Source organism: Pseudoalteromonas sp. 5Ae-yellow (assembly GCF_014077565.1).
In the GTDB taxonomy this organism is placed as follows: domain Bacteria; phylum Pseudomonadota; class Gammaproteobacteria; order Enterobacterales; family Alteromonadaceae; genus Pseudoalteromonas.
The window spans coordinates 1-57671 of the sequence record NZ_JACGWD010000015.1; the positions used below are offsets into that span (position 1 = coordinate 1).

50 protein-coding genes, 1 other RNA gene and 1 pseudogene (1 of these 52 running past the window's edge) are annotated in these 57671 nt (G+C 39.2%); 23 read left to right on the forward strand and 29 right to left on the reverse strand.

The annotated features are described in order from the left end of the window. Positions 1 to 172 precede the first annotated feature (172 nt). Positions 173 to 745, reverse strand: a complete 573-nt coding sequence (gene yeiP / locus H4J63_RS06165) for an elongation factor P-like protein YeiP (RefSeq protein WP_007580599.1) — start codon at positions 743 to 745, stop codon at positions 173 to 175. Positions 746 to 939: 194 nt separating this feature from the next. On the opposite strand from yeiP, the gene H4J63_RS06170 reads away from it, so the two are divergent. Beyond that, positions 940 to 1326 (forward strand): MmcQ/YjbR family DNA-binding protein, encoded by a 387-nt coding sequence (locus H4J63_RS06170; protein WP_182195301.1) that lies wholly within the window; start codon positions 940 to 942, stop codon positions 1324 to 1326. A 36-nt stretch (positions 1327 to 1362) separates the two neighbouring features. Here H4J63_RS06170 and H4J63_RS06175 read toward each other — a convergent pair whose 3' ends face one another. The 3 genes from H4J63_RS06175 to fadI form a co-directional block, all read right to left on the reverse strand. Continuing rightward, positions 1363 to 1872, reverse strand: coding sequence for a GNAT family N-acetyltransferase (locus H4J63_RS06175; RefSeq protein ID WP_182195303.1), 510 nt, complete (start codon positions 1870 to 1872; stop codon positions 1363 to 1365). A gap of 73 nt (positions 1873 to 1945) precedes the next feature. Further along, positions 1946 to 4153, reverse strand: a complete 2208-nt coding sequence (gene fadJ / locus H4J63_RS06180; protein WP_182195306.1) for a fatty acid oxidation complex subunit alpha FadJ — start codon at positions 4151 to 4153, stop codon at positions 1946 to 1948. Continuing rightward, positions 4153 to 5463: an acetyl-CoA C-acyltransferase FadI gene (gene fadI, locus H4J63_RS06185; RefSeq protein WP_004335629.1), complete on the reverse strand. Its 1311-nt coding sequence runs from the start codon at positions 5461 to 5463 to the stop codon at positions 4153 to 4155. The genes fadJ and fadI overlap by 1 nt, the downstream gene beginning before the upstream one ends. Before the next feature lie 306 nt (positions 5464 to 5769). On the opposite strand from fadI, the gene H4J63_RS06190 reads away from it, so the two are divergent. The 9 genes from H4J63_RS06190 (at position 5770) to H4J63_RS06230 (ending at position 15050) form a co-directional block, all read left to right on the forward strand. Beyond that, positions 5770 to 6726 (forward strand): MoxR family ATPase, encoded by a 957-nt coding sequence (locus tag H4J63_RS06190; RefSeq protein ID WP_004335627.1) that lies wholly within the window; start codon positions 5770 to 5772, stop codon positions 6724 to 6726. 3 nt (positions 6727 to 6729) lie between these two features. Then, entirely contained in the window at positions 6730 to 7674 is a 945-nt protein-coding gene (locus tag H4J63_RS06195) for a DUF58 domain-containing protein (RefSeq protein WP_182195309.1), read from the forward strand. Between the two features lie 2 nt (positions 7675 to 7676). Continuing rightward, positions 7677 to 8111 carry a DUF4381 domain-containing protein gene (locus tag H4J63_RS06200; protein WP_182195312.1) on the forward strand — a complete coding sequence of 145 codons (435 nt, stop codon included), beginning with the start codon at positions 7677 to 7679 and terminating at the stop codon, positions 8109 to 8111. Continuing rightward, positions 8104 to 9090: a VWA domain-containing protein gene (locus H4J63_RS06205; protein ID WP_182195314.1), complete on the forward strand. Its 987-nt coding sequence runs from the start codon at positions 8104 to 8106 to the stop codon at positions 9088 to 9090. The genes H4J63_RS06200 and H4J63_RS06205 overlap by 8 nt, the downstream gene beginning before the upstream one ends. Then, positions 9090 to 11021 (forward strand): VWA domain-containing protein, encoded by a 1932-nt coding sequence (locus tag H4J63_RS06210; protein WP_182195317.1) that lies wholly within the window; start codon positions 9090 to 9092, stop codon positions 11019 to 11021. The genes H4J63_RS06205 and H4J63_RS06210 overlap by 1 nt, the downstream gene beginning before the upstream one ends. Further along, the gene (locus H4J63_RS06215; protein ID WP_182195320.1) at positions 11015 to 12673 is read left to right on the forward strand and encodes a BatD family protein; all 1659 of its coding nucleotides are present in this window, start codon (positions 11015 to 11017) and stop codon (positions 12671 to 12673) included. The genes H4J63_RS06210 and H4J63_RS06215 overlap by 7 nt, the downstream gene beginning before the upstream one ends. Positions 12674 to 12734: 61 nt before the next feature. Beyond that, entirely contained in the window at positions 12735 to 13292 is a 558-nt protein-coding gene (locus H4J63_RS06220) for a sigma-70 family RNA polymerase sigma factor (RefSeq protein ID WP_032827217.1), read from the forward strand. Then, complete coding sequence (locus H4J63_RS06225) at positions 13292 to 14044, forward strand: DUF3379 family protein (RefSeq protein WP_182195322.1); 753 nt, start codon at positions 13292 to 13294, stop codon at positions 14042 to 14044. Before H4J63_RS06220 ends, H4J63_RS06225 begins: the two co-directional genes overlap by 1 nt. 163 nt (positions 14045 to 14207) lie before the next feature. Then, on the forward strand, positions 14208 to 15050 hold the full coding sequence (locus H4J63_RS06230; RefSeq protein WP_182195325.1) for a Tim44 domain-containing protein: 843 nt from the start codon (positions 14208 to 14210) through the stop codon (positions 15048 to 15050). Positions 15051 to 15098: 48 nt separating this feature from the next. Here H4J63_RS06230 and ggt read toward each other — a convergent pair whose 3' ends face one another. Further along, positions 15099 to 16772, reverse strand: a complete 1674-nt coding sequence (gene ggt, locus H4J63_RS06235) for a gamma-glutamyltransferase (RefSeq protein WP_182195328.1) — start codon at positions 16770 to 16772, stop codon at positions 15099 to 15101. Positions 16773 to 16870: 98 nt separating this feature from the next. Continuing rightward, positions 16871 to 17412: pseudogene (locus H4J63_RS06240) on the reverse strand (GNAT family N-acetyltransferase; N-acetyltransferase). Between the two features lie 51 nt (positions 17413 to 17463). On the opposite strand from H4J63_RS06240, the gene H4J63_RS06245 reads away from it, so the two are divergent. Continuing rightward, positions 17464 to 17829: a hypothetical protein gene (locus H4J63_RS06245; protein WP_165721357.1), complete on the forward strand. Its 366-nt coding sequence runs from the start codon at positions 17464 to 17466 to the stop codon at positions 17827 to 17829. Positions 17830 to 17932: 103 nt separating this feature from the next. Here H4J63_RS06245 and fabB read toward each other — a convergent pair whose 3' ends face one another. Beyond that, entirely contained in the window at positions 17933 to 19144 is a 1212-nt protein-coding gene (gene fabB, locus H4J63_RS06250) for a beta-ketoacyl-ACP synthase I (protein WP_182195330.1), read from the reverse strand. A 178-nt stretch (positions 19145 to 19322) separates the two neighbouring features. Between fabB and mnmC the strand changes: the two genes are divergently transcribed. The 3 genes from mnmC (at position 19323) to H4J63_RS06265 (ending at position 22540) form a co-directional block, all read left to right on the forward strand. Next, positions 19323 to 21332 (forward strand): bifunctional tRNA (5-methylaminomethyl-2-thiouridine)(34)-methyltransferase MnmD/FAD-dependent 5-carboxymethylaminomethyl-2-thiouridine(34) oxidoreductase MnmC, encoded by a 2010-nt coding sequence (gene mnmC, locus H4J63_RS06255; RefSeq protein WP_182195332.1) that lies wholly within the window; start codon positions 19323 to 19325, stop codon positions 21330 to 21332. A gap of 67 nt (positions 21333 to 21399) precedes the next feature. Beyond that, entirely contained in the window at positions 21400 to 21723 is a 324-nt protein-coding gene (locus H4J63_RS06260; RefSeq protein WP_182195334.1) for a hypothetical protein, read from the forward strand. 181 nt (positions 21724 to 21904) lie between these two features. Further along, the gene (locus H4J63_RS06265; protein ID WP_182195336.1) at positions 21905 to 22540 is read left to right on the forward strand and encodes an NAD(P)-binding oxidoreductase; all 636 of its coding nucleotides are present in this window, start codon (positions 21905 to 21907) and stop codon (positions 22538 to 22540) included. A 176-nt stretch (positions 22541 to 22716) separates the two neighbouring features. On the opposite strand, the gene H4J63_RS06270 is transcribed toward H4J63_RS06265, so the two are convergent. Beyond that, positions 22717 to 23475: a sulfite exporter TauE/SafE family protein gene (locus H4J63_RS06270; protein ID WP_182195338.1), complete on the reverse strand. Its 759-nt coding sequence runs from the start codon at positions 23473 to 23475 to the stop codon at positions 22717 to 22719. A 186-nt stretch (positions 23476 to 23661) separates the two neighbouring features. Here H4J63_RS06270 and H4J63_RS06275 point away from each other — a divergent pair, with 186 nt between their 5' ends. From H4J63_RS06275 to H4J63_RS06285, 3 genes are all read left to right on the forward strand, one after another. Then, on the forward strand, positions 23662 to 24666 hold the full coding sequence (locus tag H4J63_RS06275; RefSeq protein ID WP_182195340.1) for a YHYH protein: 1005 nt from the start codon (positions 23662 to 23664) through the stop codon (positions 24664 to 24666). A 35-nt stretch (positions 24667 to 24701) separates the two neighbouring features. Next, positions 24702 to 24998 carry a hypothetical protein gene (locus tag H4J63_RS06280; protein ID WP_182195342.1) on the forward strand — a complete coding sequence of 99 codons (297 nt, stop codon included), beginning with the start codon at positions 24702 to 24704 and terminating at the stop codon, positions 24996 to 24998. Between the two features lie 162 nt (positions 24999 to 25160). Further along, on the forward strand, positions 25161 to 26267 hold the full coding sequence (locus H4J63_RS06285) for a hypothetical protein (protein WP_310734712.1): 1107 nt from the start codon (positions 25161 to 25163) through the stop codon (positions 26265 to 26267). Positions 26268 to 26520: 253 nt separating this feature from the next. Here the strand turns inward: H4J63_RS06285 and H4J63_RS06290 are convergent, their stop codons facing one another. The 11 genes from H4J63_RS06290 to H4J63_RS06340 form a co-directional block, all read right to left on the reverse strand. Further along, positions 26521 to 27978: a P-loop NTPase fold protein gene (locus H4J63_RS06290; RefSeq protein WP_182195347.1), complete on the reverse strand. Its 1458-nt coding sequence runs from the start codon at positions 27976 to 27978 to the stop codon at positions 26521 to 26523. After that, the gene (locus H4J63_RS06295) at positions 27978 to 31247 is read right to left on the reverse strand and encodes a DEAD/DEAH box helicase family protein (RefSeq protein WP_182195350.1); all 3270 of its coding nucleotides are present in this window, start codon (positions 31245 to 31247) and stop codon (positions 27978 to 27980) included. The genes H4J63_RS06290 and H4J63_RS06295 overlap by 1 nt, the downstream gene beginning before the upstream one ends. Before the next feature lie 64 nt (positions 31248 to 31311). After that, on the reverse strand, positions 31312 to 32319 hold the full coding sequence (locus H4J63_RS06300) for a virulence RhuM family protein (protein ID WP_182195353.1): 1008 nt from the start codon (positions 32317 to 32319) through the stop codon (positions 31312 to 31314). Beyond that, complete coding sequence (locus H4J63_RS06305; protein ID WP_182195355.1) at positions 32312 to 33625, reverse strand: restriction endonuclease subunit S; 1314 nt, start codon at positions 33623 to 33625, stop codon at positions 32312 to 32314. Before H4J63_RS06305 ends, H4J63_RS06300 begins: the two co-directional genes overlap by 8 nt. Then, on the reverse strand, positions 33618 to 33863 hold the full coding sequence (locus tag H4J63_RS06310; protein ID WP_182195358.1) for a hypothetical protein: 246 nt from the start codon (positions 33861 to 33863) through the stop codon (positions 33618 to 33620). Before H4J63_RS06310 ends, H4J63_RS06305 begins: the two co-directional genes overlap by 8 nt. Continuing rightward, a complete protein-coding gene (locus tag H4J63_RS06315) occupies positions 33856 to 34899 on the reverse strand; it encodes an Abi family protein (RefSeq protein WP_182195361.1) in 1044 nt (347 codons plus the stop codon). Before H4J63_RS06315 ends, H4J63_RS06310 begins: the two co-directional genes overlap by 8 nt. A 286-nt stretch (positions 34900 to 35185) precedes the next feature. Then, positions 35186 to 37621 (reverse strand): class I SAM-dependent DNA methyltransferase, encoded by a 2436-nt coding sequence (locus tag H4J63_RS06320; RefSeq protein ID WP_182195363.1) that lies wholly within the window; start codon positions 37619 to 37621, stop codon positions 35186 to 35188. Position 37622: 1 nt separating this feature from the next. Continuing rightward, complete coding sequence (locus H4J63_RS06325) at positions 37623 to 38546, reverse strand: restriction endonuclease (RefSeq protein WP_182195366.1); 924 nt, start codon at positions 38544 to 38546, stop codon at positions 37623 to 37625. Between the two features lie 365 nt (positions 38547 to 38911). Next, the gene (locus tag H4J63_RS06330; RefSeq protein WP_182195368.1) at positions 38912 to 39532 is read right to left on the reverse strand and encodes an inovirus-type Gp2 protein; all 621 of its coding nucleotides are present in this window, start codon (positions 39530 to 39532) and stop codon (positions 38912 to 38914) included. 127 nt (positions 39533 to 39659) lie between these two features. After that, positions 39660 to 39872, reverse strand: a complete 213-nt coding sequence (locus H4J63_RS06335) for a hypothetical protein (protein ID WP_182195371.1) — start codon at positions 39870 to 39872, stop codon at positions 39660 to 39662. After that, positions 39869 to 40114, reverse strand: coding sequence for an AlpA family phage regulatory protein (locus H4J63_RS06340; protein WP_310734713.1), 246 nt, complete (start codon positions 40112 to 40114; stop codon positions 39869 to 39871). The genes H4J63_RS06335 and H4J63_RS06340 overlap by 4 nt, the downstream gene beginning before the upstream one ends. A 230-nt stretch (positions 40115 to 40344) precedes the next feature. On the opposite strand from H4J63_RS06340, the gene H4J63_RS06345 reads away from it, so the two are divergent. Further along, positions 40345 to 40602, forward strand: coding sequence for a hypothetical protein (locus H4J63_RS06345; protein ID WP_182195376.1), 258 nt, complete (start codon positions 40345 to 40347; stop codon positions 40600 to 40602). 106 nt (positions 40603 to 40708) lie between these two features. On the opposite strand, the gene H4J63_RS06350 is transcribed toward H4J63_RS06345, so the two are convergent. The 3 genes from H4J63_RS06350 to ssrA all read right to left on the reverse strand — a co-directional run bounded on the left by H4J63_RS06350 (position 40709) and on the right by ssrA (position 43532). Continuing rightward, complete coding sequence (locus H4J63_RS06350; RefSeq protein ID WP_182195379.1) at positions 40709 to 41755, reverse strand: hypothetical protein; 1047 nt, start codon at positions 41753 to 41755, stop codon at positions 40709 to 40711. Then, on the reverse strand, positions 41748 to 42959 hold the full coding sequence (locus tag H4J63_RS06355; protein ID WP_182195382.1) for an integrase domain-containing protein: 1212 nt from the start codon (positions 42957 to 42959) through the stop codon (positions 41748 to 41750). Before H4J63_RS06355 ends, H4J63_RS06350 begins: the two co-directional genes overlap by 8 nt. 216 nt (positions 42960 to 43175) lie before the next feature. Continuing rightward, positions 43176 to 43532: a transfer-messenger RNA gene (gene ssrA, locus H4J63_RS06360) on the reverse strand. Positions 43533 to 43795: 263 nt separating this feature from the next. Here ssrA and H4J63_RS06365 point away from each other — a divergent pair. After that, positions 43796 to 45421: a DUF342 domain-containing protein gene (locus H4J63_RS06365; protein WP_182195384.1), complete on the forward strand. Its 1626-nt coding sequence runs from the start codon at positions 43796 to 43798 to the stop codon at positions 45419 to 45421. On the opposite strand, the gene rnt is transcribed toward H4J63_RS06365, so the two are convergent. Further along, entirely contained in the window at positions 45405 to 46109 is a 705-nt protein-coding gene (rnt, locus tag H4J63_RS06370; RefSeq protein WP_024598424.1) for a ribonuclease T, read from the reverse strand. The genes H4J63_RS06365 and rnt overlap by 17 nt on opposite strands. Positions 46110 to 46311: 202 nt before the next feature. On the opposite strand from rnt, the gene H4J63_RS06375 reads away from it, so the two are divergent. Further along, positions 46312 to 47190: an OmpA family protein gene (locus tag H4J63_RS06375; protein ID WP_007581990.1), complete on the forward strand. Its 879-nt coding sequence runs from the start codon at positions 46312 to 46314 to the stop codon at positions 47188 to 47190. A 5-nt stretch (positions 47191 to 47195) separates the two neighbouring features. On the opposite strand, the gene H4J63_RS06380 is transcribed toward H4J63_RS06375, so the two are convergent. Next, the gene (locus H4J63_RS06380) at positions 47196 to 48089 is read right to left on the reverse strand and encodes a DMT family transporter (RefSeq protein ID WP_182195387.1); all 894 of its coding nucleotides are present in this window, start codon (positions 48087 to 48089) and stop codon (positions 47196 to 47198) included. Positions 48090 to 48304: 215 nt separating this feature from the next. On the opposite strand from H4J63_RS06380, the gene H4J63_RS06385 reads away from it, so the two are divergent. After that, complete coding sequence (locus tag H4J63_RS06385; RefSeq protein ID WP_182195389.1) at positions 48305 to 49507, forward strand: aromatic amino acid transport family protein; 1203 nt, start codon at positions 48305 to 48307, stop codon at positions 49505 to 49507. Between the two features lie 104 nt (positions 49508 to 49611). Here H4J63_RS06385 and H4J63_RS06390 read toward each other — a convergent pair whose 3' ends face one another. The 4 genes from H4J63_RS06390 to H4J63_RS06405 form a co-directional block, all read right to left on the reverse strand. Further along, positions 49612 to 50802 carry an amino acid aminotransferase gene (locus H4J63_RS06390; protein ID WP_182195392.1) on the reverse strand — a complete coding sequence of 397 codons (1191 nt, stop codon included), beginning with the start codon at positions 50800 to 50802 and terminating at the stop codon, positions 49612 to 49614. An 80-nt stretch (positions 50803 to 50882) separates the two neighbouring features. Continuing rightward, positions 50883 to 51542: a GAF domain-containing protein gene (locus H4J63_RS06395; protein WP_182195395.1), complete on the reverse strand. Its 660-nt coding sequence runs from the start codon at positions 51540 to 51542 to the stop codon at positions 50883 to 50885. A 56-nt stretch (positions 51543 to 51598) separates the two neighbouring features. Further along, positions 51599 to 53248, reverse strand: coding sequence for a SpoIIE family protein phosphatase (locus H4J63_RS06400; RefSeq protein WP_182195397.1), 1650 nt, complete (start codon positions 53246 to 53248; stop codon positions 51599 to 51601). After that, the gene (locus H4J63_RS06405; protein WP_165744207.1) at positions 53248 to 53553 is read right to left on the reverse strand and encodes an STAS domain-containing protein; all 306 of its coding nucleotides are present in this window, start codon (positions 53551 to 53553) and stop codon (positions 53248 to 53250) included. The genes H4J63_RS06400 and H4J63_RS06405 overlap by 1 nt, the downstream gene beginning before the upstream one ends. 135 nt (positions 53554 to 53688) lie before the next feature. Here H4J63_RS06405 and H4J63_RS06410 point away from each other — a divergent pair, with 135 nt between their 5' ends. Next, positions 53689 to 54018: a translation initiation factor gene (locus H4J63_RS06410; protein ID WP_002962947.1), complete on the forward strand. Its 330-nt coding sequence runs from the start codon at positions 53689 to 53691 to the stop codon at positions 54016 to 54018. Positions 54019 to 54030: 12 nt separating this feature from the next. Here the strand turns inward: H4J63_RS06410 and H4J63_RS06415 are convergent, their stop codons facing one another. Then, complete coding sequence (locus H4J63_RS06415) at positions 54031 to 57045, reverse strand: EAL domain-containing protein (RefSeq protein WP_182195400.1); 3015 nt, start codon at positions 57043 to 57045, stop codon at positions 54031 to 54033. Between the two features lie 361 nt (positions 57046 to 57406). Between H4J63_RS06415 and H4J63_RS06420 the strand changes: the two genes are divergently transcribed. Beyond that, on the forward strand, positions 57407 to 57671 hold the 5' portion of the coding sequence (locus H4J63_RS06420; protein WP_024604450.1) for a chorismate mutase. Its footprint extends 893 nt past the window's final position; 265 of the gene's 1158 nt are visible here — the first part of the coding sequence; the start codon lies at positions 57407 to 57409; the stop codon falls past the right edge of the window.

The following is a 57671-nucleotide window of genomic DNA, read 5'->3' on the forward strand; positions in this document are numbered from 1 at the left end:
TTCCTTCAGACCCCACCGTTGGCCAGTGACGCCCTTGCCATTCAGATTATCTTCCCCTTAGTCAGGGTAATAAGGCATCTTTCAGCCTATCGGGTTTGCCAGCTTCGCTGGGCAAACAAAAAAGCCGAAGCTGTTAAACACAGATTCGGCTTTTAAAATTATAATTTACAAGTTACTTTTCAGCACGACCCATAAATTTGTGTTCAACAGTATTAATACGGATACGGTCACCTGTTGAAATATGCTCTGGCACAGAAATATTTAAGCCAGTAGACATACGTGCAGGTTTTGAACGAGCACTTGCAGATGCACCTTTAATAGATGGGTCTGTTTCTTCAACAACAAGTTCAACACTTGATGGTAAATCAAGTCCTACTGGCGCGCCATCAATAACAATGACGTGTACGCCTTGCGTTTCTTCATTAACAAATAAAATTTCTTCGCTAATAGCATCTTTGCTTAAGTTATAAGGCGTGTAATCTTCATTATCCATGAACACATACTCGTCACCATCAATGTACGATAGCATTACTTCACGGCGTGTTAAATCAGCCAGCGTTAGCATGTCACTGTCTTTGAATGTTTCGTCAACTTTACCACCGGTTACCACATCGTATAAACGCATACGGTATAAACTACCACCAGCACGACCTTGCGGCACAGAGCGCACAATATCTTTTACAACTAAAACGCGGCCATTGAAGTCAATAGCAGTACCTTTTTTAACATCACTCGCCTTTGGCATGTGTGAATTCCTATTATTTTTTTGATTGCCAGAAACATACCACGAACTGGATTTTGTTCAACTAAAATTACGTTGGTTTTACGCTACATGTTGTATTAGCTTGTAAAATTTTAATTTATACTAAAATACATATAATCAAATGTGAAAAAAACTGCTATGGTAGCTTTACCGAGTATGACTTCAAGGAATGGATCATGGACCAGAAAAAAGTACATGAGTATTTAGTTAAAAAACCACTTGTTCAGGTTACAAAACCATTTGCGCAAGAGGTTGATGTATATAAAGTGAATCATAAAATGTTTGCGACTCTTGCTATTGGCAATGACGGTCAAACTAATGATGATGGTGAGGTTATTTGGTGGCTTAACTTAAAGTGCGATCCTGATGAAGCAATATCATTGCGTGATATTTTCCCGGCAGTGATCCCTGGTTACCATATGAATAAACGCTTATGGAACACAGTAATTTTAGACGGCACAATTGCACAAAGTGAAATTGAGAGAATGATTGATAACTCATTTAATTTAGTCGTAGAAAACATGCCAGAAAAAGACCGAAAAGCTATTTCACTTCACTTGTAAACACTTTTTGGGCTAGGCTACTAGCCCATTAAAACCCTACACCTTAAGCGTATAAATTAAATCGTCATATAACTTTTCGCCTATTGTATGCACTTTAAAAAGTGTATCGGTATGGGTTAAACCGCACTTACCAAGCACCTTTTCAGAATCAATATTGCCACGCGTTACGACTGCTTTAAACTGCCTAATACCACATTCTTTCCAAGCCCAGTCAATCACAGCTCTTAGGGATTCTGTCGCGTAGCCTTTATTAAAATACTCTGGCAATAATAAATAACCAAGCTCTGCGGTTTCTCCGTCATAGGCAAAACCTGTAACACCCACAGGTTGTTTTGTTTGATTATTAATAATGAGTAAACACAGGGGATGACGTGATTTAGCATTCCACTTAGGCAAGCGTATCTCAAAGCGGTTTCTTACCAGTGACTCCATTGGCATATCAAAACAATACTTGAGGACTTGAGGATCGCGATGAAGCGCAAGAAAAAGAGGCCAATCAGATTCTTCCATTTGGTACATGCTCAATCTTTGTGTAAATAATGTCATTAAGCTCCTCATTTATTTATAAAAACTATAAAAAAACCGCATTTAAATGCGGTTTTTTTAGATAGCAGAAACTTTATTCTTTCGTTTCAATCTCTTTAATAACTTCAGGCTCAGTTACACTTTGCTCTTGTGACTCAGTGCTTTGTACTTCAGGAGCTACAACCTCAACATGTGTTGCGTTATAAAAAGTAGCACCAGAGCTTGCCATTGTTACCAGTGATTCACATGGTGCAAAGTTAGCATCGCTGTTAGCTAATGTAGACATATCAGAGCTTATTTTACTCGCGCCTAATTTATCCATATAGCTAAACGGGCCACCTAAAAATGGTGGAAAACCAATACCAAATATTGCACCGATGTCGCCATCACGTGGGCTGGCAATAATGCCATCATCTAAACAGCGTACTGCTTCGTTAAGCATTTGCGATACACAACGCTTAGCAATTTCGCTCTTGTTTAAACGTGGAGCTGGGGTAACACCCAATAGTTCGTAAACTGACTCATCAACCTTTTTGCCTTTTTTATCGTATTCATAAAAACCACGACCAGACTTACGGCCAAGGCGTTTTGAATCAATCATACGCATAAATGCATCAGGGCCTTTAAAACGCTCGCCTAATTCTTTTTCAAGAATTGGGGCAATTTTGGAGCCAATATCAATACCTACTTCATCAAGTAGAGCCAGCGGGCCTACCGGAAAGCCAAACTCAACTAGGGCTGCATCAATCTTTTCAATTGGCTCACCCGCAAGCATTAAATTAGCAGCTTCGTTTAAGTAAGGCGCTAAAATACGGTTTACGTAAAAACCGGCCATGTCTTTTACAACAATTGGCGTTTTGCCTTGCTTACGTGCAAAGTTAACAACGCGAGCAATAGTCTCTTTAGATGTACCTTCGTGTGGAATAATTTCCACTAATGGCATTTTTTCTACTGGTGAAAAGTAATGTAAGCCAATTACATTTTCAGGACGTGCTGCCTGCGCTGCAATTTGCGAAATTGGTAATGATGACGTGTTACTAGCAAAAATTGTATTTTCTTGGCATTGCTGCTCTACGTCGGCAACCATACCTTGCTTAAGCGCAAGATCTTCAAACACAGCTTCTATTACTAAATCAATGTGTTTAAAGCCGCTGTAGTCTGTTGTACCTGTAATACGGTTCATTGTTAACTGCATATCAGCTTTAGACATAATACGGCGCTTAAGGCGCTTGTCTAAAATTTTGTAGGTGTAGCTCATTGCATTACTAATGCCCTGCTCTGCTACATCTTTAATACGTACCGGTACTTTAGCTTTAACAGCACTTACGTGCGCAATACCTGCGCCCATTAGTCCACCACCTAAAACAGCAGTCTTGCTAATTGCGGGTGCGTCATCATTGCGCCACTCTTTTTTCATTTCAGTGGTTGCAAAGAAAATACCGCGAAGCGCTTTCGATTCGTCACTCATTACAAGTGTTGCAAAGCTTTCAGCTTCTGTTTTATACGCTTTTAGCTCATCAAGCTCTACACTAGCACGCACAGCTTTAATAATAGCGAGTGGTGCTGGGTAGTGCCCGCCCGTTTTTTTAAGTACGTTTTCTTTAGCTTTTTTAAAGATAAAGTTACGGCCAAACGGGTTTGACTCTAGTAATTTACTAATATTGTCGAGCTTTGGCTCTTTTGCTTGTGGCTTTTTCTTAGTCGCAAATTCTTTTGCAACTTTTAGCAGCACACTGTGTGGTACACAGTCATCAAGCACGCCTGCTTTTTTAGCTTGCTTAGGGCGAATTTGTTTACCTGTTAGCATCCACTCAAGTGCTTTTTGAATACCAACAATTTTAGTTAAGCGCTGCGTACCGCCGCCACCTGGTAGTAAACCAAGTTGCACTTCTGGTAAGCCAATTTTTGTTAAATCGCTGTCGGTACCAACACGGTAGTCACACGCTAAAGCAAACTCTAAACCACCACCTAATGCAGCGCCATGAATCGCACTTACTGTTGTGTATGGCAGTTTTGTCATATCAAAAAATGCCTGATGGCATAGTTCGCTAATAGCTAAAGCATCATCACGCTTTTGAACGCTATCAAGCATTTTTACATCGGCGCCCGCGATAAAGTTATCGGTTTTTCCGCTTATAAATACCATGCCTTTTACATTTTGCGACTTAGCGTCTTCTAATAATGCTTTTAAGTCATCGGCAAAACTACTGCGCAGGGTATTCATTTTCTCCCCTGGCACATCAATCGTTACTACGGCAATTTTGTTTTCATCTACCGCTAAATTAAATACTGAATCAGTCATTACGCGCTCTCCAATACAAAGGCTGCACCTAAACCACCAGCAGCACACGCTGTTGTTAATGCCAAACCGCCACCACGACGTTTAAGCTCGTGTAAGCTTTGCGTAATTAAGCGTGCACCTGTTGCTGCAAATGGGTGACCATATGCTAAAGAGCCGCCGTTAACGTTAAACTTATCCATGTTAATTTCGCCAATTGCTTTGCTGCGACCTAAATGCTCTTGTGCAAATTTGTCTGAGGCAAACATTTTCATATTGGCAAGTGTTTGCGATGCAAACGCTTCGTGCATTTCAATTAAATCTAAATCAGCAAGCGTAATACCCGCTCTATCTAGTGCAATAGGCGTTGAATGAGCTGGGCCCATTAACATGTCTTTTTCTACGCCAATTGCCGAAAATGCAAAGCTACGTACGTAACCTAGTATTTCATAGCCAAGTGCTTTTGCTTTGCTTTCGCTCATCATAAGTACGGCCGCTGCACCATCAGTTAATGGTGTTGCATTTGCAGCGGTAACAGTACCGTGCTGACGGTCAAAAACAGGTTTAAGCTTGGCGTAGCCTTCAACCGTTGAGTTTTTACGAATGTTGTTGTCTTCTGAAATAAAGCTTTTATATGGCGGTAAATGCGCCGTCATTACTTCATCTTTTAACTTACCATCAGCCCATGCTTGCGTTGCAAGTGAGTGAGAACGATGCGCTAACGCATCTTGATCTTCACGGCTAATATTGTGTGTTTTAGCCATTTGCTCAGCAGTTTGCCCCATTGAAAGGCCTGTTGAGTACTCTGCAACTGCAGGAGGCACTGGTAATAAGTCTTTTAAACGCAGTTTTGAAAATATTTTTAAACGTTGACCAAGCGTACGCGCTTTATTTAAATCAACTAAGCTGCCTGCTAGCTTTTTACTTACACCAATTGGCAATACTGATGACGAATCTGCGCCACCTGCAATACCTACACTTACAGATCCCGCCATAATAGACTCAGCTACATTAGCAATAGCCTGAAAGCTGGTAGCACATGCGCGCGATACAGAATATGCATCAACCGATACAGGCATACCTGTGCCCAATACAATTTCACGTGCAATATTTGGCGCTTCTGGCATTTGTACTACTTGACCAAATACAAGTTGATCAATTTCTGACTTATTGAAATTTAATCGTTCAAGCATTTCGTTAACCACCAATTTCCCCATATCAAGTGCAGGTACATGGTGAAACGCTGTTGCTTGTTTTGCAAAAGGTGTACGTAAGCCGCTAACGATGGCAATACGGTCGCCCTTTGGTGTTTTTAGTATGTTTTGCTCAGACATTTATGCTCTCCCGCTGACAGGTCTGACCTGTTTGTTTTCCTCGATTCTAAACAACCCGTGCCCTAAAGCCAATAGATAAACACAAATTTATATAAACAGTGTTTAATTACGACTATCACAATAGGCTTTTTTAGACGCATTTACAAAGTTTTGTGGTACGCTAAAATTCGTTAAAAAATAACGAACTATTTTAAAAAATACAGTCTAACTCTTGAGTTACCCAATTATAAACCTTATAAATAGGTCAGTATTTATCACCTAACACTATTAGGTACAAACCCAGCTGACGAGGACAGTCCACTTATTATGGCAGCTAACGCATTTTCACAATTAAAAACGTACTTAGATACACAAATCATTGGCCAGCCAGAGCTTACTCAAGCGCTACTTATTGCTATTTTAGCTGATGGTCACTTATTAGTAGAAGGCCCTCCTGGGCTTGCAAAAACACGTGCAGTTAATGCACTTGCTAAAGGCATTGAAGGCTCATTTCAGCGCGTACAGTTTACGCCAGATTTATTACCAGCTGATGTAACAGGTACCGATATTTACCGCCAACAAACTAGCGAGTTTGTATTTGAAAAAGGCCCTCTTTTTCACAACCTAATTTTAGCTGACGAAATTAATCGTGCACCAGCCAAAGTACAATCAGCACTATTAGAAGCCATGGCAGAGCGACAAGTTACCGTGGGTAAAAATACCTATCCGCTTAGCGAACTGTTTTTAGTTATGGCAACGCAAAACCCGCTAGAGCAAGAAGGGACTTACCCGTTACCAGAAGCCCAGCTGGATCGCTTTTTACTGCACCTAAGTATTGGCTACCCTGGCGCAGAGCATGAGCTTGATATACTACGTTTAACACGTGGCGAAGCGCTTAACGAGCAACAACCAGTAATGCAAAAAATTAGTCAAAGCGATTTATTTGCAGCTCGTAAAGAAATATTAGGCCTTTATTTAGCAGAGCCGCTTGAGCAATATTTAGTACAACTTATTATTGCCACCCGTGAAGGCGCTAAATTAGATGCGCAACTAGGTAGCTGGATTGAGTTTGGTGCAAGTCCGCGTGCAACAATAGCACTTGATAAATGTGCTCGTGCTCATGCATGGCTTCAAGGCCGTGACTTTGTAGCTCCTGATGATATTCAAGCTGTTGTGCATAACGTACTGCGTCATCGCATTATTTTAAGTTACGAAGCCCAAGCCGATGGCATTACTAAAGATCAAGTAATAAGCCGTATAGTTGAACTTGTAGCCGTACCATAAGTTATGCAAAAACAATTAGAAACCCAAGCATGGCTCAAACAGAGCCATAGCCACGGTGTTAATTTAGCACTCAAAGAGCTGATGTATTACAAAGCCAAAGCGCAATTGCTTGAACTTGCCCCTAAGGTAAAAATAAAAAATACCTTAACAGGACAATACCTTGCACCGCACAAAGGCCGAGGAATGGAATTTGCCGAAGTGCGACATTATCAGCAAGGTGACGATATTCGCTCTATTGATTGGCGAGTTACTGCGCGTACCGGCGAGACTCACACAAAGCTCTTTCAAGAAGAAAAAGAGCGTCCTGTATTTGTATTTACTGATTTTTCTAACTCAATGCTGTTTGGCTCAAAGTTACTGTTAAAGTCGGTGCAAGCTGCGCATATAAGCGCTCTTGTTGCATGGTCGGCGTGTCAGCGCGGCGATAGAATTGGCGGTATTGTGTTTAATCAGCACTCGCATTTAGAGCTAAAACCCAGCGCCCGTGAAAAAGCCGTGCTTAAGCTTTGTCATAATTTATGCGACAACCACCAGCAAGCGCTCAACAATATTGATAAAACAGCCCCTAACAACTTTAGCGATAACCTAAAGCGCCTTAATCATTTAGCAAAACCAGGCAGCTTAGTGTATTTAGTGTCTGATTTTAATGCTCTGGATGATGCCAGCTTTAAGCAACTCGAAATATTAAGCCGCCACTGCGAGCTCATTGGTTGCCACATAAGCGATCCGTTTGAGCATCAGTTACCTGCGTTTAAGCAAGCCGTTACTGTTAATGCAAATGGTCAAGACTTTGCCCTACCATTAATGGATAACAGCTTTAGAGAACGTTTTGCTAAAAATGCTGAGCAAGCATTTAGCGCACGCTTTAATCGCCTAACTAAATCGGGTCTTAATTTAATATCATTCAATGCAGCAACATCGCTTGAGCTGCAATTAGTGAGAAAATAACCATGCAAACCAATCCACTCGATGGCCTGCACGATATAATAGCGCCAAGCCAAGTTAATTGGTGGCCACTCGCCCCTGCTTGGTGGGTTATTATTGCACTGCTGTTTTTAGCACTGTGCGCAGCTATTTATATATTTTATAAAAAACATAAATTTAAAAAGCCTAAACGCTACGCAATACAATTGAGTCAAAGTGAGCAAAACCCTCAGCAACTGCATATTATTTTAAAACGTTTAGTGATTGAATATTACGACAAGCGACTTGCTGCGCAATCTACCTCTAAATGGTGCGCAACACTTAATACACTCACCGGTTTAAGCTTTACAGAACAAGAAATACTAAGCTTGTATAACCCCAGCCAAAAAGATACAACACTGTGCGAAAAATTTCGCCAAGGTATTAAGCAATTTAAAATAAAGGAGTCAGTAAATGTTTGAATTTAGCTGGCCATGGTTATTTTTATTACTACCCTTGCCTTTATTACTTTTACTATTAAAACCCGCTGTAAGTAATGCCAGTACGCGTTTACGTATACCCAGTTTTGCAAAGCACAATTTAACCAGTCAAAGCATTGAGCCACACGCACGACGTTTAAACCCTTTCGAGTGGATAATTTGGTTATTACTTGTTACTGCCGCTGCCAATCCAACATGGTTAGATGAGCCAATCTCATTACCAAATGAAGGACGCGATATAATGTTAGCGGTCGATTTATCAGGCTCGATGACCGAACAAGACATGGCTTATAATGGCCAATATGTTGACCGCCTTACCATGGTAAAAGCTGTACTCAGTGATTTTATAGAGCAACGTCAAGGCGACAGGCTTGGGCTGATATTATTTGGCGACACCGCGTTTTTACAAACCCCGCTCACGCGCGACGTTAAAACAGTAAGTAAAATGCTCAGCGAAGCGCAAATTGGTTTAGTGGGGCGCGCAACAGCCATTGGTGATGCATTGGGTCTTTCGGTAAAACGCTTTGCCAATAAAGATGAAAGTAACCGAATTGTGGTGCTATTAACCGACGGACAAAACACCGCTGGTAATTTAAACCCAGAAGATGCCCTACTGCTAGCTCGCGAAGAAGGTATTAAAGTGTACACCATTGGTGTTGGCTCAGATAATCCGCGCGGCTTTAGTCTCTTTAATGTGGGAGGCTCTAGTGGCAGTAATTTAGATGAAAGATTACTTAAAAAGATTGCCGAGCAAACTGGCGGATTATACTTTAGAGCCAAAGATGTAGCTGGCCTTCAACAAATTTACGCAGAGCTTGATAAGCTTGAACCTATTAGCGCTGATGAACAAACATTTCGCCCACAAAGCTCATTATTTTACTACCCGTTACTTATCGCTATTTTACTTATTAGCTTAAAAGTAATGCTTAGTACACTGCGTGCATTAAAGGAGCCAAACTAATGGATTTTGAATTTATTCGCCCCGCTCTTTTATGGTTACTCATACCTGCTGTGGCATTATTTTTTGTTGCCTTAATTAAGCATAAAAAAACCACCAGTGAGCAGCTAATTGCACCTCATTTAGCACAATTTATAATGAGCGAAGCAAACACTAAAGCCAGCCAGCCACTTTGGTTAGTTGCTTTGTTTTGCAGCCTTGGCATTTTATTTAGTGCTGGGCCTAGTTTTGAGAAAAAACAAGTTCCTGTATTTCAAAGTAAAAGTGCCCGTGTAATTGTTATGGATATGTCGTACTCAATGTACAGCACCGATATTTTACCAAATCGTTTAATGCAATCACGCTTTAAAGCGCTTGATATGATTGAGCTATTTAAAGAAGGTGATACCGCGCTTGTAGCTTACGCAGGCACGGCCTATATAATTTCACCACTAACAAACGATGCCACAACACTCAGTAATTTAATTCCAAGCTTAAGCCCTGAAATAATGCCAGACAAAGGCTCAAACGTTTTAGCGGGTCTTGATATGGCCAAAGAGCTATTAACACAAGCAGGTTATATTGATGGCGACATTATTTTAGTGACCGACGGTATTGACCAACAAGAACAAAGCGACGTGAGTAGCTTTACCAGTAACAGCCAATATAGATTAAATATTTATGGTGTAGGTACCGCTCAAGGCGCACCAATTAAGTTACCTGAAGGCGGCTTTTTGAAAGACAGATACGGCCAAATTGTAGTACCTACAATTAATGCCTCTCAGCTTAAAAATTTAGCATCAAGCAGCGGCGGTAAATTTGCTAGTTACCAACCTAGCAATAACGACATAAATACGTTTGCTCCAAATGCGCAGAGTGAATTATTGAAAGACGAAAAACAAAGCCACGCGCTTTGGCGAATAGATGCAGGTATTTACGGACTCTTGTTATTACTGCCATTTGGCTTGTATTTATTTAGACGCGCTGCCTTGTTGGGGGCTTTTTTAGCTTTTGGTTTTTTACCGCAGCAAAATGCGTATGCCGTAGAGCTCCCTACTCTTTTGCAAAATGCAGATCAACGTGCATTAGAGGCTTACAATAATAAAGAATACGATGCAGCAACACAGGCGCAATCGAGTGAGTTAAAAGGCGCGGCGCTATACCAGCAAGGTAATTTTGATGCTGCACTTAATGAGTTTAGTAATGATAAGTCGGCTACCGGTTTATACAACTACGGTAATGCCCTTGCCAAAGCTGGCAAACTTGAGGACGCAATTGAAGCGTACAAACAAGCCCAAACCTTACAAGATGACTTTACGCAAGCAGCCGATAACCAAGCCTTAGTTGAGCAATTACTAAATCAACAAGAGCAACAAAACCAGCAAGATCAGCAAAGCGACGGCGAGGACTCTCAAGACCAAGATGATAGTCAGAAAAAAGATGAGCAAAACCAAGGGCAAAATTCTGATGAGTCAAAACAGGATCAGCAACAAAATGGTGATAAAAGCGATTCTGAAAAAGGCGAAAACGAAAGTCAAAGCTCAAGCGATGAAAAATCAGATAAAGAATCTGAACAACCCAAAGATCAACAAGGTGAGCCTGGCGAGCAATCAGATAAGCAAAATGAGCCTGATATGCAAGCCCAGCCACAAAGCAAACAAGGGAAAAATAAAGACGCTGATCAGCCTAAAGAGGATGAGCAGCAACAAAGTAAGCCACAAGCAATAAGTGAGCAACCTGCCACTGATGAGCAAAAACAAAATGCTCAGCAACAAGCGATGCAAGCCCAAGCAAGTGAGCTCACTAATGAAGAAAAAGAAAAAGCACAACAGCTTAATCAACTACTTAGAAAAGTCCCGGACGATCCGGCTATTTTATTACGGAATAAAATGCAATTAGAAGCCCAAAAAAGACAATACAAACGTCGCCCTACAGGAGTCGAAAAATCATGGTAATGCGATTATTTTGCTGTTTATTGCTATTAAGTGCGATGCCTTCGTGGGCTGCCACCAAATTAGAAGCCAGCGTAGATAAAAACCCTGTATTAGCGGGTGAATTTTTTATGCTTAATATATCGGTAGACGATACAGTTAAAGGCGAGCAACCAGACACCTCATCGCTGTTAAAAGACTTTGTTGTAGGCCCAACAAGCTTAAGCTCTCGTACCAACATTATTAATGGCAGCATTAATAAACAAACTACGTGGTCAGTTAAACTAATGACCCGTACAGAAGGTGATTACACGATACCGGCATTTAGCGTTGCAGGGTTAACCTCACAACCTATTAAATTAAAAGTGGCAAAACGCTCAGTTGATGCAGATAAAAATAACGAAATATTTTTAAAAACGTCGCTCTCAAGTAATTCATTATTTGTGCAAGAAGCCGGTGTTTACACTGTTAAGCTCTACCTTGCCAAAGAACTGCTTGATGGCAGCTTAAGCACACCAAGTATGGAAGATGCTCAGCTAACCCAACTAGGTAAACAAACTGAGAGTTATGAGCTGGTTGATGGCAAACGCTACCTTGTTATTACTCGTGAGTATTTGATTCAGCCACAAAAAAGTGGTGCCTACACGATTGCAGGCCCTGCGTTTCAAGGGCGAGTACAGCAAAATTACCGCCAACTGGAGGTATCTGCTCTTGGCGATGATCAGCAAGTAGAAATAAAACCAATCCCGAGTGACTATAAAGGTGCATGGTTACCAAGCGAATTGGTTAACCTTGATGAAGAATGGCAACCTAACGACAACACAGTAGAAGTAGGTACGCCTATAACTCGTACTATTACACTTACCGCGCTTGGAGTTACAAAAGAGCAATTACCTGAAATCTCTATGCCTACTATTGATGGCATACGCAGCTACCCTGATAAAAAAGAAAATAACAATGCAGTGCGAGACGGACGCGTTGTGTCGCAGCAAACGGCATCATATGCCTTACTGCCGCAAAAACCAGGTACTTATACTTTGCCTGAAATAAAGCTGCCTTGGTTTAATACCAAAATGAACCGTATTAGCTTAGCCACATTACCAAAGCGTACTATTACAGTAACGCCAAGTACTACCGCGCCTAATACAGCCATAGCAAACCCACAACCCAGCACAGATAATTCACCTACTCTTGAAAATATTTCGAATCAAGCAACTGGCACACAACCTATTGAAACTAAAAGTGATACTCCTCTTTGGTTAATAGTTGTTGCCGCTTTAGGGTATATTTTATGGATTGGTACTGTAATTTTTTACTTAATAAGCCGTTCTACTAAAAATACGACTGAAAAATTACAGCTAAACACCCGTGGTACTTCTCAGCCAAGCTTAAATGAGCTTAAAGCATTAGCCAAAACACACGATGTGAAAGCCTTTTACACCGCATTAAATAACTTTTCTGTAAAGGTGACCCATAAAAATGTTGGCGCGATTGATGAGCTCTGCATCCACGTAAACAGCAGCGAGCTTAACGGTCTCATTAGCCAATTGCAGGCACAACTTTATAGTAATAAAGGCGCAAACACGGATCTTAATGCTATTATTAAAATTCTTGAGATCTATCAAACTCAGGCATCAAAGTCGCAACAAGCTGTATTAAAAGACCTTTATGATTAATAACTACGAACCTTAGGTCTTTTTTTGCAATAACTAATAATTTTTAATTAAAAAAGTGCTTATGCTTGGAAAGAAAAAATCAAACAATCAGGTCTTAATCGATATGGCAGAGAAACAAAAGCGTTATGAAGCCTTGGTCCACGTTTACAATAAAGAGCTTTATCGCTTTGCTTATTGGTTATGCCGTGATCCGCACATAGCAGATGATTTAGTACAGGAAACGTTTTTACGCGCATGGCGTTCACTCGACTCTTTACTTGATCAAAAGGCAGCTAAACCCTGGCTGCTTACTATATTACGAAGAGAAAACGCACGCCGATTTGAACGTAAACAGTTTGATTACAGCGACGTAGAAAACGATACGCTTGTTGATGAGACCAGCCATTCATTAGACGATGAAATGGAACAAACGGTAATTCAACGCCAGATTGCACTGCTATCTGATGAATACCGAGAGCCATTATTACTGCAAGTTGTAATGGGCTGCTCTGGTGAAGAAATTGCAGGCATACTCAATTTAAATAAAAACACGGTAATGACTCGTTTATACCGTGCCAGAAATCAACTTAAAGAGGCTTTAAGCCGTGATGATGAACAACTTAAAGGGGCATCAAAATAATGGATGAACTTGAGTTTCGTCGCCGCACTATTGCGCAGCCAAACAACATTGACAAGGAGCTTATGGAGTTTGCTGACAATAACCCAGAGCGACAAAGTTTTATTAACGATATGAAAGATTTTGATAAATTCATTCAAGATTCTTTAGATATACCTGTGCCTGAAAATCTTGCAGACCGCATTCTTTTAAACACATCGTTAAAAGAAAAAGCACTCCAAGAAGAACAAGCAACTGGTAAAAACGTGGTTGATGCTCGATCGCGTTTTAAGTTTGATCGTGTACATCTTGCGTTAGCAGCGTCTTTTGTAGTGGCGATTAGTGCCTTCTTTTTTAGTACAGAGCAAAATATTGCACACGAAGCAGGTGAGCATGCGCTTGCCCATGTGTATTACGAAATTAATGCGCTTGATAAAAAAGAGCCCATTAGCCTACAAAGCGTTAACGACAAGCTTGCAGTATTAGGTGGTCACCTTGATGAGCTTCCTGGCGCTGTAACTTATGCCATGTTTTGTGATTTTAAAGGCGAAAAAGGACTGCATTTAATATTTGAGTCTGACTTTGGTCCAATGACGGTATTTATAGTGCCTTCTGAAAATAAATCATTTGGTTTTGGAGATGACAGCTTCCGCGATGAGCGCTTTGAAGGTCACATTAATCGTGGCTCACAAGCTGATACTATTTTAGTGGCAAGTCTTGGAGCACCTCTAGATACATATAACGAACGCGTTACTGGCGCAATTCGTTGGCTTTAAAATAGACAAATTTACCGCTTAGTTTCTACTGAGCGGTTTTTTTATTAAATACCCTCTAATAAACCCTCCCTTTATACCCAAAACCTCTGATTTTTAAAGTAATTAATTAAATTTCTAAAGAAAGTAAATTATAATCGCGGCTCGATTTTAATTAGGGTATTTCATGAAGAACATCATCGTTATTTTTTCATTATTGGCATTATTATGTACTGCCAGTTTTGATGCACACGCACGTAAAAAGTTTGGCAGTAGTAAACGCGGACAGACACCTGCAACACAACAAACAGCGCAAAAACAGCAAACAGATACAACAACACCTAAAGCCACATCAAATAAAAAAGGCATTATGGCAGGCGTTTTTGGAGGGCTTTTAGCGGGTGGCTTAATTGCAGCAATGTTAGGCGACGATTTTGAAGGTTTTCAGCTATTAGAAATTATTTTATTAGCTGGCGGACTCTTTATTTTATTTAAGCTAGTAACGGGCTTTTTACGTGCTAATCGTGCCCCACAACTTGCCAGTGCAAGTACAAGTGCTCAGCAAAATGCTTTTAAACAAGCACCTATCGAGCAACCAACAAGTACAGGCTTTGCAAGCAGCGCCCCACAAGGTGAAAGTGTGCCTTTTAATTTACCACCTAACTTTGACGTTAATGGCTTTTTGCAAGGTGCCCGTAGTCATTACCATACGCTACAAACTGCATGGAACAATGCCGATTACTCCACAATGGCTGAATACTTAAGCCCTGCACTTGTTGCCGAGTTTAAAGCTGAACGTGAAGCTATACAAAGCGTAGAAACAGAAGTGATGTTTATTGATGCCGAACTTGTGCGCGCAGATACAAACACGCAATCGTGGCAGGTTAGTGTTCGCTTTAAAGGTAAGTACCGTGATTTAGGCGATAAAAAAGAAGAGCCTATTTTAGAAATCTGGCACTTAGAGCGTCTAATTTCAGAAGACGCTCCATGGCTAATAGTGGGTGTTGAAGATTTAATTGATACTCAATAATTTTATATTGTTTAAAACACCGCGCTCTTAACGCGGTGTTTTTTTTATTTAAAAAACAATTGATTTACCACGTCCTGATGCTTCAGAAGCGGCATCTAATTGGCCCTCTTTATTAATAATAACGTGTAAGTCACCAAAGTGATTCTCATCTATGGTGTAGCCCATTTTTGTAAGCTCTGCTTTTACGCTATCGGTTAAACCTATGTGTGTTCTAATTATATTTTTAGGCCACAGTTGATGATGAAAACGAGGGCTATTTACAACCTGCTCTGCAGTCATATCAAACTCTACCGCATTTAAAATAGACTCGTACACAGAGCTAATAATTGTTGTGCCACCAGGCGAGCCTGTCACCATTTTAACGGTGTTGTCTTTAAGGAGTATTGTAGGCGTCATAGAGCTAAGCATACGCTTGTGCGGCTGTATTTCGTTAGCTTTGCCGCCTATTGCACCAAACACATTCATAACGCCTGGTTTGGCACTAAAATCGTCCATTTCATCATTTAAAATAAACCCTGCACCTTCAACAACTACACCGCTACCAAACCCTAAGTTTATTGTGGTGGTATTTGCGACAGCGTTACCCATTTTATCAACGATTGAAAAGTGTGTAGTTTGCTCACTTTCTTTAAGGCCCGGTTTAATATTTTCGGTAGTCGAGATAGCGGTTAACGAAATGCCATTACTGCGCTCTTTGAGGTAGTTAATATTAGTTAATGCGTTGACTGGTACATCAAAAAAATCAGGATCGCCTAAATACTCCGCCCTATCTGCAAATACACGTTTACCTATTTCAGAAAGTAAGTGTACATACTGAGTAGAGTTATGCGCTAAGCCCGCATCTGGTTTTTGTAACTCATACATTTTAAGCCACTGTAAAATAGCAATACCACCTGAACTCGGCGGTGGAGAAGTAAGTACTTCATAACCATTCCAACTCGCTTTAATAGGTGTACGTGATTTAGCGGTATAATTTTTTAAATCATCTTGATTAATTATACCGCCATGTTGGTGCATAAATTTAGCAATAATATTTGCAGTTTCGCCTTTATAAAACCCATCTTGGCCGTTATCACGGATACGCTTTAGCGTTGCCGCTAACTCGGGTTGCTTAAATACTTTATTAGCTTTTACATCAGCAAAGTATTTTTCGAAGTTTACATTTATTTTTTGCTCTTTTAGGTGGGCTATATAATTGCTCACACCTTTTGCTAACTTAGGCGGAACTACAAACCCTTGCTCAGCCAACGTTACCGCTGGTTGTACTAATTCTTCCCACTTTAAAGTGCCATGTTTTTGATGGGCAAGCCACATGCCCGCTACACTGCCAGGTACACCGCTTGCGTGAATACCATATATTGATTTGTTTGCAATAACATTACCTTGCTCATCTAAATACATATCACGATGAGCCGCTGTTGGCGCTGTTTCGCGATAATCTATAAAATCGCCCTTGCCATCTTTTTGAATAAGCATAAATCCCCCGCCGCCAATATTGCCGGCTTCAGGAAGCGTTACTGCAAGTACAAATTGTGCCGTAATAGCCGCATCAACAGCATTACCGCCTTGCTCTAATATACTTTTAGCAGCATCGGCACTGAACGAGTCAGGCATTGCTACCGCACTTTGCGATAAAGGCTGCGCTAAAACACTAAAAGCAGCGAACTGTAAAACCAGCACACTTTTGACGATTAATTTACTTGGTGAAAAAAGCAATCCCATACAACATCCTTAATTTATTATTTTTTAGTTACGCATTCTTATTAATGCACGTCACTTAAGGACAGGTCAATCTTTATACTGTTGATATTTAATCATCTTTAAACACTTTTTGAATAAAGCACTGCAGGTAAGCCGCCTTGCTCATCTGTATGTGTATAGTTTTTATAAATTGCAGACCTAGCTTTTTCATTATTTTTATAGAGGCCGTATTATCTTTTAGTGCCGTTGCACTTATCGCCTTAACGTCATCTTGCTTTATAAGTTCATCACATAATGCTAAAGCCGCCTCGGTTGCATAACCATGCCCCCAACTTGCTTGCTTAAAGCGCCAGCCTATTTCAATATCACTGTAGTTTGGTGCATCAGTAAAAAAGCACATAGGCCTTATTAATACCCAACCTATAAATGTATTGGTTTGCTTTATAGTGATACTCCACAGCCCCCAACCTTTAAGCTCATTTCGATATGCGAGCATACGAGGCACTCCCTCATTTTTTATTTGCTCTAAAGAGGTAGGTACACCTCGCGTTAAATACTGCATTACGGCTGGGTCTTGGTCGAGTTCAAATAATTGAGGCCAATCGTGCTCACTCATTAATTTAAAATTTAATCGTTTTGTTACGGGGGCGTTCATTTTCATTGTTGTATAGTCTGCCTCGAATTAATTATCAGTCTCTAAAGGAGATAGCACATGAATAAATTAGCAGGTTTAGCTTTATTAGGCACTTTAATTACATTAACTGGTTGTGAAGATGCCACCGAAGTAAAAGAAGATGCAAAAGATAAAAGCGCACAAATGCAAGAAAAGCTTGGTGATGCATGGAACGACGTTAAAGAGACAACTAACGATCTTAAAAATGATGAGTCTTTAAACGAGCTATTAGAGCAAAGTAAAACAATGGGCTTAGACATGTACGACGACGGCAAAGAGATTGCGGTTGATGCATGGATTAAAAGCAAAGAAGCTGCTGGCGAGTTAACTGAAAAAACTAAGCAGAAAGCGCAAGAAATTGCTGACGAAATTGAGCAAGCGCGTAAAGAACATAACGAAGGTTAATTTAACTTTCGATAATAAAAAAGGAAAGCCTCGGCTTTCCTTTTTTGTTTTAAGCAGTTTAGCCCTGACATGTGTTTACATATTTAGGGCTTATAAGCTCAAATTAACCTTTGTACTTACTCATAACTAAAGTCGCGTTTGTGCCACCAAAGCCAAAGCTATTAGACATCACAGTATTTAACTCAACGTCACGACGCTCAGTAATAATATCTAAACCTGTCGCTTGCTCATCTAGCTCATCAATATTAATTGAAGGTGCTACAAAGCCGTGCTCTAGCATTAATAATGAGAAAATAGCTTCGTGAACACCTGCAGCACCTAAGGCATGACCCGTCATTGCTTTAGTTGCGCTGATCATTGGTGATTTGCCACCAAACACTTCTTGTATCGCACCTAACTCTTTAACATCGCCTACAGGCGTTGATGTGCCGTGCGTATTTAGATAATCAATACTATCTACATCTTGCATAGCTTGGCGCATACAACGTGCTGCACCTTCGCCAGATGGAGCAACCATGTCGTAGCCATCTGATGTTGCACCGTAGCCAACAATTTCAGCGTAAATGTGCGCGCCACGTGCAAGTGCATGTTCAAGTTCTTCAACTACAACAATACCGCCTCCGCCAGAAATAACAAAACCATCGCGATTAGCATCGTATGTACGAGATGCTTTTTCAGGTGTTTCGTTGTATTTAGTAGAAAGTGCGCCCATAGCGTCAAATTCCATTGCCAATGTCCAGTGTAGTTCTTCACCGCCACCAGCAAAAACAACATCTTGCTTACCTAATTGAATTTGTTCTACTGCATTACCAATACAATGCGCAGATGTTGCACATGCAGAGCTAATTGAATAGTTAACACCTTTAATTTTAAAGGGTGTTGCTAAACAAGCAGATGTAGTGCTCGCCATAGTGCGTGGCACCATATAAGGCCCTACACGTTTTACGCCTTTTTCACGTAAAATATCAGCAGCTTCTACCTGCCATTTCGACGAACCACCACCAGAACCAACAATAATACCCGTGCGCTCATTTGATACTTGGTCGTCAGACAAACCTGAGTCTTCAATTGCTTGAGTCATCGAAATATAAGAATATGCAGCAGCATCGCCCATAAAGCGCATTGCTTTGCGGTCAACATGTGCTTTAACGTCAATATCAATTTTACCCGATACGTTACTACGTAACTTATAATCGGCAAATTCTTGGTTAAAAGCGATACCGCTTTTGCCCGTTTTTAACGATTCTAATACTTCTTCTTTGTTGTTACCAATGCTTGATACAACACCGATACCTGTAATTACAGCTCTTCTCATGGGTAATTCCCTTAGCTTAATACTTAATTGCATTCTATTTTACGCGAATTTAATCACCTAAGTGGTCAGCTTTCTAGCGTACACTTGTACTCTGAACTGCTAGCTTATAAATAACGCCAGACTATTACAAAGAAAACCCGTAAAATAATTAAAAATATATCTATAAATTTAATAAATTATGATTAAAAACGCACATAGTCACATCAATAATTTAGGTACACCTTTGACTAATGACTCCGGTGATATTTATTTTTCTAATGACGATGGCTTAGCTCAATCGCATTATGTGTACTATGAGCAAAATAATATAGATGCACGATTACAAAATCATGACCAATCACATTTTGTTATTGCCGAAACCGATTTTGGCACCGGTTTAAACTTTTTAAATACGTGGCAACGCTTTAAAGACCACCTTGAGCGGATGCAAGTTCAAAATGAATGTGTAAAAAGCGTAAAACGCCTACACTATATTTCGTTTGAAAAGTATCCCTTAACATTAACTGACTTAAAACAAGCATTAACCGCTTGGCCTGCCTTAGATTATTTTAGTGAGCAACTAACAGTAAACTACCCAATTAATTTAGAAGGATGCCACCGGCTCGAATTTAATAATGGCAGTGTTGTTCTCGATTTATACTTTGGTGATGCGCTTGAATCAATAAAAGCAATGAGCTATCCACAAACAGGTATTGTTGATGCTTGGTATTTAAATGGGCTTGAGCCAAGTAAAAATCCTGATATGTGGCAGCAAAGTTTATTTAACTCAATGGCTGACATATCAAGAGCTAATACAACCTTATCGACTTTTACTGCCGCTGACTTTGTTCAACGAGGATTAATAGAGGCTGGCTTTAGCACTAAAAAAGCCAAATATTTTAATCAAAGAGAAGATATGCTTATTGGCCAACTTAAACATGTTAATAACGCTCAATCCCCCCCCGCTTATTTTAATCAAGATAGCAGCACTTTAAAAAACGTAGCGGTCATTGGCGGTGGTATTGCCAGTAGCTGTATTTTATACAGCTTGGCTAAACGAGGCATAACCAGCCACTTATTCTGCCAAGATGAAAAGCCTGCAATGGGGGCATCGCACAATGTGCAAGGCGCTATTTACCCTCACCTACAGGCTAAAAACTCGCCGCACAGTGAATTGTTTGCACATAGCTTTTTATACGCCAAACGCCTATATAACAACTTACTTAGCAGTGGTTTTAGTTTTGATTATGATTGGTGCGGCGTATTACAACACGCAGTGAAAAAACCTCTAGCTGATAAGCACGAAAACTTAGCACAAAAGCAACTGTGGCCAACGCAGCTAATGCGTAACGTAACCGCAGAGCAAGGCGATGAAATAGCCGGCGTAACGACAGGTTATTCAGGTGTGTATTTTGAACAAGGCGGCTGGGTTAACCCGCCGCAATTAGTAAACGCTATGCTAAGCGCTGCAAATAGCATAAACCCATTCAAAAGCGTATTTAACTGCAATATAAAGCAGCTTAAAAAAACTGATAGCGGTTGGTTTTTATTAACGAATGATGAGCAATTAGGCCCGTTTAGCGATGTAATTATTTGTGCAGGTGAGCACAGCGATGCGTTTGAGCAAACAAAAGCGCTACCTATAGTGGGCGTACGCGGTCAGGTTTCACATATTGAGGCAAGTGAGCAATCACGCAATCTTAAAACAGTGCTATGCCATAAAGGATATTTTACACCGGCTTATCTAGATCATCACTGTATGGGTGCCACGTTTGAAAAAAACACCAAAAGCCGCCAAGTTACAGCGATCGACAACCAATTAAACCAAGAGCAACTACTCAGCTTTTATAAGCAAAGTGAATTTGCCTCTACCCTTGGCAATATTACCTCGGCAAAAGCAGCTGTTCGATGCACATTTATAGATCACCTACCAATGGCTGGGCAATGGTGTGAGCAAAGTGATTATACAATGGCCTTTGCTAATCTACGTTTAGGTAAACGCTATCAGTACGAGCAACTCAATAAGCCACAACAAGGCCTACATATTTTTACCGGCTTTGGCGCCCGCGCTTTATGTAGCGCACCGCTAAGTGCAGAACATCTCGTAAGCTGTTTAAATAACGAGCCTCGCCCATTAAGCGAACGTGTAAGCCAAGCTATTCACCCTGCTCGGTTTATAGTACGAGATTTAATTCGTAATAAAATTTAAATGACAAAGGTGCTTATTGAGGTAAAATGAGTACCAATAAATGGAATTTATTATTTAAAGGACTTTAATGAAAACTTTAGCATTTTTAATAATACTGCTATGCACTCTATCGTTTAATGTACTTAGCCAAAACGTCACTGAAATCCCACTTCCTGAAGAGTTTGTTACAACAATGGATGTAGCCGGCGAATACCCAATGGTTCGCACTGGTTATTTAACAGATTCAATTTCTGATATCGCTCGCTTTTATCAGCAAAAATTAGGAGAGCCGTTAAAAACAAACGGCAATAATACATATCGTACTTTGTTTTATAATTACCAAGAACATAAGGTTCGTATTAGTCTATATCGCCGTAGTTATGTGACCGAAGTGGGTATAATGGTTGAATAAAAAGTTCTAAAGAGCGCGATAAAAACAGCTAATTTTAATGCTCAGTTAAGCATCGTATTTTAATTAACGTATTTTTTAAATTGGCTCATTTAAACTCACTTTTACCCTTTAAAAATTATCCCCTACCCCAAGGTCTATTCGTAAGCACATTACTTTTACTATTTATTGGAAGGAGTTAATTATGAGTAAGACCCTAATTATTGGCGCAAGCGGACAAATAGGCAAAATGGCAACTGAGCTACTTTTAGAAAATGAGCAAAATGTTGTGGCATTAGTTCGCGACAAAAACAAGCTAAGCGATTTAAGCAGCTCTTTTTTAACTATTGTTGAGCAAGATCTTGAAGGCGATTTTGGCGATGCAATGAAAGGCTGTGACCAAGTAATTTTTGCAGCGGGTTCTGGTGGCAGCACTGGCGATGACAAAACCGTACTAATTGATTTATGGGCAGCAACAAAAGCAGCTACATTTGCAAAAGAGCACGGCGTTAAACACTTTATTATGGTCAGCTCAATTGGTGCTGACGATCCTGATTCAATTAAAGGTGATTTAAAACCTTACTTAGTAGCAAAACACATGGCCGACGAGCACTTAATAAATAGTGGCTTAAATTACACTATTGTTCGCCCAGGTACATTGACTGACGATAGCGCATCAATGCAAGTAACAACGCAGCGACCAAGTGACCGCTCAAAAGCTAAAATTAGCCGCGAAAACGTAGCCAATGCATTATTACATATTGCGACTAACTCATTTATTAGTAACCGCATTTTTGAGTTATTTGATGGCGACAAACCAATTAAAGCCGCTGTTAAATAAGCTTTAATACCAATTTAATTAAACGTATAAAAAATTATTGCAGATTAGTATAGCTCATCGATAAGCCAAAAAATTACAGTGTAATCGCTCTGCATCGGTAGTTTTTAGGCAATGAGTTATTTAATTCGCTTAAGTAATTTATGTTTAATAAAGTTAAATTTACTCCACTAAGTAAATTAGTGGAGTAATATTTTAATACCTTGCCAACCGAGTTGTAGCGTTAATAGCGTTAAAACGACTCTAAAAATACGCTTAAATTTATCCCCAGACATACTTTTAAGTAATTTAATTCCAAACCAAGTACCTACAGCACCACTTAGCACCATAGCAATTACAAGCGGCATCCATTGCCAAAAGCTAAAACCAACAGCACCATAAATTATGGCTTTTAATAAATGCTGCACACTCATAATGCTCGAAAACGTTGCCGTAAACTTTAACTTTTCGTAATTATTTATATATAAACAGCTACCAACTAATGGCCCGCTTGCCCCCACAAACATAGAAATAAAAGTCGTTATGCCACCGGCGACCATACGCCATAGCTTAGAGGTTAATTTTATAGGTGGCGTTTTACCCCACAGTAAATAAATAACAAAAATAGCGACCACTAACTTCATAGCATCAAGCGATATATCATCAATAACAAAACTTGATAACCCCGCACCTACTAAGCCGCCTAACGCAAAATATACAAACATGCTTTTATCAATATGCTTAAAACTGAGTAAAAACCTATTTGCATTAGAGCCAAGCTGTACTAAACCATGCACAGGCACAACAACTGCCATAGGCATAAACGACGCCATAACAACAAGCAGCATTAATCCGCCACCCGCACCAAATGCAGCAGATATAAAAGAAGTAAACCCAGCTGTAATTATCAACAATAAAAACAAAAATAAAGACATACTGTCGGGAAATAAAAAGTCCATAAAACTCCACTGCCTATTTAGGTACTTTAAAGTAGCAGTATCTTAAACAATTAAAGGTACAACATACACTTATAGCAAGCGGTATCAGCCTCTATTTCAGGCAATGTATTATGTTGCGTTGTTTTTGCACTTTGTTTGCACATTTAACAAATATTATACATTCAACTTCATTACCGGATATTTTTGATGAGAAGATTTAACGCACCAATTTTAACACCGCTTGTAGTGTGCATACTTACACTGGGTTTAGCTGCCTGTAATGGTAGCGATACTGAAAGTAGCGTTGTAACTGAAGCAACCACCAATGAGAGCACACCAGCAGATACTTCAACCGATTTTGTTGTAGAAGTAGACCCTTTTAATTTTGAAAGCGATGCACTTATCTCATCCATTCCCACTCAAACATGTACGCTAAGCAACGGCGATGAAACCTCATGCTACAAAATTGATATTGCAGGTGTGCCTTCAAATTACGAGATTGGTGTGTTTTGCCCTCAAAATATCACATCAACAGCTGACGAAGCCGGTATCTGGTTTGATGGCACCGGTGAAGTTTACGATATAACTGGCGACTTTATTTTAAACCTACCAACATTATATAACGATAGTCATTGGCAGCTATACGACGAAGGTACAGGCCTTGTAAATGTAACCGACACACAAGAGTCGTGCGATGGCGCTGCACGTCCAAACGTAGAAGAACAATACCAAAACCACTGCGTAGAATGCTCTATTGATTATGTTGATGGCGGTATATCAGAATCATTTTTAATTCCAATAACGCCTGTTGCAACCACTCAAAATAGCAGTATTGGTAACGCTAATGTGGGTGTTGCTCTCAATGGTGTTGTACTTGCTGCACCCGCGCCTGTTGAGGCTATTTTAGGCGCATACACTATTGCAGCCTTTGATGATTGCGCTGGCCATATTAACTTAGTAGCAGGCTATCACTACCACGGTGAAGCAGGTTGTAGCCAAACACAAATTCAATCAGACGGTCATGCCGCCATGATGGGTTATGCACTCGATGGATTTGGTGTATTTGGCATGCTTAACGAAGATGGATTAGAACCCACTGATTTAGACGAATGTAGAGGCCACACCGACGATACACGCGGATACCACTACCATGCAGCCGATGTATCTGAAAACATGTTTATTGGTTGTTTTAAAGGTGCTACCGCAAGATAACTCGCATTCTGGCCAAATAATTAACTGAGATACTAATGAAAATATTTAACGTGATAAAAGCACTAACCACTGGCTTTTTACTTGCTACCTCATGCTCAGCGCTAAGTCATGCAGGCCACGGCTCAAACGCGCCTTGGGAAGCATGTGAAGAAAAAGCCATTAATGAAGGTTGTAGCTACACAAGTCATGATAAAAAAGCGACAGGCACATGCCAAGCAATGAACAAAGTACTTATGTGCGTTCGAAATAAACCACTTGAAACATTAATAGACAAAGCAACCCAATCTGCCAGTGATCAAAAGCAATCTGTAAAATCACTCGCAAAACGATAAAGTAAAGTAACAGCTACACGCCAAAGTCTTAACGCTGTTTGTTAAGGCTTTTTTTAATCACAAATCATTAGAAAGCATACCCTTTATCTGTTAAATTAGCTTTGTGTATCAAATAATAAAAATAGAATTCCAAAAATGGAATTACACAAGCAAGGTACTAACGTGAGCGCTACATTTAAAATTGTTTTTAATGGTCAGTTATATCAAAATACTGACCTTACCTCTGCCCAAGAAAAACTTAGCCAACTTCTAAATATTCCTCATAATATTGTTGTTCAGTTATTTGATGGAAAAGCTTACGCTTTAAAAAAAGACTTATCGAGTATTGATGCTGTTAAAACAGAATCCTCACTAAAAAAGCTAGGATTAATTACTAAAGTAGAACCGCAACTCTCTACTGTAATCTCTCAATCTCAAAATAATCAAATAGCACTCACTGAGCACAGTAAAAATACAGATAAACACATTAGTGAAAGTACTGAAGGCAAAAGTATCTCAGTACAAAGTGAACGCCTAGATACGGGCAAAGCCCCAAATACAGCTGCCGCTATTAAGCAAAGTTATAATAAATATAAACTACTGCGTAACACTTTAAAAAGCGTATTGTACTTTTGCTATAGCGCACTTTGTATTATTACCTTAATAGGCGTAGTGATCAGTGTTAATGCACTGAAAAACAACTTTGGCATTCTAAATAACGGAACTACAAATAACACAACTACAAACAACTTAAGTTACCAAAATTATAAACAATATTTGATTGATCAAAATAGCCTAAATCAACCAGCAAAAAAAGTAACAAACGAGCGAACAGCTAGCCCTACACAGCAAAAAAGTAATGAGTACTTTAGACGCTTTTCATCGCTAATAAATAGCTACGCGCAAAGTACAGGACAAGCTGATATAAAAACGATGGGGGGCGATAAATTACAACAGCACCTGCAAGAAATAGATGACCTAGGCCCTAAAAATGAATTTTGGCAGCAACTGGTACAACTTTCAAAAGGCTTAGATAACGATAAGCATGTAATAGGGATGCTAAACAATACTGATCCCGCCAAAGTACAATGGATAAACGCGGTAGATTGGATCAGCCAAAGCTATATTAGGCAACAGCAAAACTCGCAAACTACAAACAATTCTCCTGTCACTACCTACGAGCCAAGTAACCCTATACTTAACCTAACGTTGTTAATAAGTATGCTGTCGTTATTTAGCCTGCTTGTGATTGCAATAAAAATGAAGCTACGCGCTATAAGACATTCTTAAATTTTATTTTTACTTTATAAATTCCATAAAAAAACCCGCAAATTTGGATTAACAAATTTGCGGGTTTCTTATGGTTTTCGAATAACGAGTTCAAAAACCTTTATTGGGCTGGGGGAGTCTTAATCGAGCCATCAAGCTATTGTTTTAATTTAACTTTAATAACAAGCAAACCCCTACATGGTACTAACCATGGTACTAAAATAAATTGTTATCATAAATAAAAATAGCTAGGTATGTTCAATCCGATTTTTTACTAATCTAAATTTCCAGCCAACTTTATCACTTTTTGATAATCAGGCCATAACCAAATTTTCGCGACATTTGTTTTTTGACTAAATTTGAAAAGGTTACTATCAATTTCAAGAGCTACTTTGTTTAAAATTCCATTGTATTGGCTATAATCTTTACCATGAGCCTTCCTGTGATTACCATAAACTAAATGTTTTTGGGCATCACCCCACCCATCTGGATATTCAATATTATGCTGTACTGAATTATACATATTTAGCTCATATAGTTCAGAAAACACATTCTCACTATGGCTATCAAGCGGAGTATTATGTTTGTATAGCCCACCATCTATGCATGGTTTGTCATTTTTCCTTTCATCAAAACTTGTACTCTTTAGATCGAATTCTACTATCCCTACCAATAAAGAAAATATATTTATCACCTGAACTTTATTAGAGCTTTGTTCAGCATATAGGGCTGATCGTAAACAAGCTTTTAACTTATCAATTAACTGGTCAACATCCCTTAAACTCAACTCGTAAGCTTTAGCCACCCATATGATATATTGGCATATATTATTTTTCGTATTGTTTGTAAGGTTTGGATAAAGTGCTACCTTTTCAGTATACGGCGTTAAATCTACTTCTTGTAATTTTAAATAGTGCTCGAGATCTGGCTCTGCTAACCTAGCTTCTCGATTAAAAAAACGCTTTAGGTAAGTATTAGAGTCAAAATTAGAACCGTAGACTGACTTTATCGACTCTTGTAGCTGTGTAGTATCTGTAGCTACAACAAAAACAAAGTTTTTGGTAGTGAAGAAGTGCTTGATCACTTCTAGCATTTCTATAGCGTAACTAGGCCTACATCGATCAAGCTCATCAATTAGTACTATCACAGGTAAACTTTTACCATGACTTCTTTCAAGCACTTCAGCTAAAAGCTCAAGCTCTTGTCGTATGCTTTTTATTGCTTCAACTTGTTCTTCATGGTTAGTTTTAACACTTGATATAAAATCCTCGGGACTTGCTTCAAAAAGAGCCTTTGCAGCTTCAATACCCGCAGCAGAATCTCCTGTAAGGTGTTTAGCTAACAAACCCGCTCCACCTATAAAAGATCCCTTTAGTACCTTTCCCAAATACTCTGAAACTTTATCAAATTCAGCGCCAATATTTTGATTAATCGTTGAAAGCTGGTTAATTAGTTCGCTTGCAACAACTGACAATGGAATTTCTGAAAAGTCACTTTCCCATGCATCAATATAAACAGTCGGGTGACCTTCACTTATCAAGTGGCTATATAACCTTCTTAAGAATTCAGTTTTACCTGTTCCCCAAGCCCCATTTAAGTTAAGTACAAAGCCGTCGTGCTCTCCCTTAATATAGTTAGTTAAAAACTCACCATACTCTTTACGATTAAGCTTACAGTTATCGAATGTATACTTTTGTAACCAATCAGAATATTTACAGTTGCTAACAGCCATTAATTCTTACCTCCACTCAACATATCAAATATCACTCGCGCGAATTGCTGGTTTCTTGCGGGATCTGAAAGTAGCTGCATCATTTGCTCTTGGTGTGCGTCACTACTTCCTAAAATGGCGTCGTCCATTGCTTGAGGGAAATCACCTAGCATTGCTTGCTCTGGGCTGTTGTTTGCAATCTGGCTCATTACAGAGGCGTTTTCGCTTAGTTTATCGCGTACTGTAAAGGCATAGTTAAGCATGTCTTTATTAGTTAGGTTATCAGTAATAAAAACCTCATTAAGCTTGTCGATTATCTGCGATAAGAACGCTTCTTTTTTATCCTTCGCTTTAGCACTACCAACGTCATTACTTGGCTCTAGCTTGTAATCAGGCTCGCCTTCTTTTAACTGTATATCTTGTTGGCGTATTTTTGATAGGCGGTAATGGCTCATTACTACATTATCTAAATCAAGCTCATCTTCAGTCACTACTTTTTCACGTAACAGTGGGCGTAAGTGGCGAGCAAACAAGCTTAGTTTTTCAAGCTCTTTGTCGTCGTACTCCACCAGCTGCGACATAAACTCGTAAAAGCGGGTAAAGCTGCCTAAGTCTTTTTTGAATATCTCTAGGCGGTCTTTTTCTTGTTTGCACTCTTTAAAGCTTGTTTCTGCGTTAGCTATTAATACTGCATCTTCTGTTTTCTTAGTGCGTTCAAACATTTCTTTAGCTTTTATATACGCCTCAATTGCTGATGCGTAACGCTTTTGCCAACGCTCTTTAGCAGGGTGAATAATATTGCTGATCGCCGCGTTTGACTTGTTCTTGGTAAAGAAGGCTGCACAAAACTGCTCAACCTCAGACCACAAAAATATACCGCTAGCATGCAGCTTTTCAAATAAATCAAAAACAACCTGAGGGTCAGTAACATCAGCAAGTTCTGCTGTTTGGTAGTAAGGCTGAAATGCCTCTAGTATGTCTTCTGGGGCATTAAAGAAGTCCAATACAAACGTGCCTGTTTCAGCTTTACTTGGGTAAGTACGGTTTAGTCGCGACAAAGTTTGTACACACTCAACGCCACCTAGCTTTTTATCTACATACATAGCGCATAGCTTTGGTTGGTCGAACCCTGTTTGAAACTTATTAGCCACCAGCATTACTTGGTAATCATCACTATCAAAGGCTTTGCGCATATCGCGGCCTTTAAGGTCTGGGTTCATGCTTTTTTCAGTAAACTTCTTATCTAAAAATGCTGTGCTATCAGGATCGCTTTCAGTAAACTCAACTTCGCCTGAAAATGCCACCATAGCGCGTATTGTTGCGTAACCTGTTTTCTGCTCTGCTAGGGCTTCTGCTACATATTTATCAAATGCTAGCTTATAACGCACTGCCTCTTTGCGTGAGCCAGTTACTACCATTGCTTTCGCTTGTCCGCCTAATAAGCCCATTACGTTATCTTTAAAGTGCTCAATTATCACTTTAACTTTTTGCGATATATTATGGTCGTGTAAACGCACCCATTGGTTAAGTTTTACGGTTGCCTTTTTACTATCAACCTCTTCATCTGCCGCTTCTATTTTTTGAGCTAGTTGGTACATCACCTTATAGTTAGTGTAATTTTTAAGTACATCTAATATAAAGCCTTCCTCTATTGCTTGGCGCATTGAATAAACATGATACGCCACTGGCTTATTTTGTTTTGATGGCGGTAGTTCTGGGTCAGGTAAGCGACCAAACAGCTCTATTGTTTTTGCTTTAGGTGTGGCAGTAAACGCATAGTAGTTAAGATTTGCACTACCACGGCGGGCTGCAACGGTTGCATCGAGTATATCCTCTGACGATAACTCAATGTCGTCATCAGTCTCTTCAGTCATTAGTACTTCTTTTAACTGGCGAGCTGTAGAGCCACTTTGTGATGAATGAGCTTCATCGGCAATCACCGCGTAGCTTCGTTCTTTTAAGCTAGTACTGTTCTCGATAGCACGTAATACAAACGGAAAGGTTTGAATGGTTACAATAATAATTGGCTGAGCGTTTTCCAGTGCGCTGGCGAGCTTCTCTGATTTAGAGCCATCACCTTCTTTATTATTAATACGCCCTACTACACCATCTGCATGCTCAAACTGATAGATAGTATCTTGCAGCTGATCATCAAGTACTGTTCTATCTGTTACAACAATCACTGAATGAAATTGTTTATTACCTTGCTCGTCATACAGAGTAGAAAGCTGGTGGGCTGTCCATGCAATTGAGTTTGATTTACCTGAGCCCGCACTGTGTTGAACCAGGTACTTGTTACCTGTGCCCTCTTCTATTGCTGCATCAATCAGCTTACTTACTACATCCCACTGGTGATAACGCGGAAAAATAAGCGTTTCTTTTTTATATTTACGTCCTTCCCAATCTTCCTTGTCTTCTATTTGAAGGTGTACAAAGCTGCCTAAAATGTTAAGCAGATTTTTAGGCACTAATACTTCATTCCACAGGTAATCGGTTGCATAACGGCTAGCGTCTTCAGGTACATCATTACCTGCACCACCTTCACTTGTGCCTTTGTTAAAGGGTAAAAAGAAGGTGTCGTCACCAGCAAGCTTAGTGGTCATATACACTTCGTACTGGCTTACAGCAAAGTGTACTAATGCACCACGCTTAAAGGTAAGTAGTGGCTCTGGCTTTTTAGTCGCAGGATCTTTAGGTAAGCGGGTCTGTTTGTACTGCTTAATCGCATTTTCAACCGCTTGTTTAAATTCTGATTTAAGCTCAAGGGTTGATACGGGTAAGCCGTTTACAAACAACACTAAATCTATACGCCAACTCTTGGCTTTACTGCCAGTTGCAGCTAAGTGCTCTGCATTGGCATACGGGCTATACACTAACTCTTGTACTATACGGCAGGTGTTTTGCTCATAACGCGCTAGGGTTTCGGGGTTAAGGTTATGCTCAGGTTTAAATTGGCACAGCTCAAAACGCGCATTACGAATTTTTAAACCATGACGCAACACACCTAATACCCCATACGTGCGTGATGCTTTATCTGTGGCGTTTATATCGGCTTTTTTAAGTTGTGCCACCAGCGCTTCTAAAAAGTGGCGTTCAGGATCATTGGGGAACACCTTACACAGCTTTTGCCACTCTTTGGGTTGGGTGTTTTTAACAAAGGCCAGTGCATCTTGTTCATACAAAGCGGTTTCACAGTTATAGCCAGCGCCTGTGCCTTCAACCCAACCATTTGCCACCATTTGGCTAATTATGTCGTCTTGAAAAATTCGTTCTTGCGTTGTATCTATCACTTTTATTATTCCTTATACGTGACTTATTTAACGTGTTGGGTTTTTAACCTAAAATCAATTAACGTTAACTATTCGGTTTATCCTGCAGCTGCTTTAGCGCATTCGCTAAATCTAAATCAACCTTTGATGGCTGGGCATCAATTACTCTGCGGTATTTATCGTATTCTTGTTTAGCTTTCTCTGTGGCTTGTGCCTGTGAGATATTGCCAGCATGGTTAAGTACTTCATAATCACTTAAGCGTAAAAAGTCATCAAGCTTGCTCGCCCAGTCTGCCATTTTCATTAACTTACCATTACGCGCTTGTAGCTCTGCAAATTCTAAGTAGGAGTTAACCAATCTATTTAAAGTATCGAGTTCTTTCTCGTCTAAATAGTTTTTGCCTGTAACCACCTCTTTGCGGGTTGGCTCTGCACCTGCAAAGCTGGTTAAGCCTAAATGGGGTTTGTCTGCATCAATACGTTTAAACACCAGCTCTGCTGCGGTATTACCATGGGCAGCCCAGTGCATTTTATTTTGAACTTTAGCAAAAAAATCAACACTGGTTTGTGCTTTGCCGTCGTAATCAATGCTGGTGGCGTATATGTCGCATACCTTGCGCCAAAATATCTTCTCTGACGAGCGTATATCACGTATGCGGTTTAATAGTTCGTCAAAGTATTGCATGTTATCTGGGTTTTTAAGACGTTCGTCATCCATTACAAAGCCTTTAGATAGGTACTCTTGTAATGTGCTTGTTGCCCATTGGCGAAATTGGGTGCCTTGTTTAGAGCGCACGCGGTAACCCACGGCGATAATTAACGGCAAATTATAGTGCTTAGTATTGTAGTTTTTTCCATCTTCTGCAGTTGTTCGGAATAACCGAACAGCTGTATTTTCATCCAGTTCTTGTTCGTTAAATATATTAGTTATATGTTCACTTATCGTTGCTTTTGACTTGCCATACAACAGGCATAAATCAGCTTGGGTTAACCATAACGTTTCAGTTTCAAAACGACATTCAACCTTGGTTTGGCCTTCATCTGTTTCAAATAAAATAAACTGACCAAGTGGCGGCGTAACATTATTAGTCATTAGGTTGCTCCCAGTTACGCACGTCAATTTTGCCTGTGACTGCGGCAGAGATTAGTGCGATGCGGCGTTCTTGCATTAATGTGATGGAATGCTGAGCGGCATCAAGTAAAGCTGAAAATTTTTGCCTTTGATTACAAATATATTCAAAAATATTCTTCTGCTCTTGTATATCAGGGTATGCAATTGGAAACTCTTGCAGAATAGGTACGCTAATGTTTTTTTGTGCACTTCCCCAACCTTGAAGGGAAAAATAAGATTTACCCATATCTGAATTTAAATACTCTACTAAATAACCTGCTAGAAAACCTTTCATTGGCGTTGAAATTAAATTAGTAAAACATTGTGAACGATCCAACTCCTCAGGAATGACCGCACTTATTCCTGGGTAACCTGTGCGAACAGTTACGATATCACCCCAAAATAAATATTTAGAGTCATTCTGTTCTGCGAAGCTTTTCTTTAGAAATAACAAATCACTTGTGCGAAGACCTTCTTCTTTTATATTTGTTGAGCGAATTAAAACAGTACCATCTTCACTATATGCATGTGTCGCAGCCTCAGCTATTCCTACAATTACCCTACTAGAGCAATACTTATAACGCGAAGTAACCCAATGCTCCGGCACTTCGCCCAACCACTCGACAGCTGAATCTTTCATCGGGGCTTGTGGGTTAAGGCCTTTCGTCACTGCATGGCTGATCACTGCTTGGCGCTTTTCTTTTAGTAACTTAATCAGTTGTTGCTGCTTTTCAATCAAGGTGTCGATTTTAGCGGTTTCGTGATCGAGAAAGTTGGCGATTTTTTGTGATAACTTGTACCCCATGACTGGCATAGGTAATAAGCCAATAAAGTCCCAACTTGCTCTTGGCATTTTAGAACCATATGTTGATGAGTTAACTTGCTCTATAAACTCATCAGTAAGCATAAAATAATTTAAGTATTTAGAATGAGTAAGATTACTCCTTAAAACTAAAAACTCTGATGAACAAATACCGGCAAAAGTAGCTAACCAAGATTTGGCAAGGTAGGGACGCAACTTTCCAAATAAAACATCACCTTCATTAAAACTATTGGATATACCTTCAGGAGCCGTCTCTACAGTTTCAATGTACTTGCCATTCTTACTCGAAACATTCTCCATTCCAACGTATTTGGCATTTACTGGAAGTGTTTTTTCTCCAGTCAGAACTGTTGAAAACTTCAATTTAACAACCTTCCAGTCACTAGGTATTTTCCCTAGCCACTCAACCCCAGAATCTTGATACTCAGGGTATGGCTGACATTTCCCTGCCTTTAACTCACTCATGATCGTCCCCCAACTGGGCTAAAACTTCGACACTGGGTAATTTGAATGTTGTACCACCAAGTGATTTAAACCAATTGGGCAACAAGTTGTTGCCCAATTGCCCGCACAAGGTTAAAAGCTCGGCATTCACTTTAACAACGGCTTTTTGCTGGCTTGATGCCACCTTATGTTTAAGCTCGGTCAGCCATAGCTTGTATTCTGTACTTTGCAGTGATTTTAGGCATTTGTTTTTATCCATTCTCATCATCCTTCAAAGCCCAAAATGGATGCGTTGCCCAGTTTTCAGGAAACCCCATATTTCTAACGGGTACTTCTGGGTGCTTAACTATTAATTGAACAAGCTTGTCTGTCCATTGGCTATCGGGGCTTACTTCTTTCATTAGGTGTGCCAACAATAATAAAACTGAATATAAGCGTTTTGCAGGCTGTATATGGCTATTAGGTAATACTGGGGGTAACTGCCATTCTGCGTCTCTTAGTAGCTTGGGTGCAATAGGTAACTCCCTATTCCATAAGCGAGCATGATGTGCACAACAATTTCTAATAAAGGTAAGTGTGTGTAACCAACTCGCAAACTTATCCTGAGGAACATTAAAGCGCTTAGCAATAGCCTTTCTGTCGGAGTCTTTAACTAACCCTTTATATAAGTGAGAAAGCTCACCCAGTGTTAGCTCTTCAATTACTGCCCAACACGGTGGTAAATTAGGCTCGTTATAATGGCTCACATAATATCGGCAATAGTTTTCACGTTGCTTTAGGTTAATTAATTCCGCTTTTTTTTCTGGGGTATGTTGCGGCGAATTATTAATTTTTGCAGCTTCTCTAGCCAAAATGCCACGCTCTTTGTCCTGCTTATCACTTAATGATTTAATTAATCGATTATGATCATAATTGCGATTAAAGTGATTGCGGTCAATGTACCAGTGAGAGCCACTATAAGGCTCATCGTCTTTTTGATACTTTGGGCCCATAACATTATTAAACATGGAACGGGTAGCAACTTCAATGCGCTCAACCGCATCCATAATTAACAGCCTAAGCTCTCGGTCAAAAGCATACAAAGCAACCACTTGTTTAAACTCACTGCCTTCATTAAATGGGTGTTCTTCATGGTGTAACTTTTGAAAAGGTCGCATATAGGCTGACAATCTAAAAAAGCTAATAACCTCTAAATAATGTTTAGCTCGTTCAGGCTCTTTTATACTTAGCCCACGCTGTTGGAGTAATGCTATTTGCTCATCAAGGCTAATCGAGGGTTTGAAAAATGGGATCACATCAGTTCCCTATCGACACTTTTTACTAGATTACATGTATGTTTTAAATAGGAGGTGGTTATTAAGGCGTAGAAAAAAGAAAACCCGCACAATTTCAGCATGAGTTTTGATAAATCAAAGCACATAGGCTTGGCGGGTATATTACGTATTATATTAGTTTTTAATGACGGTAAGGTCAATAACAATAGTAAATTAATAATAGTTATTTGTTGGGCTTTAACCCACCATAAGGTTAGCTTTAGCTGCAAAGTCACCATATTAGATGACTTAAGATCACAATACTTCATTACGAGTGTACCTCTTGCAACAACTTCATTATGTCACTGCTCACAGCATCAAGTTCTGCATCAATCTCGGTTAAATCACGTGGTGGTTGGTACTCATAAAAGTGGCGGTTAAAGGGAATTTCGTAACCAACTATACCTAGCTCGCCGTCTTTATCATCGCACTTAGTGTCGTTTATCCATGCATCGCTTACGTGCGGAGCTACCTCGCGGTTAAAGTAGTTTTCAACCATGAGCTTGGTACTAATACTTGGTTGGGCAGAGCCGTTTAAATAAGCCTCTTTTAGCGGTACATTTTCATTATCGCGTAAGTCGCCATCTTGCTTATAAGTAACAACTTTACCTTGCCACTTTGTTACATTGCCTTGATATTCAAATGCACCGTACATTGGGCTTGCTGAATCTTTAAATAATTTATCAACCACACATTCTGCTTCTGGGTTTTTAAAGGTAATGGCATCGAGCAACTGTTTTTTCTCTTTACTGTCGAGCTTAATATCTAAGGCTTTAAGCGCTTGTGTATAGGTAATATCAAACTGGTTAAAGTCGTCTGATTGCAGCTGCTTGCCACCAGCATCACCATCTAATTGTGTTTGTAGTTGCTGCGCTGTTTCCATAAGCGATTTTTGGCATAACCAAAGCTTAGGCTCTAGTATATCTTTAATTTGTTTTTCTTTCAGCTCTGGGAAGTCGGCTTTAATAATAGCTCTGGCTTCAATTTCAACTGCGCTCAAATCGCCGTATTGATTATCACCCGACCTACCACCTGAATTGTCTGTAGACCACTGTGTGCCAAACTTTTCATACAGCGCCATCATAGCGCTATTGTAAGGTTTAGGTGCAAAGCGCAGGGATGCAATGGCTTCATCAGTCACTTGCGCTGACAACCTAAGTGGGCGCTCTATGGTGATACGACGATAACCAAACTCATAGGTATTAAATATTTTACTGGCAAAGGTTTTTGCTACATCGGCTTTAGGGTTAGCCGCTTGGCGACCTCTGCTACTTTTAGCCTCGGTTGGTTTAACTAAGCCTAATTCTTCAAGTGTTGTTGTTTCTACTTGTTCAAAGTTACCAAAGCTGCGAGTGATTAGTTTAATGTCGTCTTCACTCATAACATTACGTTTAGAGCCAAGAGATTTACGCATTTTACCGCATAGGTTAGCACCATTGATTAGCTGAACCTTGTTTTTACGCTCCGCGCTTTGCTGCTGCGTTTTTTTGTTCGACAATACCCACACATAGGTAGCAATACCTGTGTTGTAAAACATATCAGTAGGTAAGGCTATAATTGCCTCAAGTAAGTCAGACTCTAAAATATAACGACGAATTTCGCTTTCGCCACTGCCTGCACCGCCCGTAAATAAAGGAGAACCATTTAGAATAATACCAATACGCCCGCCGTTGTCTGAGGCATCGCGCATTTTACTAATAAGGTGCATTAAAAATAACAGTGAACCATCTGACACTCTTGGCAAGCCTGCACCAAAGCGACCATCAAAACCTTTTAAGGTATGTTCGTCTTTAATATCGCCTTCAATCTTTTTCCAATCAACACCAAATGGTGGGTTAGACAGCATGTAATCAAACTTATCTACTGCTAGCTGATCATTTGATAAGGTATTACCTAGTTTAATACGGCTTACGTCTTGCCCTTTAATCAGCATATCGGCTTTACAAATAGCGTAAGACTCTGGGTTTAACTCTTGTCCAAATGCACGCATAACAGCATTAGGGTTAAGCTCGTGCACGTACTCCATACCTGATGATAAAAAGCCACCTGTGCCTGCTGTTGGGTCGTAAATGGTGCGAATAATCCCTTCTTTGGTTAGGGCGTCGTCGTCTTCCATAAATACCAGTGAGGTAGTTAAACGTACAATATCGCGAGGTGTGAAGTGCTCACCTGCGGTTTCGTTAGAACTTTCAGCAAAGCGACGTATTAGCTCTTCAAACACTAAACCCATATCGTGGTTTGATATAGCTTGTGGGCTTAAATCGTATTTAGAGAATTTTTGTACCACTTTAAAAAGTAAGTTGGCGTCATCTAATAAACCAGCAAACTCATCAAACTTTAAGTGCTCAAAAACCTCGCGGGCATCGGCTGAAAAGCATTGAATATAACGTTCAAGGTTGGCTTTAATATCACCCTGACCCATTTTGTATAAATCCATAGGCGAGGTATTAAAAAAGGTTAAGCCGTTTGTAGCTCTGATCAACAGCTTTTCTTGTACATCTTCTGGGAGGTTTAACGCTTTAATACGCCCAAACTCAGCTATCACTGCACCTTTACTTGGTGCGAGCACACATTCAAGGCGACGTAGTAAGGTGAAAGGTAAAATAACACGGCCATATTGAGACTGTTTAAAGTCACCACGAAGGAGATCAGCTACTGACCAGATAAAAGCAGCGGTTTGAGAGAAGTTGTTATTAGTTGTCATTTTAATCTTCCATAAAGTAATCGCTATCGAGCGCTTTTACTTCAAATACATGTTTGGTGCTTACGCCTAAATTATGAGTAAGCATGAGTTCGGTTAGTTGTGCGCCATCCACCAGCACTATGCGTTTTTCTATCATGCCTACATACTCAAGGGCATCTTTACTAAAGCTGCTGGTGGTAATAAAAACGCCTTTTTTAGCACGGTGCATATCAAGCGCACCTGCAAAGGATTGTATATCTGGGCGACCAACTGTTTTATTGGTGTAACGCTTGGCTTGCAAGTATATCATTTCAAGGCCAAGTTTATCTTCTTTGATTACCCCATCGATGCCACCATCTTGCGTGTATTGAGTAGCTTGGCCTGCATCTTTGCGTGACCCGCCGTAACCCATGGCGAGCATTAAATCGACCACTAGGTTTTCAAAAAATACGGGGGTCGCTGCTAATATCGCTTTAAGTATTTCGTCACTTAGGTTGGTGTTGAGCGTATCTACTGCAGCTTCTATAAGCTCTTCTGGGGTTTTATCAGAGTTATTACTTACTATGCTGGTGGCGTTTACTTGTGCAGGCTCGCTTACATCTTTTGAGCGTGTTTTAAAATCGAGGAAAGCATCGAACTTACTTAAGTATTGGTTATTGATTGGCTCGCCCGACTCTATTGCAGCTAGCCCTTTTTGCGTGATTTTACAAAAAGCTCTTTTAGGCTGTTCTATTAAACCCGCTTGCGCTAAATAGGTTTTAGCCCAACCTAGCCGATGATAGGCATATGTTTGCTTGCCGCTCGGTATACGAAGCTTTAGTTGATCGGCACTAAGCCCAAGCTTACGGTAAACATCGGCATCAATATCACGCAATTTAACAGTTTGACCATTGGCTAGACATTCTAGTAACGGGGTCATAAATGATTGGTAATCTGGAAGAGGCATAGAATCCCTTTGCTACTTAGGTTAGTCCATTATTAAGTAAGAATACTATATAAAACTGCTCCTTTAATCAAAATTAAACTGCCTCTGTTTTGGTATATAAAATAGAAAACGATCACTTTTTAAAGGTGATCGGTTAATTAAAGCGATCACCTTTAAAGAGTACTATTTCTGAACAAATAAAAAACCAACCCATTGATTTATAAAAACTTAAAATTACAAAGTAAATTACTTTGAAAAGTGATCGAATACTTTATAAATTTACAATTCACGTGTATATATGCGTGCTGCTGTGTACCATATACCTGGCTACAAACAACACTATGACTAACCTAACACCCCACCTTTCCTATCAAGCTATGCCACGCTTAACTACCCTTTGGGTAAACAAGTCTGCTAGCGGAGTAGTTTTTTATCGATTGCGAAACACGACGTTTAGAGTAGCATTTTGCAAGGTAGCTGATCCTGTAAACAGCTTCTTTAAAGATTTCATAAAAACCTTCTTGGTTAGTAGACAGCTGATAAAAGCAGTTTTTAGGAACGTATAGTGACCCCCCACCTGATACCCTATCCCAGATTACCTTAAGTAAATCGATCAACTTACTCGGATGCGCTATTTTATGACCATTCAAGAAGTAGGCTATATGATAATGCTGCTGATCTGCTTTGTCTTGTTCCCTAACCCATATGTAGGCAACTTTACCGTATGTTTTCTTTATTTTTTGCAACATGCGACTACTAAACTGCGACATTACCTTATTATTTGGACTATAGCTTTTTAGCCTTAAATCTAGCCTCAATACTAATACTTTGGAGAAGTAACATAGCATGGTATCTAACTGCTTAATCGCTGTTTCAATGATTTCATGATAATAACCACTTGGGAATTTCATTATTTCTAAGGCCATATATGATTCCTCAGATGCTTTGTGATAATGTATTTCTACACCATATCTATCTTTTAACTCACTGACTAACTGTGATGGCATAGTTTTCTCTAAATATTATAAATAACCTGCACGACAACAACCCTACTAACTGCATTGCCACTGCTTTCGTAAACAAATTACAATCACATAAAAGGGGTGTTTTGCTTAAATAGCATCCTTAAATGTACTAGGCTGTACTTACAAAGCTAATTTGCTTTACCTCATTTAAAGGCCAACCTGTAACTTTTGGCGCTAGCTGAGTTGGCTTTGAAAGCGTACCCTGCGCAATTAGCTGTCCTACTAAATAAGACGAAATACCAAAGTGTTCTTGTACCGCTACTTTTGAAATAAAGACCTCTTCATCTGCTACTTTGATTTCTCGTTTAGTTAAAAACTTCATGCCTGCACTCTTGAATCAATCCAGTTTATAACATCGCTATATTGCCACCCCATAGCACGACCACTCTGCACGAGCTTGATACTCTTCGGGAACTCACCTTTATTCTGCAAGTCATAAATCATTGTCCGAGATAAGCCTGTTAAAGTTTGTACATCTTTAAGGCGAAGGATTCTTTTGCTATCAGTTAACAAGCTATTTAAGTTCATAATATCATTCCAATTATTGAAGGGATTGAATCCCATAAGTTATTAAAACGAACTAGGACGTTCGCTTAAGTACGGGAAGGATTATGAAGAAATAAAAAGTTCATTAAATAGTAGTCACATATGAAAATACTATTTACTAAATACTTAACTACATATCGAGTTTTTTATGAAGTATGTACAATAAAATTATACACTTACCATTAACTTTATTATTTAAATATAGACAATACGTTCTCGGATGCTGCCTCCTTTTTTCAGGAGTAGTAATGAAAATCTTAATTCTTTGTGTTGCAATATTACTAATTGGCTGCGTATCAAATGTGGAACCATTAAATGATTTTGGTGAGTTCGCACCGACAGATGCTTCATCTGAAGAGTGCTATACAGTTTCATATTTAGCTAAAGGAGCATCTTTCGTTCAAGTGTCTAGGAGAAAAGATGCTTACAGAAAATGTATAAGCATTGCGATGGTAAGTATGAGCTTAGAAATAGTACTAACACTGGCGGAGATGGTGCTCTTATAGGTACAGGCTCAAATATGACTGCATTTTATGCCTCAAAAGAGGTGGCTTTTATTTTCGTTATGTTGACTAAAAGTTTAATAAGCCTACTTATTACGTAGGCTTGAAATCATAAAAAATCAGTCTGCTTGAAAATCTTAAATATTAATTCGTCGAGTTTACCGCTACCAGCTACACTAAGCCTCATCGGTTTCCTGTTATTTTGGTAATAAAAAGGCTCATAATAAGGGATTTTTGAGTAAAAATTGCTGATGTAAATAATTTCAGTTCTAGCATCGAATGATTTTACCCCAAATTTACTCTCAAGCCCTCTTATCAACTTATAGACTAAGACATTTAAACTGACATTATGTTTCAAATTCTGGAAGTCAGTCTGCGTTGCTAATTGCTTCATCACGATAAATGCCAAATCAAGTCTGCGGTCTTCTTTCGGTAAGGGCATGCCGTAAATATCTTGGTAGTTAGCTTTTAAAATATCGTTATATATTAATGAGCAATCACTACTAAAGTTGCAGCTAAGGTAACTATATATAGTTTCGCACTGGGACAGTACTGTTTTACTTCTCTTACCTCTACTTAAGCAAATACCAATGGAATTAGCTACTTTTTGGGTAGACTTTTGCTTTGATATTAAAAACTTAGGATCTAGACTTTCTCGAATAAATTTATCAATTCCTGCGATAATCGCCCAACTATCAAAACCTGCGTAATCATCACTATTAATGACATCTTGATAGCATTCACCAGCAACCTGTTGATAGGTAAGTGTTTTTATCTTTTTTACTTGCCCTATTTTACTCGCTTTCTTTCGAATATTCTGATGGTAACTTAGGCTTTGTGAGTAACGGTTCAATGCATTTAGCTCACCAATCAGCTCACCTAACGCTAAAAAATCTGAAGGTCGTAACTCTTCGTTTGCACTAGCTGAATAATATAGCTTATCGAGCTTACTCTTAACCTCTGTACGGGTAATGCCAAGCATATGTAACTCATCAAAGGCTGTTAAAGCTGTATTATCTTCAATAGTTGATAGTGAATGCCTCACCTTATCTAAAAGAGCCAACAAAGAGCCTGACTCAATAAGCTCTTTATCGTTTGAAATTAGACTTGCAGTAGCAATATCAAGTGCATTGAATTGAGATAGCTTGTCAAACATTCGCTGTTACCTTAGCTTTATTGATATAATCGCTCCACCAGCTCATTACTTCTCTACGATTTTCAACATACTCAGCACGATTGTACGCAGCCCTAATTTCGTTTTTCTCTTGATGAGCCAATGCAACTTCTATTAATTCTGAATCAAACAGCTTAGTTTCATTTAGTATTGTACTAGCAAGTGATCTGAGGCCATGAGCAACCAACTCACCTTTAAAACCCATGCGCTTAATTGCAGCATTAGCAGTTTGAGGGTTAGTATGACTTCTTGGTTCTCTGTCGGCAGGGAAGATATACTGGCGATGACCACTTACAGGCATCATTAATTCTAGTATACGTAATGTACTTTGCGTTAACGGTACTTTATGGCTTTTCGACATTTTCATTTTTTCTGCGGGTAATATCCAGACCTTGTTTTCAAAATCTATTTCAGACCACTCAGCCATAGCAGCTTCACTAGGCCTTACCATTGTATGCAGTTGCCATTCGATTAAGCAGCGAGTTGTAAACTTAATACTTGCTCTTGAAAGAGCCTCCATAAATTCAGGTAACCTTTCACTGCCTATAGTGGCCATAGACTTTTTAATAGGAGTTTGGAACGCAGCTTTAATACCCGCCAAAGAGTTATGCTCTACGACTCCCGTATTAACCGCATAGACCATGATCTCATTTAAACGCTGGCATAACCTTTTAACAGTTTCAAGCGCCCCCTTGGCTGCAATGGGCTTAATAGTGTCGATAGCGAGCTTTGCCGTTAGGCCACTTAAAGGACGTTGGCCTAACGTTGGGAATATATGCCTTTCAAGTGAGTTCCATACATCTTCTGCGTAATTAGGTGAAACCGTACTCTTCTTAAGCTCAAACCAGTCGAGTGCTACTTTCTCTAGAGTATTTAAACGTGATTGCGTCTCTTGAGTATATTGCTGCTCTTTGTACTCTTTTGGATCTATTTCATTAGCAAGAAGCCCGCGAGCCTCTTCTCTTTTTGCTCTAGCAGCGGCAAGGGTAATTTGAGGGTACTGCCCAAAAGAAAGGTTAGTTCTTTTTTTAGTGAATGGTCTGTAGTACTTAAATAACCAACTTTTAGTACCATTAGGCCTTATTGATAACTGAAGCCCACTACCATCTGAAAGTGAATACTCTTTCTCTTTAGGTTTAGCTTGTTTGATTTGCGTATCATTAAGGGGTTTTACAGTTCTTGCCATTTTTCAATACATACCATGTTCTAGCCCAGTGAAATCAGGGCTTTCTAAGTTTTAGTACCACACATATTTAGCTATTGAAGCTGGTGGTACTAACTATGGTACTAAAAATACTGGATGTAGGTAAACCTCTTGGGATATTACAGGCAATAAAAAACCCGCTAGCCTATGTGGCTAGCGGGTTTCCTGTATCTGCTCGGACGTTGTCGAACAGAGAATTGGTGGAGCTGGGGGGATTTGAACCCCCGTCCGAAAAGCCTCGACCGTCGGTACTACATGTTTAGTATTGTCATTTAATTAACCTTTAAGTCCCGGACAAACACGGTAAATAAAGGCGAGGCCGCTTAGTTTTAACGCTTCAACCCCGGCCAGGGTTTCCGTCGCGATCAGGTGTTAGGGTGACACTCCAAAATCCAGTCCACAAGAATACATGGAAGGAGCGCTAGCCAGCCTAAGCTGCTAGAGAGTAGTTATCGTCGTTTGCGATTACTTTAGGTTGCGGCTGTTTAACGAGGCAAACCGCACCTCGACATGCACCTTGGGCTTCTTGAATTCCGTCGAATCCTAATCAGCCCCTGAATTAGTAACTCAATTCAGAGCGTGCAAACAGTATAACTGAGTAAAGTACTGATACTCAAGGCCTAGTAACGCTTTATTTTAATTGCGTGCACTAACCGAGCATTAAGTAACCAAAATTTAGTTTATGCAAGCCCATATAAACATTTGCTTAACAATGTGTTTAACCTGTGTTCAAATAAGGAGTTAAGGTTTTTGTCATTTCTAAACCTTTAGTTGTAAAAAACAAAAATAATAACAGGCATAGAGTAGGGAATTAATAAATGTCGGTTTTTTCATTTGATCAAAATACAGGGTTTGTCTCTTTAGTTAGTCACCCTATTGATAGTGGCTTTCCTGTTACGAGTACTCAGCTTACGCAAATGCTCGAACAATCTGAGTTTAGTGAGTACGAAGCTGTCATTGCCAATATTGGAAAGCTTTTTGCGCCAACTAAAAACTATCAGGAAGTATCACTTGTCGTTGCTAAAGCGGTAGATGCGTCGCTTGTCATTAATATTGATGAAAAAAACATGGTCGCAGAAGCAACATTAACTACCGCTAAAGGTGGTGCGCTTTTGTCTATGGAAGGTGCGCAAAAAGCGCTTGCTGATGCAGGTGTTAAAAAAGGAATAAGCCCACGCGCGCTTGATACCTTTTTAGGCCAGCAGTTTGAAAAACCAGCAGGAAGCTCTTATAGCGCCATAATTGCACATGGGCGTAATCCTAAAAAAGGCAGCGATGCTAAATTTGTGCGCTTATGCTCAACAGCCCAAGACCGTGTGCTTAGCCCACAAGCTAAGGAAGGTGGTAAGGTTGATATGAAAAATCTTGGCGCTATTATCACCGTAAAACCTGGTACTCCCTTAATGCAGCGTATTGCCGCTACTCCTGGAGAAGATGGCTATACGGTATTTGGCGATTCAATTAGTGCAAAACCAGGTACAGATCACCAACTCCAGCCTTTCGAAGGTACAAAAGTAGATCCTAATAATCCTAATATGCTTATTGCCGACTGCAAAGGTGTGCCCGTTGCCCTACCCCGAGGTATGCGTGTAGATGACGTTTTATGCTTTGATAACGTAGATGTAAGTACAGGCCACGTTGATTTTGATGGTAGCGTAATTATTACTGGCGATATTAAAGACGGCATGCGTGTAAAAGCCAACGGTGATATTACGGTACTTGGTTTTGTAGAATCAGGAACTGTTGAAAGTAAAAGTGCGGTAACCATTATGCTTGGCGCAATTGGCCGAAAACGTCAAGGCGAGGAAGCATTTACATGCTCTATAACCTCTCAGCGAACTATTTCGATTGGTTATGCCCAGTACTGCAATATTAAATCCGAGCAAGATTTATTTATTGAACGCCAAGCTCTGCATTGTGATTTAAGTGCTAGGCGATTAATACGTGTAGGCAAAGTAAATGACCCGCGAGGTAAAATTATTGGCGGTAATATTTTAGATGCTATGCGCATTGAAACAGGTGAACTAGGCGCGCCAGCCGGTACTAAAACACGCGTATTTTTAGCGCAACTCTGGTTTGAGCTTCGCCAAAAGCAAACTCAAATAACTGACTTTGAAAAAATACTTGCGACTAAAGTAACGGCTTTACAACAGGCTCGTGAAAAAGCGAGTAAAATTGCGAGTGCTGCTCAGCGCCAGCAATTCATGAATAAAATAACTGAAAATGAAAAGCATATAAAAATACGCTCTGCGCATATTCATCGTCAAAAACTACTTATTAAGCAAAAAATAGTGCAATTACTTGCCAGTAGTCGTTTAAAAGTAAATGAATTAATGCACCCTGGTGTGGAACTTAAAATAGCGAAAGATTCTAAACAATTTTCGCGTATTTACCCGCCCCACCTAGTTAAGCTAACTGAGGGTAAAATTACTCAGACGTTTTAGTTTCTTCGTCATTTTTTGTTTCAGTGTCAACTTCGGCATCAGCGTCGCCATCATCTAGCGGCGCTAATGGCCAACCACCTAATTGCTGCCAGCGGTTTACTATTAAACAATAAAGCTCAGCTGTACGTTCTGTGTCGTAAAGCGCTGAGTGCGCTTGGCTGTTATCAAACTCGATACCAGCCGCTCTACATGCTTTTGCTAATACAGTTTGCCCTAACGCTAAACCCGCTAAAGATGTTGTATCAAAGCTTACAAACGGGTGAAATGGCGTACGCTTAATGTTATTACGCTCTATTGCTGCATTTAAAAAGCCATGATCGAATGCGGCATTATGTGCCACAATAACTGAACGTTGGCACCCAGCAGCCTTTTGCGCTTTGCGTACTACTTTACATATTTCTTTAATGACTTCATCTTCAGGTACTGCACCACGCAGTGGTGAAAATGGGTCTATACCATTAAAGTCGATGGCTGCTTGCTCTATATTAGCGCCTTCGAATGGCTGAACATGAAAATGAACAGTATGATCTATGCTGAGCAGTCCTTCGTCATCCATTTTTAAAACAGAGGCTGCTATTTCTAACAAGGCATCTGTTTCTTTGTTAAAACCTGCAGTTTCAACATCAATAACAACAGGAAAAAATCCACGAAAGCGTTTTGCGAAAGGTGTTTGCTCAGTATTTGCCATAGTCTTCTTTGTTTATACGTGTAAGCTGACTATTATGTCAAAATTGATGCCCCCTAGGCTAGGGGATTTAAGTATTTATTGCTTTAAAATTGTAGGCACATAACTTGCTTTAACTTATAAGTTAGTTACGTAGAGAACAAACTAATCATTGCAGTCGTAAATTTGCCAAATTATTGGCATTCCCGGATAGCTGGAGAGCACCATGAAGTATAAGTTGTTATTTATTAGCCTTAGTATAAGTGCAGTGCTTTACAGTACTCACTCGCAAGCTGCTATGCGCCAATACACAGCAACCCAAGACAACTCCAACTGGGAAGTAGTTAAAACAACGCGCTTACAATGCCAATTAAATCATGAGGTTCCTTATTACGGTGAAGCTATATTTAAAGCTTCTGCAAGTAAAAATAAAAACTTAACATTTAATTTAGATATGGTTGTACGCCCAGATAACTACGCAATTGCAGGTTTAAAAGCAGTGCCACCTACATGGCGTGCAGGATTGCCCGCTCGCGATATTGCAAATATGAAATTACTTAAAAAGTTTGATGGCGAGCTAGGCAATAAAACCGCATGGGAAATGCTTACCGAGCTTGAAAAAGGCTACTACCCTACTTTTTATTATCAAGACTGGCAAAACAGTGCCGATAAAATTGCCGTTGGTATATCGAGCGTAAACTTTAAACAAGCTTACTGGGCTTTTTTACAATGCCGTGATGAGCTACTCCCTTACAGCTTTGAAGATATTTCGTTTACTGTAATGAACTATCAATCTAACAGCAGTAAATTAACTAAATCCTCGCAACAACGTCTTGATAAGATTGCTGAGTATTTAAAAAATGATGCAAGCATAGAGTCCATTAGTATTGACTCATACACCGATAGTTATGGCGGACGCTGGAATAACTTAGATTTATCGCGCAAGCGCGCCAAAACTATAAAAGATTACATGGTGAGCTTGGGTGTTGATGAAGCCAAAGTACAAACAACCGGTTTGGGCGAAAAACGCTTTGTTGATAATAACGATAACATTTTAAGCCGAGACAAAAACCGTCGTTTAATTATTCAAATAGAGAAAATGTAGTAAAGCTAATTTGTGTTTACTTTCTTTCGCTTTAAAAACTTATCACCAAATTGGAAAAAACCCAGACTAATTAAAATAATAACCGCACCAATTATTAGTTCTTGGCTTAATGACTCATTATTTAGCCAAGCCCCCAAGCCTAACGCAAAGCTAGGAGTTATAAGTGTAGTAAGTGATACCGTGCTTGCATTTAGGTTTTGCAGCACATGAAAATACGCCAAAGCCCCTACTAAAGATCCAAATATTCCTAGATAACCAATAGCCCACAATGATTTTGCACTCCAGTTTTGTATATGCAATTCACCATCTAATAACCACCAAGCAATAAAAAAGAGTGGGGTTACAAAAACTAAGGCGCCAAATGTTGTTGCCATAGGATGAATCGCAATTTTCACGCGCTTGATCATCACACCACTTAAACTAAAAAAGCAGACAGCCATAAACACATAAAGTAACCCGAGCCCTTGAGTTTGCGAGTTTTGTACTTGGTTATAACTAACGAAATATAAGCCAATTAAGGCGCACGCTAACGCAACTAATTTAATCGGGCTAAATTTAGGTTCATTTAATAATTGCTGAGCAAGCAACCCTGACAAAATAGGAGCAAGGCCAAACATAAGCGAAATAATACCCGAAGGGACTGTTTTAGCTGCCATATAGCTCAACAACATACCGCCAAAAATACCTATACTCGAATAAAAATAAAGTAAGCATGCATTTTTGCTCCAAGGCACTCTAATATTTGTAATAGCAACAATTAACCCGCCTAAAAATAGCCCCACCAGCATCCGCATTAACACTGCAAGTGTTGGCGATACGGTGTCACTACTCCACACTATACCCAGTGGTGTAGTAGACCATATAAGAACCATTAAAAAATACGATACTTTAACTGGCACGTGCCATCCCTACGCTTTATATGAATGAATAAAACAAAAAACAAATTATACGCTCACAGCCGTGCTTTAGTACTTTTTAAACACTAAAGTCCTTAATAAATACAGTTGTAAATTGTAAGTTACATTTTAATAACGCTCTTTTATTACAAAACTATTTGAGATTTGAGCAACTAGTTATATCGTGCATGTATATTAATAATAATTAAGGTAATTAAGTGCTTAAAAATAAAACAACTGGAAGCATGTTAATTGTTGCAGGCACCACTATTGGTGCAGGTATGTTGGCATTGCCAATTGCATCTGCCGGGCTTGGGTTTAGTACTGCACTTGCATTAATAATTGCTAGCTGGTTGCTAATGACCTACACCGCACTACTCATGTTAGAGCTACACCAATATGCACTACGCGATGCTACATTAAATACATTGGCTAAATTATGGCTTGGAAAACGCGGACAATATATTGCGAATTTTTCGATGGTTTTTTTATTTTATGCTTTATGCGCTGCTTATATTGCAGGTGGTGGTGCACAACTTCAAGCGCGTATAAATATAGGCTTTGATGTAAATATAGCCCCACAGTTTGGCTCTGTGATCCTCGCTGTTATTATTGCTAGTGTGGTAACGCTAGGCACTAGCAAGGTAGATAAATTAAATAGAGTGTTATTTACAATAAAAATTGTTGTATTAGCTAGCTTGTTTTACATGCTTACCCCTTATGTGCAAGGTAAGCACTTATTAGAGATGCCCGTAGAGCAAGGATTAATCCTTTCGGCTATACCGGTTATATTTACTTCGTTTGGCTTTCATGGTTCTATCCCCTCTATTGTTAAATATGTTGGTGTTGAAATAAAAGTACTGCGCAAAGTAATGATTGCTGGAGCCGCCCTACCTTTAGTTATTTATATTTTTTGGCAACTACTTAGCCAAGGTATTATGAGTCAAGCTGATTTACTCAACAGCCAAGGGCTTAATGGGTTTGTATCTAGCGTGGCAAGCATTGCGCATAACCCAAGTGTGGCAACGGCCGTTAAGTTATTTGCTGATTTAGCACTGGCGACATCATTTTTAGGGGTGAGTTTAGGGTTATTTGATTTTTTTGCTGATGCATTTAAAAAAGGTGACAATAAAACGGACCGAATTAAAACGGCCTTGATTACGTTTATTCCGCCGCTTGGCTTTGCATTGTTTTATCCTCAAGGCTTTATTATGGCCTTAGGGTACGCTGCAATAGCACTTGTCGTGCTGGCTATATTTTTGCCTGTAGCAATGGTTTATAAACAGCGTACAACATCAAATAAAACAGGCTATAAAGTAAAAAGTGGGAATGTTGGGCTTGGTATAGCAGCTATATGTGGCATAACTATTATTGCTGCACAGTTTATGCAAATGGTGGGGCTTATTCCTGCTATTGGTTAAAGTTTTTTGTTTTAATTTAGATAATAAAAAACCGTTTTTTGTTTTAATTTAGATAATAAAAAACCGCACATCATCAGGTGTGCGGTTTTTTATATTAACTGCGTTTATTTACAAACGTCAGCTACAGCATTTGAAAAGTATTCAATATTTGAATGACTAACACCTGCAACATTTACGCGGCTAGAGCCAACAATGTAAATGCCGTATTCTTTTTGTAGGCGAGCAATTTGCTCTTTATTAATACCTAAGAAAGAAAACATACCGTTTTGGCGCTCGATAAACGAGAAATCTTGAGCAATATCTTTAGTTGCTAAGCTTTCTTTAATTAAGCTACGTAAGCCATTTATGCGGCTACGCATTTCATCAAGCTCAGAGTGCCATAATTGTGTAAGCTCAGTACTGCTTAAAATAGTATTAACAATGTCAGCACCATGCGCTGGCGGCATTGAGTAAATACTACGTACAACGCTTAGCATTACAGAGTTTGAAATATCTGCTGTTGCGCTATCTTTTGCAATTAGTGAACATGCACCAATACGCTCGCGGTATAAGCCAAAGTTTTTAGAACATGAAGAACAAATAATTAGCTCTTCTACTGCATCAGCTAAAATACGTAAGCCACGTGCATCTTCTTCAAGTGAAGCTCCAAAGCCTTGGTATGCAATATCAACAAGTGGTGTAAAGCCAACTTCTTTTGCAAGTTCGGCAACTGTGTTCCACTGTGTTTCGTTTAAGTCCATACCGCTTGGGTTATGACAACATGCATGCACTAAAACCACATCACCTTTAGGCACTTGTTTAAGTGTGTTGATCATTTCATCAAACAGTAAGTCTTTATTTTCGTAATCGTAATACGGGTATTCTTTTACTGTTAAGCCTGCAGCTTCAAACAAGCTAATATGGTTTGCCCATGTTGGATTAGTTACCCATACTGTTGCATCTGCATTGCAACGCTTAATAAATTCAGCTGCAACGCGAAGTGCACCCGTACCACCTGGCGCTTGCGCAGTACGTACGCGATTTGCTAGCAATGCTTGATGTTCGCCTAGTAGTAACTGCTCCATCTTTTGGCAGTAATCTAAGTTACCCGCTAAACCAATGTAAGATTTGCTCATTTCGTTTTCAAGACGAAACGCTTCAGCTTTTTTAACCGCTTTAAGAACGGGTGTATTGCCTTGCTCATCTTTGTAGACACCTACACCTAAATCAATTTTATTAGGGTTTGTATCTTGTTTATAGGCCGCCATAAGGCCAAGAATAGGATCTGTTGGTAATGGTTTTAATACTGAGAACATTGGCTATCTCTTATCGTTATTTAGGGGTTAGCTGTTAAGCTAAGCTTAACATAAAAGCACATCATATTGACTAGCGTTATTTACACTAGAAAGTGAGGAATTTTAATACAACATGCAATTAAAATGGCAAGCGTCTTTTCATCAAAAAAATCATTTTTAAAGGCTTCTGCATCTACAATACCAACGCATTCATTTTGTGCATTAAATAAAGGTAGGCAGGTTTCTGATTTAACTTTAGGATCGCATGTGTAGTATTCACCACCTTGTGATAAATACGCTTCAACGTTATTAATAATGCGGCCCTTGTGAGATAGCGCAACCTGTACGTTGTTACTGCCAGCCGAAAATGCTTGCGTTAAAGGAAACAACGGACGACTAGGCGCACCATGATAAGCCAATTTTAATAGTTGATTACCTTCATGGGTATTAGTTGATTGATAAATACCATACCAATCAACGCCTGTTTGCTGCTCAATGTAGCTTACAATACTTTGTAAATTAGCTAGCTTGAACTGTGTTTGCTCATCATTTTTAAGATAGTCAGTTAATTTGAATGGCTCATCTTGTAGGTAACCAAATAAACTACACGCACCGCCCTCGCCAAGCTCAGGTATTTGATACTCCCAACATACATTAGGCAAAGCTGTGTTTGCTAAATGTAGCTCAAGCTTTTCAAGCTCTGTTGAAATCAAAGCTGGATTAGCACTTAGTTGTGCTTGTTTTAGGTAAGAAGAAATCATTTGGCCATCCATACATCTAAAGTTTCGAGAATAATAGCATGGATATTTTTGCAGAGCTAGCTCAACTTGTAGCACATTTCAACTTGGTTACCGCTGGCGTTATAAGTTACTTTTTCGGCTATTTCTTCTAATAAAGACACCCCTCTACCAAATTCATTATTAACCTTTGCCAGCTCATCGTGCTTACTACTAAACCCTCGGCCTGAATCACAAATAATGAAATATAAACTGAGCGTATCAGGGCAATAGCGCATATCAATAATAATCATAGCATCTGTAAGTTTAGCTAAAGCTGCTTCTCTTAATTCGTAATATCGAAAAAAGCCGTCTTCTTGTTTTTTAATCTCTGAGTCTAGCCCTAGTACACCATGATCAAGCGCATTGTTATACGCCTCAGACAACAGTAAAAATATATTAGAGCGATGAGTATTTAGCCCCTCAACACTACTTAAAATATTAACGACGTCGTAAACGGGGTCTGTTTTTTTTATTTGCTCTGAGTTTAAGCTCAAAGACAAATTAAAAGCCAAAGTAGAAAATGCTTCTCGCTCTTGTTCCTCAGGAATTAAAGGCAGGCAGTTTAGTAAAACAATGCTTAAATCGTCTTGCTGCTTAGTACCATCAGCAAACTTAGTAACATTAGCAACTATGTCTTCACTACTAATCATCGATTTACTTTTTAAGGTTTGTAAAAAACGCTCTTCCCCAAAAAATATATCCTCTTTGTTTGCTGTTTCTATAATACCGTCGGTTGCTAATACTAGGCGTGTATTACTATTTGTTTCAAAATGAATAACTTCATATTCAAATTCTTGTTCACCTAAAATCCCCAGCGCCATATGCTGCGATTCTAATGTTTGTTTTACATTACCGTCTTTATCTATTAGGTACGCATCTGGCAGGCCGCCCATCCATGCAGAAACACTTTTACCTGATGCACTAAGCTCTATAATGGTTGCAGCACAAAACATATGCCCAGGTAGTAGGTTGTACAGTAGTGTATTTAGCTCGCTGGCAATATCGTTAACCGCCATGCCTTTTTGTACCATAGTATAAAACACACGAGAAGTTGGTAACGCACCAATAGCTGCTGCAAGGCCATGGCCCGTAAAATCTCCCAACATGCAATACAAATTACCGATTGGGCTTTGCGCTACTAAAAACATATCGCCGTTAAACATAGAGGCCGGTGATAAATTAAAATCTAAATACTCTTTAAACTTACCTTGGTTTTCTAATGAGTTATTAAAAATATGCTCAATTATTTCGTGTTCACGTTCAATTTGATTATGATGATATTCAAGTAGTTTCTTTTGTTGGTTTGCTTTTTTACTCAGCTCTCTGGTGCGAATATGTGCTTTAATTTTTGCGTGTAAAATAACTTTTTCAAATGGTTTATGAATAAAGTCATCGCCACCCACTTCGAGGCAGCGCTCAAAACTTGCTTGATCTTCTAAGGAGGTTATAAAAATAATCGGTAAGTAGACTTCACTATACTGCTGCTTTATTTTTTCAGCAGCTTCAAAACCATCCATTACAGGCATTAAAACATCAAGTAAAACAACGTCTATCTGCTCTCTTTTAAGTACATTAAGCGCATCTAGCCCATTGTAAGCCAATGAGATTTTATAACCTTCCTGCTCAAGCATTTTACTTAGTAAAATGCGATTGAGCGCCTGATCATCAACAATCAACACATGTATCATTAGCTAATATCAAACTTTTTATCAAAACGTGAAATTTGTAGGATTTTTCTAAGCTGAGGTTGGCAATTACTTATTTCGATGGTTTGCACTTGGCTATCAATGGTTTTTTTCATATTAAGTAACATGCCAAGTGCTGAACTATCCATATAATCAGTCTCTCTTAAATCGATAATTACCTTTACTGTTTCTTCGCTCATTTGAGCATAGGCTTGGCGAAAAGATTGCACTAAATTAAAATCAAACTTACCTTTAATTTGTATTGTTAATGTAGTGCCATCGACAGATTCATTCTTAGTTAAACTCATAGTAAACTCCAATAATATTTCCTTTGAACTAAATATAACCTGTTAAAAGTATTTAGCAAAAAGAAAAACACACAACTTCAAATTTGCTATCATTTACACCAGTATTTAATTCATTTTTATCCACAAAGGTAAGGTATGAGTGATAGTCACTTAGTATATTCAACTAGTACGGGTCGCATTGACCAGCCAAAACCAGAAAAAGAGTTACACGCTAAACTTTTTAAAGATGGTTTTATTCGCATTGAGCGTCAAACAAAAGGGCGTAAAGGCAAAGGAGTTATGCTAGTTGTTGGCATTGATCCAAAAGATCACGATTTAAAAAAGTTAGCTAAAACTATAAAAAGCAAAATGGGCCAAGGCGGCGCAGTAAAAGAAGGCATTATTGAAGTACAAGGTGATGACCGAGATAAACTAAAAGGCATTTTAGAAGCTTTAAAATTTAAAGTTAAAATTGCGGGTGGTTAACCCGCAATTTTATTAACTAATTACTTCGCTATTTGCGAGTTCATTTAACCTTTCATACAAATTCGGTAGTTCGTGTTCCGCAATTGGCTTACTAAAATAATAACCTTGCACAATGAAGCAATTATTATTTTGTAAAAACTGCATCTGCTCTATTGTCTCAACCCCTTCTGCAACCACGTCTAGCTTTAACTTTTGCGCCATGGCAATAATAGCTGCAGTGATTTCCATATCATTCGTATCCTCTGGGATATCTTTTACAAATGAACGGTCAATTTTCAATATATCAACCGGGAATCGTTTTAAGTAACTGAGCGACGAATAACCTGTACCAAAGTCATCAATAGAAATAGATATACCTAATGCTTTAAGCTCGTGCAATTGTGTAATGGCTGCCTCTACATTACCCATTAGCATGCTTTCGGTAAGCTCTAAGTGAAGGCGCTTTGCTGAAACACCCGACTTAATTATCATTTTGCTCAGCGTTGTAACTAAGCTTGAGTCTTTAAACTGGCGGGCCGATAAGTTTATCGATATATTATTTTCTAGACCTTGTTCTGCTAATCTTACGGCAAAATCACAGGACTCTTGAAGCACCCATTCGCCTAATTCAACTATAAGGCCTGTCGCCTCAGCAATAGGAATAAATTTATCTGGAGGGATTACGCCCTCAGCTGGGTGGAACCATCTTAATAACGCTTCATAGCCAACAACTTGATGAGTACGGCTATCAACTTGAGGTTGGTAGTAAACTACAAATTGCTTTTCTTTGAGCCCTATACGTAACTCATTTTCAATAAATAAACGCTCATTTGCGGCCGCATTTAATTCTTGGCTATAAAAGTGGAAGGTATTACGTCCTTTTGCTTTTGCCTCATACATTGCCAAATCAGCATGTTTGAGTAACTGATCTTCCTCTAAGCTATCGTAAGGAGCCATAGTTATACCAATACTTGCACTGACAATAACTTCATTGCTACCTAGTTTTATAGGCACGTTCAGTGTTTTTTGAATTGTATTGGCAACATCAGCCGCGTGAGCTTGGCTTTCTATACCACTGAGCAACACTGCAAATTCATCACCACCTAAGCGCGCTATGGTGTCCTCGGCTCGTAAACGTTTTTTAAGTCTGTTTGCTACTTCAATTAATAATTGATCGCCGGCATCGTGGCCTAATGTGTCGTTAATACGCTTAAATTCGTCTAAATCAAAGTAAAACAAAGCAAATGCATAATGCCCGCGCTCCGCTAATGCCATTGATTTACGCAATTGCATTCTAAAAAATGTTCTGTTGGCAAGGCCTGTAAGGGTGTCAAAGTAAGCTAGTTGTTCCATTTTACGCTGGCTTTCTTTTACAAACGAAATATCTTGTGCTGATGCTACATAACTGGTTATTTCACCGCCCTCTTCACGAATTGGCGAAACACTTAAAGACACCCAAATTGGCTCTTTATTTAAACCCGCTATTAATGTGTCCCCGCGCCAGTAATTACGACTGCGTAAATCTATGTCTATATCTTCAACTAAAATAGACATTTCTGAGGCAATAATATTAAGTAATGGCGCTCTATTAAAATGACTTTCTGGATAGCCAGTCATTTCGAGCATTTTGGGGTTTACGTACTCAATGACAAAATTTTCATCGGTGATCACAACCCCAGTGCCCGAGAACGCTACCGCTTTAGATAAACGATTAGCTGCTTTTTCAGCAATTTCTTTTTCTGTAATTCTTTGGTTTAAACCATCAATAAGCTTGCGGATTTCTACCGTCATGTCTCTAAATGAGCCATTAAGGGTACCAATCTCATCTTTGTTTTCTGGCGGAAACTCAGTTGTTAACTGACCTTTACCAAAGCTTGTTACTGCATAAACTAAAGTATGTAAACGGCGAAGTACTAGTTGATAAAGCGCCTGATGTAGCAATAAGGCAACTAATATTGCGTATAAAATAAAGAGTCCAAAAAACTTCAGTTTTAAATCTTGTAACGCAGATAACGTTGATGAACGTTTTTTATAAACCCCTATGTACCAATCTAAATCATCAATTTTACGAATATTAATAATGTGAGCTTCATCATTTTGTTCAAATGAATTGGCATACTCTGGTAACTTGACCGCAATTGCATCGTCAATAATTGACTGCAGTTCTGGGTTTACAAATTCGTTAGTAGCGAGTGCTTTATTGTCACTACCGTAGTCAGCTAATAATGCAGGGTTTAGATTGGGATGGGCTAACAATTGCCCTTTACTATCAAATACAAGTAAGTGTTTTTCTTTATCGCCAACAGGTAAAAATGAAATAAGTTTGTTAAGGGAAATATCGCTTCCCGTTACACCTAAAAACTCGTTATCAACATACACCGGCACTAGTAAGCTAATAACCCACTTTCGCCATACTGTATCGTAATAAACTTTTGACCATGCAGGCTCTCGCTCTGACCCCAGCATACTTTTAATAGATTTGTACGTTGACCCTTGAGTAACTCTAAACTCGGCTGGCGCATTTAATGCCCAGTTTGGAGGAGAAACACGAATGAAATCGTCATCGGTAATTAAATAAAAGTTAAAAAAGTCGTGTACCAGAGTCGGAGAAATTATACGCCATAACATTTCGGAATCATTAAATAGGCGTTTATAAAAAGGAGAGTAATTTTGCTGTGGTAAAAATGCTGCTGATAATCCATCAGCCGAGGCACTTCGAATCGTACCATCGCTATTAAACTGTAACTGTGATTTATTACTTAAATTAATTGGTAAATTAGATTGAAATAGCTGCTCTGTCACTACGTTATTGGCTTGCTGAGCTATATTTATTTTTGTTTTAATACGTTCATTAAACTGCTTCACTAATAAATCTGTAGAGCTTTTTAACACCTCATGCTCTTCAAAAACAAGTTGCTTCTCTTCAGATTTAAGCATTAAGGCAGCCGCACACACCCCTGCTATTAAACAAATAGCAGATATAAGTAGTGAAAGTTTTACACTTAAAGAATTAAATCCAAAACGCGATGGAGGGCGTCTGTAAACCACAGGTCAACCTTAATTATTAATAATTGTTATTATTTGAACCAGTTTACGAAATATATCAGATCTGACTTAATATTTATAAATTATTTGTTAAATATCACTAAAAACTAATTATGACCAAATAAATAGCGCTTTGCGCTTATTTAGCAACGTATCGTTATTGACATTGTTAGTAACTCTCCATACATTAACTGCATGAAACTATTTATCTCTCGCACTTTTTTTTCGTTTTTTAGCTTCTTTATATAAAAGAGGCTTCCCTGTTTGTGAGATAAAATCAATCGAATAGTAAAGCCTCCCAACTGGGAGGCTTTTTTGTTTTTGCTGTGTAGTAACAGCCTACTTTTGGAATGAGGATACCAAAATGACAAATGATGTATTAAATGCACTAAGACACGATATAAATGAAATAGACTCCGACTTACTGGTGTTATTAGCTAAACGCCGTCGCATTAGCCACGGCGTGGTTGAATACAAAATCGCGAACAATAAGCCAATTCGCGATGAAGCACGTGAACTCGCGCTTCTAGAAAAATTGATTGGTTATGGTAAATCACTGGGGTTAGATGCTTACTACGTAAATAATGTGTTTCAAACTATTTTGGAAGATTCAGTTTTACACCAACAAG

What these genes read in the sequence shown, in the direction of transcription:
- yeiP (WP_007580599.1), bottom strand. Translation starts at nt 745, where the DNA reads ATGCCAAAGGCGAGTGATGTTAAAAAAGGTACTGCTATTGACTTCAAT.
- H4J63_RS06170 (WP_182195301.1), top strand. Translation starts at nt 940, where the DNA reads ATGGACCAGAAAAAAGTACATGAGTATTTAGTTAAAAAACCACTTGTT.
- H4J63_RS06175 (WP_182195303.1), bottom strand. Translation starts at nt 1,872, where the DNA reads ATGACATTATTTACACAAAGATTGAGCATGTACCAAATGGAAGAATCT.
- fadJ (WP_182195306.1), bottom strand. Translation starts at nt 4,153, where the DNA reads ATGACTGATTCAGTATTTAATTTAGCGGTAGATGAAAACAAAATTGCC.
- fadI (WP_004335629.1), bottom strand. Translation starts at nt 5,463, where the DNA reads ATGTCTGAGCAAAACATACTAAAAACACCAAAGGGCGACCGTATTGCC.
- H4J63_RS06190 (WP_004335627.1), top strand. Translation starts at nt 5,770, where the DNA reads ATGGCAGCTAACGCATTTTCACAATTAAAAACGTACTTAGATACACAA.
- H4J63_RS06195 (WP_182195309.1), top strand. Translation starts at nt 6,730, where the DNA reads ATGCAAAAACAATTAGAAACCCAAGCATGGCTCAAACAGAGCCATAGC.
- H4J63_RS06200 (WP_182195312.1), top strand. Translation starts at nt 7,677, where the DNA reads ATGCAAACCAATCCACTCGATGGCCTGCACGATATAATAGCGCCAAGC.
- H4J63_RS06205 (WP_182195314.1), top strand. Translation starts at nt 8,104, where the DNA reads ATGTTTGAATTTAGCTGGCCATGGTTATTTTTATTACTACCCTTGCCT.
- H4J63_RS06210 (WP_182195317.1), top strand. Translation starts at nt 9,090, where the DNA reads ATGGATTTTGAATTTATTCGCCCCGCTCTTTTATGGTTACTCATACCT.
- H4J63_RS06215 (WP_182195320.1), top strand. Translation starts at nt 11,015, where the DNA reads ATGGTAATGCGATTATTTTGCTGTTTATTGCTATTAAGTGCGATGCCT.
- H4J63_RS06220 (WP_032827217.1), top strand. Translation starts at nt 12,735, where the DNA reads ATGCTTGGAAAGAAAAAATCAAACAATCAGGTCTTAATCGATATGGCA.
- H4J63_RS06225 (WP_182195322.1), top strand. Translation starts at nt 13,292, where the DNA reads ATGGATGAACTTGAGTTTCGTCGCCGCACTATTGCGCAGCCAAACAAC.
- H4J63_RS06230 (WP_182195325.1), top strand. Translation starts at nt 14,208, where the DNA reads ATGAAGAACATCATCGTTATTTTTTCATTATTGGCATTATTATGTACT.
- ggt (WP_182195328.1), bottom strand. Translation starts at nt 16,772, where the DNA reads ATGGGATTGCTTTTTTCACCAAGTAAATTAATCGTCAAAAGTGTGCTG.
- H4J63_RS06245 (WP_165721357.1), top strand. Translation starts at nt 17,464, where the DNA reads ATGAATAAATTAGCAGGTTTAGCTTTATTAGGCACTTTAATTACATTA.
- fabB (WP_182195330.1), bottom strand. Translation starts at nt 19,144, where the DNA reads ATGAGAAGAGCTGTAATTACAGGTATCGGTGTTGTATCAAGCATTGGT.
- mnmC (WP_182195332.1), top strand. Translation starts at nt 19,323, where the DNA reads ATGATTAAAAACGCACATAGTCACATCAATAATTTAGGTACACCTTTG.
- H4J63_RS06260 (WP_182195334.1), top strand. Translation starts at nt 21,400, where the DNA reads ATGAAAACTTTAGCATTTTTAATAATACTGCTATGCACTCTATCGTTT.
- H4J63_RS06265 (WP_182195336.1), top strand. Translation starts at nt 21,905, where the DNA reads ATGAGTAAGACCCTAATTATTGGCGCAAGCGGACAAATAGGCAAAATG.
- H4J63_RS06270 (WP_182195338.1), bottom strand. Translation starts at nt 23,475, where the DNA reads ATGGACTTTTTATTTCCCGACAGTATGTCTTTATTTTTGTTTTTATTG.
- H4J63_RS06275 (WP_182195340.1), top strand. Translation starts at nt 23,662, where the DNA reads ATGAGAAGATTTAACGCACCAATTTTAACACCGCTTGTAGTGTGCATA.
- H4J63_RS06280 (WP_182195342.1), top strand. Translation starts at nt 24,702, where the DNA reads ATGAAAATATTTAACGTGATAAAAGCACTAACCACTGGCTTTTTACTT.
- H4J63_RS06290 (WP_182195347.1), bottom strand. Translation starts at nt 27,978, where the DNA reads ATGGCTGTTAGCAACTGTAAATATTCTGATTGGTTACAAAAGTATACA.
- H4J63_RS06300 (WP_182195353.1), bottom strand. Translation starts at nt 32,319, where the DNA reads ATGACTAATAATGTTACGCCGCCACTTGGTCAGTTTATTTTATTTGAA.
- H4J63_RS06305 (WP_182195355.1), bottom strand. Translation starts at nt 33,625, where the DNA reads ATGAGTGAGTTAAAGGCAGGGAAATGTCAGCCATACCCTGAGTATCAA.
- H4J63_RS06310 (WP_182195358.1), bottom strand. Translation starts at nt 33,863, where the DNA reads ATGGATAAAAACAAATGCCTAAAATCACTGCAAAGTACAGAATACAAG.
- H4J63_RS06320 (WP_182195363.1), bottom strand. Translation starts at nt 37,621, where the DNA reads ATGACAACTAATAACAACTTCTCTCAAACCGCTGCTTTTATCTGGTCA.
- H4J63_RS06325 (WP_182195366.1), bottom strand. Translation starts at nt 38,546, where the DNA reads ATGCCTCTTCCAGATTACCAATCATTTATGACCCCGTTACTAGAATGT.
- H4J63_RS06330 (WP_182195368.1), bottom strand. Translation starts at nt 39,532, where the DNA reads ATGCCATCACAGTTAGTCAGTGAGTTAAAAGATAGATATGGTGTAGAA.
- H4J63_RS06335 (WP_182195371.1), bottom strand. Translation starts at nt 39,872, where the DNA reads ATGAAGTTTTTAACTAAACGAGAAATCAAAGTAGCAGATGAAGAGGTC.
- H4J63_RS06340 (WP_310734713.1), bottom strand. Translation starts at nt 40,114, where the DNA reads ATGGGATTCAATCCCTTCAATAATTGGAATGATATTATGAACTTAAAT.
- H4J63_RS06345 (WP_182195376.1), top strand. Translation starts at nt 40,345, where the DNA reads ATGAAAATCTTAATTCTTTGTGTTGCAATATTACTAATTGGCTGCGTA.
- H4J63_RS06350 (WP_182195379.1), bottom strand. Translation starts at nt 41,755, where the DNA reads ATGTTTGACAAGCTATCTCAATTCAATGCACTTGATATTGCTACTGCA.
- H4J63_RS06355 (WP_182195382.1), bottom strand. Translation starts at nt 42,959, where the DNA reads ATGGCAAGAACTGTAAAACCCCTTAATGATACGCAAATCAAACAAGCT.
- H4J63_RS06365 (WP_182195384.1), top strand. Translation starts at nt 43,796, where the DNA reads ATGTCGGTTTTTTCATTTGATCAAAATACAGGGTTTGTCTCTTTAGTT.
- rnt (WP_024598424.1), bottom strand. Translation starts at nt 46,109, where the DNA reads ATGGCAAATACTGAGCAAACACCTTTCGCAAAACGCTTTCGTGGATTT.
- H4J63_RS06375 (WP_007581990.1), top strand. Translation starts at nt 46,312, where the DNA reads ATGAAGTATAAGTTGTTATTTATTAGCCTTAGTATAAGTGCAGTGCTT.
- H4J63_RS06390 (WP_182195392.1), bottom strand. Translation starts at nt 50,802, where the DNA reads ATGTTCTCAGTATTAAAACCATTACCAACAGATCCTATTCTTGGCCTT.
- H4J63_RS06395 (WP_182195395.1), bottom strand. Translation starts at nt 51,542, where the DNA reads ATGATTTCTTCTTACCTAAAACAAGCACAACTAAGTGCTAATCCAGCT.
- H4J63_RS06400 (WP_182195397.1), bottom strand. Translation starts at nt 53,248, where the DNA reads ATGATACATGTGTTGATTGTTGATGATCAGGCGCTCAATCGCATTTTA.
- H4J63_RS06405 (WP_165744207.1), bottom strand. Translation starts at nt 53,553, where the DNA reads ATGAGTTTAACTAAGAATGAATCTGTCGATGGCACTACATTAACAATA.
- H4J63_RS06410 (WP_002962947.1), top strand. Translation starts at nt 53,689, where the DNA reads ATGAGTGATAGTCACTTAGTATATTCAACTAGTACGGGTCGCATTGAC.